Raw genomic sequence first — 57,671 nt, 5'->3', positions numbered from 1 at the left:
CCGATAGGACCCATAAGGTGGCCGAGGCCTGGGGTGCGCCAGCAACGGTTGAGCTTGTCACGATGGGGCCGGAGGATGATCCGATGTCGCATGTGATTGCCGGTCGCCTGATGTCTCCGGACCAGACAGAACCGACGGTGAATGGGATATTGGCGTGGTTGAATACGCAGGGGATCGAATGACCCCGCGTTCAAGGGCATAGCGATGCGCAAGCCGGGCAGTATGTGGAGCCTTGAGACATTGGGCCGCGTGCGTCTGTCCCGGCATTTCTTCATGCGCGATTTTCTGTACTCCGAGATCGGGAATTTCCACCAAAAACAGAACCTCCCTGAGAACCCCGATCTGGCCATCGAAACCGGCAGCGCCTTTTGCCAAACCTTGCTGGACCCGCTGGAGGAGACCTTTGGCCGGATCGCAGTGCGCTCGGGCTATCGCTCGCCGTCCTTGAATGCGTTTGGCAACGAAAACCGGCTGAACTGCGCGCGCAATGACAATCCGTTGGAGTGCCATATCTGGGATTGGGGGCAGGGTGAGGCGCGGGTCGCTGGCGCGTCTATCGTGATTCCCTGGTTTGCGGATCGCTACGCGCAGGGGCGGGACTGGCGCGATCTGGCGTGGTGGATGCATGACCATCTTGCCTATTCCGAGATCTGGTTTTTCCCGAAGCTCTGCGCATTCAATCTGGTGTGGCGCCCCACGCCACAACGCCGGATCGACAGCTACATCGCGCCCAAAGGCTGCCTGCTACGACCGGGGGCCGAGCCGGGCGAAACCCTTTCGGCCCGTCAGAAACGCTATGCTGATTTCCCGCCGTTCCGTGGAATCGCCTATCCGTAAAGATTCACTTGCTGGGCTGATCCAAACCTTCCATCCTGATGAGAAGGAACGACTCGGATAACCGAGCAGAAGGAGGCCCCACGTGATTGAGCCGCTGGTATTGTTGCCGGGTTTGATGTGTGATGCCCGGCTGTTTCATCCCCAAATAGATGCGTTTTCGCGCCGCCGCGCTGTGGTCGTCTCGGCGATCAGCCGGGGGGAACGGATTGAAGAGATCGCCTCGGACCTGTTGGATCAATTGCCGCATCGGTTCGCACTGGCCGGGCATGGGCTGGGCGGCGTAGTTGCGTTAGAGCTTGTTCGCCGCGCGCCTGATCGGGTGTCGCGCCTGTGCCTGATCTCGACCGATGCGCAGGCTGACACGCCGCAGATCGCCGCAGGGCGAGAGGAACTGATCATTGGCGCGCAGGCCGGGCGGCTTGAGGGCGTGATGCGGCAGCTTGTTGGTTCTGACACTTTGGCGCCGGGGCCGCAGCGAATCCCTGTGTTGAATGGCCTGCTGGCAATGGCGCTGGATTTAGGCCCCGAGGTGTTTGTCACTCAGATGCGCGCGCTGCAGAGGCGGGCGGATCAGCAGGGCACGTTGCGCCGGATCAAGGTGCCCAGTCTGATCCTATGTGGAAAGCATGACCGGCTGACGCCCGAGCGCAAGCATGCTTTCATGGCGGACATGATCCCGAATGCCGTGATGCACACAATCGACGCGGCTGGATACCTGCCAACGCTGGAAGCGCCTGGGCAGGTGATCGACCTTATGCAAGCATGGCTGGATGAACCCCTTCGCATGGCCTAAAGCGTTTCGGGTTAAACCTGTGACACGAATACCCTGTCACGCTTTCAGCGTTCTCGAGACATTCGCGTCACTTGGCGATTCAGGTAGAACCCGAAACGCTTTAGGGGTAGAGCGCCGCGCGTTCTTCTTTGCTGATCACCTTCGGTGTCACGACGGGTTCAAAACTGTCGGGATCAAAGAAAGGCGTGTTTTTCCACCTGCCGGATAGTCTTGACTTGATCACGCGCCGCAGAAACCCGATTGCCGCCGGGGCCAGATTCTCGTGCTTTTGCTTGCCGTTGGGCTGGGGCACAAAGCCTCGGGTCTTGACCGGGCCAAGGCGCGCGCGATCATTGATACGCAATGCGATGACCCCCGCAAAAGGAAATCTGGCGGTGCGTGGCGTCGCGGCCAGTGGGGCGTTGCAGCATTTGGCATACCATCGCAGCATACCCTTTGGGCTAAGCGACATAACCGCCAAATGTTCACCGCCGCTGTCAATCGAGACCTGATCGGGGGTGATCTGAAACAGCTCGACCGGGCCGGGGGCCGGGTCGGGTTGGTCGAAATAAAGCTGCGCCGCGCGGCAATCGTGGCAAAAACACTCAACATGGGTGCCCAGACGCGCACCATCGGATGTGATGCGGCCTGTCAGCGCACCGCAGGTACAGGAAAAGGCGAGGTCTGAGTGCGAAGCCAATGCTCTTACGCGACTTTGTTGTTGTTGGCCGCCCGACGGCGTGATTTGCGGCTGTTCTCGTTCATGAAGTCGATCACAAGCGGACGGATGTTGTCGCGCCAGCTGCGGCCCGCGAAGATACCGTAATGCCCAGCGCCGGGTTCGACATGGCTGGCTTTCTTGCTGTCCGGCAGACCGGTACAAAGATCAAGCGCGGCGATACACTGTCCGGGGGCCGAGATATCGTCATTCGCGCCTTCCACGGTTTTCACCGCCACATCGGTGATCTTGCTCATATCCACTTTGTGGCCCGCCACAACAAACTCGTTCCGCGCGATTTCGCGGTTTTTGAACACGCGCTCAACCGTGGACAGGTAGAACTCGGCCGGCATGTCCATGACTGCGAGATATTCGTCGTAAAACCGGTTATGGGCGTCATGGTCCGAGGCTTCCCCCCGCATCACGCGCTGGATCTGGTCCGTGAAGGCCGAGGAATGGCGTTCAGCATTCATCGACATGAACGAGGCCAGCTGCAACAAGCCGGGATAAACCATCCGACCCACGCCTTTGTATTTGAAACCAACGCGCTGGATCATGGTTTCTTCCAACTGGCCCATTGTTACACGGCGGCCAAAGTCGGTCACGTCCGTCGGGGTGGCATCTGGATCGACCGGGCCACCGATCAGGGTCAGGGTGCTGGGCTGGGCCTTTGGTTCGACTTCAGCCAGATAGGCGGTCGCGGCCAGTGTCAGCGGCGCAGGCTGGCACACAGCGACTACATGGGTGTCCGGGCCAAGCTCTTTCATAAAATCGACAAGGTAGAGGGTGTAGTCCTCGACATCGAACTTTCCGGCGGACACGGGGATATCGCGCGCGTTATGCCAATCGGTGATGTAAACTTCGCAATTGACCAGCAGGCTTTTGACGGTCGAACGCAGCAATGTGGCGTAGTGCCCAGACATTGGAGCCACCAAAAGCACCTTGCGAGGTTGCGTTTCTCGCCCGTTTACCTTGAAATGGAGAAGGTCCCCAAAGGGACGTTCCAGAACCGAGGTGACTTCAACCAGATGATCTTTGCCATCTTCACACGTGAAAGTCCGGATGCCCCAATCGGGTTTCGCGACCATGCGTTGAAAGGTGCGCTCGGTCACTTCACCCCAGGCGGCCATCCAGCTGAAGGCCGGGTTCGGAACCATCGAAAACAGCGGGTAGGAGGCCATCGCACTTGCCGTCGAACCAAGCCATTGGTTCGTATTGCGCATGGTTTCCATCAGATCGTAGGTTATCATGTAGCGCATCGAAGGATCCTCCGGAGTATCAACCTAAGAGTTCGGACCATTCGTCGCTTTGTCGACCAACGTCCGCGACGTTATTCTGCATAGCAGCGAGACTAGGGGTGAATTGTTAAAATGACAACAAGTGAAGAAGAAATGGGCCAGGTTAGCGAAGAACATATTGAACGTATTAAAGAAAATATGGGAAAGGTCGAACAACTCTCTAAGCGCCTGATCGAAGTCATGGCTGCGAAAGAACCCCATACCCCTGCGCTGGACGGCCCGAATCAAGATCTTTATGCACGTGCGGCAACAGCCTATTGGGCCGAAGCATGGCAAAATCCCGCCAAGCTGCTGGAACAGCAGATCGAATACTGGGGCAAGTCCGTTCTGAATTTCGCCGAGGTGCAGCAGGCCCTGACGACGGGCGAAGTGGATGACGACGCGCCCAAGTCCAAGGACAAACGCTTTTCCAACCCTCTTTGGGATACCAACCCCTATTTTCGCTTGATCCGTCAGCAGTATCAGACCAATGCCGAAACAATTGCACAGGCGGTGTCTTCGGTCGAAGATCTTGAAGAAAGAGACAAGCAGCGCCTGCAGTATTTCTCGCAGCAGATCATCGACCTCATGGCCCCTACCAATTTTCTGGCCACCAACCCCGATGCCTTGCAGAAAGCTGTCGAGACCGAGGGGCAATCCCTGATCCAGGGGCTTGAGAACCTCGTCGCGGACCTGGAAGCCAATGATGGTGAACTGGTGGTCAAGCTTGCTGATGACAGCGCATTCGAGGTCGGGGCCAATATTGCGACCAGCCCCGGCGAAGTGGTTTATCGCAACCGCATGATGGAGCTGATCCAATACAAACCGGTAACCGAGACGGTACATGAAACGCCTATCGTCCTGTTCCCGCCGTGGATCAACAAGTTCTACATTCTCGATCTCAAGGCCCAGAACAGCCTGATCAAATGGGTGACCGAGCAAGGCTATACCCTGTTCGTGGTCAGTTGGATAAACCCCGATTCCACCTATGCCGATGTGGGGATGGAGGACTATATTCAGGATGGGTTCCTGACTGCGATCGAGAAGGCCAAGAACATCTGCAAGGTGAAACAGGTCAACGCGGTCGGGTATTGCATTGCGGGCACAACTCTTGGCCTGACCTTGTCACTGCTCAAACAGCGCGGCGACAAATCGGTCAAGTCGGCGACTTTCTTTACGGCTCTGACCGATTTTGGCGAACATGGGGAGTTCACGCCGTTTCTGCAAAATGACTTTGTAGACGGGATCGAAGAGCAGGTTTCCAGAGACGGTCTTCTGCGCGCCTGGATTCTCGGGCGCACTATGTCCTTCCTGCGCTCGCGCGACCTGATCTACACGCCGGCGATCCGCAGCTACATGATGGGCGAGACCCCTCCGGCCTTTGATCTGCTGTATTGGAATGGCGACGGCTCGAACCTGCCCGGCAAGATGGCGGTGCAGTATCTGCGCGGCCTGTGCCAGCGCAACGAATTCGTGGGCGACGGCTTTGAGATGCTGGGCCACAAGCTGCATGTCAGGGACGTGGATGTCCCCCTGATGGCCATCACCTGCGAGACGGACCACATCGCCCGCTGGAAAGACTGCTATCGCGGTGTTCAGCAGATGGGGTCCAGGTCCAAGACTTTTGTTGTGTCGGAATCCGGTCACATCGCCGGGATCGTGAACCCGCCCAGCAAGAAGAAATACGGCCACTACACCAACCCTGATCTGAAATTGGACGCCGAGGGCTGGTTGAAAGACGCTGACTTTCACGAAGGATCCTGGTGGCCGATGTGGGGCACTTGGTTGAAGAAACGCTCGGGCAAGCAGGTTCCGGCGCGCGAAGTGGGTGATTCGGAGCATCCAAGCCTGTGTCCGGCCCCCGGTACCTATGTTCTGCTCCAGGCAAACCGCTGATTTCAAAATGAAACTCAAATTTTTCTGCACCGCAGCAAGAAAAAACTTGAAATGCTGCAGTGCAGAAATCATATTGTCCTCAAGCCGATGGAAACCGGGGTGGGCCCGGTTCGGTGAAAAGGATTAGGACAATGGCAAAGACCCAAGACTTCACCGCGATCATGAAAGACGTCATGGGCGCGTTTCCGGTAGACACCACCGCAATGGAAGGTGCTTTCAAATCGACCGCAGCGCTGAACGAAAAGCTGTCGGGCGTTGCTCTGGACGCGGCTGAGAAATCGGCAGAAATCTCGAGCAAATGGACCAAGGAAACCCTGGCCAAGCTGAACGAGATGTCGAAAGCAAAGGCCGAGCCTGCTGATTACGCAAAAGCCGCAACCGACTTCGCAAGCGCGTCGGCTGAAGTTGCTGCTGAAAACATGGCTGCTTTCGCTGAAATCGCGAAAAAAGTTCAGTCGGAAACTGTTGAGCTGCTGATGGCTGCTGGCAAAGACGCTGCAGAAGAAGCAACCGCAGCTGTCAAAAAAGCGACCAACGAAGTTACGACGGCTGCCAAGAAAGCAACAGCTGCCAAGTAAGAACGTCCGCGACGGGCAACTTATCCTCCCTATAGGTGCCATCGCGTTGGGCAGGTCGATTGACCTGCCCTTTCTTTTTGTGCTGCAGTCGCATAACCTGTGCTGCAACGCATCATCCTTGGGGAGGGTACAAGGTGTCGGACAAAGAAAAACCGCTGCTGATCAAGCGCTATGCCAGCCGTCGGCTGTATAACACCGAGACCAGCGATTACGTGACGCTCGAAGATATTGCGGGGTTCATCCGCGACGGGCGCGAAGTTCAGATCATTGATCTGAAGACGGGCGATGACCTGACCCGCCAGTATCTTTTGCAAATAATTGCCGAACATGAAAGCCGGGGCGAGAACGTCTTGCCGGTGAATGTTCTGAACGATCTGGTGCGCAGCTACATGGTGCCGGGCGGGGGCATGATGCCGCAATTCCTGCAAAGCTCGTTCGACATGCTGCGGGAAAGCCAAAGCAAGATGATGGAGAACATGAGCGCCATGAACCCGATGTCTCAGATGCCGGGGTTCGACGCGATGCAGGCGCAGCAACAGGCTTTCCTCAAGGCGATGACCGGCGGGTTGTCCGGCAACTGGTCAGGCCCTGACAAAGAGGACGCGTCCGAGCCGAAAGAGGATCTGGACGATATCAAAAAGCAATTGGCCGAGTTGCAGCAAAAGCTTTCAAAGCTGAACTGAAGCGGTTTGCGTTTTATCCGAAGCCAAGCAATCGAAGTGCGCGTTCGACCGCAGCGAGAGGCAGCGTATTTCGATTCAAATCAAACGCAAAGCGATCCGGGGGCATAGGCGATGCGCTGGCTGGTCCTGTGTGTCGCTATTTTGTGGTCGCAAGCCGTTTGGGCCGAGGGACAATTCTCTGAAAGCTGGTCGCCAGTGTGTCGGCTGGGGGCTGATACCTCCGCCGGATGTCAGGAGATTAGGGCGCGTGAGATACTGGATGCGTCCGAGGCCCCGTGGCGTGCGATTGGTCGGGTGAACTACGCCGGGCGGGACCAACGATCTCATTGTACGGGCGTTCTGATCTCGGAAAACCATGTTCTGACGGCGGCGCATTGTCTTTACAATCGGGCGCGCAAGCGCTGGATACCTCCTCAGAGCATTCGATTTGCTGCCGGGTACCAGCGGGGCGAGGCGGTCTCGGTTGCGCGGGCCGATGCCTATATCTTGCCTGCTGGTCAAACCGTATCGACCGGATTTTCCGATCAGCCCGACTTGGACTGGGCCGTTCTGGTGCTGAACGCTCCGATCGGGGCCGAGGTCGGTTTCGTGAAACCGGCAGATCAAGAAGTTGAGGCAGGCTTCGTTGCGGGCTATCCGGGGTTGAGGCCTCACGTTCTGAGCCAGACAGAGACCTGCGCCATGCGCCCTTATGCAGGCCAAATGCTACGCGGACTTTGCCCGGTGATGATGGGGGATTCCGGCGCGCCCTTGTTGGTGAACACCTCGGACGGGCTGCGGGTTGTTGGTATCCTGTCCCGCATCGCAGCAACCCCCGAAGGGATCAATGCATTGTTTGTTTCGGTGCGCGGGGTTCAGGTGCCGTAAGCGGGAACCGGTCCGACGACCTCACCGACCGAGGCCAGCAGAATATCGGCGATCACGTCCAGTTCCTCGCGCGTCAGGCGCACGGGCAGGCGCACGTCGCAGGCTGTCATCAGCATGGCGCGGGTTTGCGGCAGCTCAAACTGCTCGGGCAGGAACTGCCAGTTCCAGAAGGCGCGGGCATTGTCTTCGCTCAGGCCAAAGACCTGAACCTTGACGCCGCGCGCCTCGGATGCGGCGGCAAAGGCGCGGATTTCACCCTCATCCATGCCCACCAGATTGAACTGGATCGAATCCGGCGCACGATGTTCGGGCGCAAGCGGGGCGGGGACGTCGATATAGTCCGAGCTGTTCAGCCGTTCCGCTACATAGTCGTGGTTCGCTAGCCCATCACGCACGCGACGTGCCAGTTCCGGGATTTGCGGGCGGATCACGGCGGCGCTGAGGTTGCTCATCCGCAAGTTATAAAGCGGCAGTTTGTTCTGCCAACGCGCAAAGGCTTGCTCCAATTCGGGCGAGTTGTCGCCATGCGGGGTTTTGTGCTTTTTCCAGTTATGCTCATAAGCGCCGGACATGATCACGGTACGGGCGACCAGATCAGCATCGTCGGTGATCAGAATGCCACCTTCGCCTGCGTTGATCATCTTGTAGGACTGGAACGAAAAGCAGCCGATCTTGCCGATGGTGCCGATGTTGCGCCCATGCCAGGTGGTGCCCAGCGAGTGCGCGGCATCTTCGATCACCGGGATATCGCGTGCGTCGCACAGTGCCATGATCGCGTCCATATCCGAGGTGTGGCCGCGCATATGGCTGATGATGACAGCTTGCACATCATCCAGCTTGGCCTCGAAATCAGCCATGTCGATGCGGTAGTTCGAACCAACTTCGCACAGAACCGGAATGCAATCCGCATGCACGATAGAAGAGGGCACAGCGGCGAAGGTAAAGCCGGGGATCAGAACCCGTGCATCCCGCGGCAGGCCCAGCGCTTTCAGCGAAAGAAACAGAGCAGCCGAGCAGGACGAAACGGCCAATGCATATTTCGTGCCCAGCAGCGCGGCGAACTCGGATTCCAGCAGAGCAACCGGCGCGTCCTGCGGCGCGGTATAGCGAAACAGGTCGCCTGACTGCATCAGGGCGTCGATTGCGTCTCGTGCGGCGGCGGGGATGGGTTCGGCGGCATGAACGTTGGGTGGCAGCGTCATATTTGGTTTTCCCGAATTCTAACTTTCACTTTATTAAATCAAGCGTGCCACCTGTGCCAAGCCCCCAATCGCAGGATCGGCAAAATTTCACCAAATTGTCGTATTGAAGGAGAGGACTAGACCCCCAGCCGATCCCGCATCGCGTACCAGGTCATTGCCAGTGCCAGCAGAGGGCTGCGCAGCGCCGGACCGCCGGGAAAGGGCAGGGCCGGGACGCGGGCCATTGTATCGAACCCTTCGGCTTGTCCTTGGATGGCCAATGCCATCAGCTGACCGGCATGTGTTGCTGTGCCGACGCCATGGCCGGAATAGCCAGAGGCGGACAGGATATTCGGCGCAACACGCGTTAGATAAGGCATCCGACGCATTGTAATCGCCAGCGTGCCGCCCCATGCGTAGTCAAGCCTGACGTCCCGCAGATGCGGAAAAATCCCGGCCATTGGTTTGCGCACGGTGGCGGAGATATCCGAAGGAAACCGATAGCCATAGCTTTCGCCTCCGCCAAACAGAAGGCGCCCATCGGCGCTGAGGCGGAAGTAGTTCACCACGAATTTCGTATCCGCAACGGCGATGTCCTGCGTCAGAACGCGCGCGGCCTCAGCCCCAAGCGGTTCTGTCGCGGCGATGAAGTTGTTGATCGGCATCACCCGCGCCGCGACCTGCCTGTTCAGCGTCCCAAGATATCCGTTGCAGGCCAGAATGACGTGTCGGGCGCGAACCTTGCCGCCTTCGGTAAGAACAGTGGCCGGGTCGCCTTGTTCAATCCCTGCGACCTCGGTGCCCTCAAAAATACGCACGCCCGCGGCCTCAGCGGCGCGGGCCAGACCGAGCGCATAGTTCAACGGATGCAGATGCGCCGCGCCCATGTCCAGATATCCACCCTTGTAGGCGGGTGAGGGGCAGAGGGCATGGCCTGCCTCTTCATCCAGCAGTTCAATCTGATCATAGCCGTAGCGGTCCGACAAATGCGCGGCATGGGCGTGCAGCTCGGTCCGTTCGGACGCTGACAGGCCAAGGTTGGCGATGCCGGGCTTCAGATCGCAGTCGATTTTGTGCTTTTCGACTAGCGATTTGACCAAGGCTTTTGCATCCTCGGCCAGATCCCAAAGCTTGGCCGCGTCGTCCTGCCCGACGAGCTGCTCCAGATCCTCCTGATCTATGCGTTGGGCGCTGCCCAATTGGCCGCCATTACGGCCGGATGCACCGAAGCCGACGCGGTGCGCCTCAAGCAGGACAACGTCCATCCCAGCCTCGGCCAGATGTAGCGCAGCCGACAAACCCGTATAGCCGCCACCAACGATACACACATCTGCGCGCGTTTCGCCTTTAAGTTCAGGGAACCGTGCAAGCGGATTGGCCGTCGCGGCATACCAGCTTGCCGGATACTCGGCCTTGTTGTCGTTGGAATAGAGAAGGTTCATCCCGAGCGCCCCATATAAGGCTCAGACGTTCAGCAGAAGATGTTCCCGCTCCCACGGAGAGATCACCTGTAGGAATTCTTCGTACTCGGCCCGTTTGACGATGCCGTAGACGCGGGCGAATTCGGGGCCCAAAATCTCATGCAGCTTCTTGGCCTCGTCAAACAGGTCCAGAGCATTCCCCATCACCTGCGGGATATCCCCTTCGCCCTCATAAGCGTCACCGTAGAACTGACGGCGCGGACGTTCCTGTTGGACCAGCCCCAGATAACCACAGGCCAGCGACAGCGCGATCCCCAGATACGGGTTGCAGTCCATCCCGGCGATGCGGTTTTCCACGCGCCGCGCCTCAGGCCCCGACAGCGGCACCCGGATGCCGGTGGTTCGGTTGTCCCGTGCCCATTCCAGATTGATCGGCGCGGCATGGTCCTTCACATAGCGGCGGTACGAGTTCACATAGGGCGCCATCACGGCAAGGCCGGCGGGCAGGTGGGTCTGCAGGCCCGCGATGAAGTGATAAAACGCGTCCGTCTCACCGCCTTGCGGGCCGGAAAAGATGTTCTGGCCAGTCTCTATGTCGATGATCGAATGGTGGATATGCATGGCCGATCCCGGCTCGTCCTCGATCGGTTTTGCCATGAAGGTTGCGAAACAATTGTGACGCAACGCGGCCTCGCGGATCAGGCGTTTGAAGTAGAAGACCTCATCCGCAAGCTTCACCGGATTGCCGTGGCGCAGGTTGATCTCTAGCTGGCCTGCGCCGCCTTCTTGGGTGATCCCGTCGATCTCGAACCCCTGATGTTCGGCGAAATCATAGATGTCGTCGATCACCGGCCCGAATTCATCCACGGCTGTCATGGAATAGGCCTGACGTGCGGCGGCAGGACGGCCCGAGCGGCCCATCATCGGTTCAATCGACTGTGCCGGGTCGACGTTGCGGGCGACCAGAAAAAACTCCATCTCGGGGGCGACCACAGGTTTCCAGCCCTTGTCGTGGTAAAGCTGCACGACACGCTTCAACACGTTGCGCGGGCTGTAGGGGATCGGTTTGTCGTCGCGGTCATAGGCGTCGTGGATTACCTGCAGCGTCCAGTCGCCGGTCCAAGGCGCAGCCGATGTGGTCGAGAAATCCGGTTTCAGGATCATGTCCCGTTCGATGAACCCGTCCTCACCCGCGGCTTCGCCCCAGCCGCCCGTGATCGTCTGGTAGAAGATGCTGTCGGGCAGGTGGAAATAGGATTGCCGGGCGAATTTCGATGCGGGAACGGCCTTGCCGCGGGCAATGCCGGGCAGGTCCGAGATGATGCACTCGACCTCATCCAACCGATGTCCGGAGATATAGTCCTGCGCGGCCTGCGGTGCCGCGGCTGTCCAATCGGCCATCAGGCCCTCGCTTTCTTCAGAAAATCCGCCATGATCTGTGCAAACCGGGCATTGTGGTCCGGTACTGTTTGTCTATTCGCAGCGGCTTGCATGAGGTCATCTGGCACCAAACCTTTGCCGCGCGTGCGCATCAGGCCCGAGACGAAATCGTTGGAAAATTCAGGATGGGCCTGCACGGTCCAGATCTGGTCACCATAGCGCAGCATGGCGTTCTGACAAAAATCGTTGCTGCCGATCACCTCGGCCCCGTCCGGAACGGCCACGACCTGATCCTGATGCCATGCGTTCAGCCAGACGTTGTCGCCATCAAAGTCATATTCGGTCCGTCCAACGGACCAACCGCCCTGGTATTTTTCGACCTTGCCGCCCAGCGCCTGTGCGATGATCTGATGGCCAAAGCACACGCCCACCAGTGGATTGCCGCTTTGGTGGATCTGGCGGATCAAGTCCTCAAGCGGGGGAATCCATGGCAGATCCTCGTAGGCCCCGTAGCGCGAGCCTGTGACCAGCCAGCCATCGGCGTCTTCTGCGCTGTCAGGAAAGATCCCGTCAACGACAGCGAATGTTTTGAACTCAAACCCATGCCCGTCCAGCAAGGCCGGAAACAGAGAGTCATAGTCCCCGAAATCCTGCATGAGCGCATCAGGGGTGTGGCCAGTTTGTAGAATGCCGATTTTCATAAGTCACCGAATTTGATCAAATTCAGAAATACCCGAGAGTGTGCCTTCGGGCAAGGGGGTCACACGGCCTCAAGATAGCTTAGCCAGTGTTCATCCTGGGGGCGGTCTGCAAAACGTGCAATTTCCTGCCGTTTGGTCATCGACAGATTGCGGATCAGGTCGGACGGGAACAGTCGCGCCATGATCGGGTCACTCTCGAACAGGTCGATGGCGGCGGCCCAGTTGCTGGCAAGCTGAGGCAGGCCGTCAATCTCATAGGCATTGCCCGAGATCGGGGTGGGGGGCACCATGCCGTCTTTAATGCCAACCAGCGCCGCACCCAGAACGGCGCCCAGCATCAGGTAGGGGTTGATGTCACCCCCAGCCACGCGGTGTTCGATGCGCCGTGCCGCCGGGGCACCGCCCGGAATACGGATGGCGGCGGTTCTGTTTTCATAAGCCCAGCTTGCACCGGTGGGTGCATGAGCGCTGGGCACAAGCCGCGCGTATGAATTGCCATGAGGTGCAAAGATCAGAGTGCTGGCGGGCATGGCAGCAAGGCACCCGGCCACGGCCGAGCGCAGCAGGTCGGTGCCTTCGGGCCCTCCATCGTCGAAGATGTTCCGCCCATCTTGATCCAGAACCGAGAAATGCACATGCATCCCGTTTCCCGCGTCCTCAGCATAGGGTTTCGACATGAAGGTCGCGGCAAAGCCGTGTTTGCGGGCCAAGCCCCGCGTCAAAGCCTTGAAAAGCCACGTATCATCGGCACAGCGCATGGCGTCCTGATGATTGAGATTGATCTCGAATTGACCGATACCGCTTTCGGATATTGCGGTTTGTGCGGGGATGCCCATCGCGGCGCACCCGTCATAGAGGTCGGTGAAGAAGGCCTCAAACGCGTCCATTTCGACGACGGACAGAACCGCCTCGTCCGTCAGGCGGCGACCGGTGATCGGGTTGAGCGGCGGTAACGGTTGGCGGCCGGATGCGTCGACAAGGGTGAATTCCAGTTCGGTCGCCGCAACGACTGACCAGCCGCGCTGCGCGTAGCGCGACAGCACCGAGGCTAACGCATGGCGCGGGTCGCCTGCAAAGGGAACGCTGTCATCGTCGTAAAGGCTCATGGGAACCAGGGCTGTTGATGCCTCCAGCCATGGCACTGGCACTGGCCCACGCTCGGTCGGAAGTAGGATGCCATCGGCGTCACCGGTTTCGAACACCAGAGGGCTGCCATTGATATCCGCGCCCCACAGATCGACATTCAACGCCGAAAACGGCATGCGCACGGCACCTTTGCTCAACTTGTCGGCATAGGAGGGCGGGACACGTTTGCCGCGCATCTGACCGTTCAGATCGCAGGCGGCAACGCGGAAATTATGCAAGGCGTTCAGGTCCATTGGGGCTGTTGCTCCTCTCGGTTATCCGAGATGTAGCGAAGCCTCACAATCTTGTCACGAAATTTGATCAAATTGCGGTGGTTGTAAAAAGGCGTCGGCACAAATTGCGCCGACGTCACGTGTTTTAGGATCAGACGAAGGTTACGCCGTTTTCCGCCATGGGCAGGGTCGTGACCTTCACGCCTGAAAGTGCGCGGATGGCATTCGCTAGGGCCGGAGCGGACGGAGGTGTGCCCGGCTCGCCAACGCCCGTGGGTGCTTCGGCAGACGGGACGATATGGACGTCAATCGCCTGAATATCGCCGATCCGCAGAGGCTCGTAATCCGGGAAATTGAACTGGTCCACCGCGCCGCTGGTCAGCGTGATCTGATCGCGCATGACGTGACCAATGCCATAGCCGACACCGCCTTCGATCTGCGCTTTGACCACATCGGGGTTCACCGCAATGCCACAATCCACGGCACAAGTTACTTTTTCGATGCGAACACCGCTGTCCAGATCGCCGGACACCTCGACCACTTCGGCCACGTAAGAGCCAAAGGACTTGTGGACCGCGATCCCCTGCGCGCGCCCGGCTGGTGCGTTGCCCCATCCGGCCTTCTCGACCGCCAGCTTCAGAACTCCGGCCTTGCGGGCCTGATCTGCGTTGCTGTCATCGCTCAGATGCGCCAGGCGGAACTCGACCGGGTCACGACCGGCGGCCTCGGCGGCCAGATCCATCATGGTCTCCATCGCATAACCTGTGTGAGTGTGCCCGACCGAGCGCCACCACAATACGGTAGTCGCTTTCGGTGTATCCGTCAGGCCCACAGCCATGCCGGGGATGGCATAGGGGCTGTCAGAAACCCCTTCGACCGAGCTGTGGTCGATACCATCATGCACCAGAACAGCTTCGAAGGGCGTACCCTTGATGACCGACTGACCAGCGATTTGATGGTGCCATCCGACGATGTTTCCTTCGCCGTCCAGACCGACGCGCACTTTGTGGCCAAAGGCAGGGCGGTAGTAACCGCTGCGAATGTCATCTTCACGTGTCCAGACCAGTTTGACCGGGCGAGAGCGGTCGGTCACCACGAAGGCCAGCGCAGCCTCGACCTGATAATCCGCATCAGGTGTCGCGCGGCGTCCAAAGGACCCGCCTGCCAGCATCGTGTTGATATGGATCTTCTCGGCCGGAAGCTCGAAGATCTGCTGGTAGGCCATGTGCGGCCCGGTCGGCATCTGGGCGCCATCATGCAGGACAATGTCGCCTTCCGCAGTCTGTTCGATGGTGCAGTTCAGCGGCTCCATTGGCGCGTGGGCCAGTAGCGGGAAGTAAAAGGTCCGCTCAACCACCGTGTCAGCGCCGTCAATCGCGGCGGAGACGGCTGCAAAATCGGCTTTGTTGACGTTGTAGGTCGGCTCGGCATCAAGCGCGTCCATGATCTCGGCCTTGATCTGATCCGAGTCGCGGGTTTCAGCGCCTGACATATCCCATTCGACCGCAAGCGCATCACGTGCCTGTATCGCAGCCCAGGTGTTTTCCGCGTAGACGGCGACACCCGCTTGGTTGGGTAGAACAGCAGCGTTAATGTAGCCTTTGACCTCTTTTGAGGCGCTATCGTCAAACCCTAGCGCAATTCCGCCTTTGGATTCGGGGCGTTTGATCATGGCGATCATCTGGTTGGGCAGGTGGACATCCATGGCATACATGGCCTGACCATTACCTTTGATGGCCGAATCCTTACGCCGAACGGCCTCGTTTCCGATCAGGCGGAACTTGGACGGGTCCTTCAGGCGCGGCTCTGCCGGGGCGTCCAGCTGAGCGGCTGCGGCCACAAATTCGGCAATCGGAGCCGACTTGTCGCCGGATTTGACAATGCCTTCTTCGATTGTGACGCCCGATGCGTCGACGCCCCAGCTTTGGGCCGCCGCATTGATCAGCATCTCGCGTGCGGCAGCACCGGCCTGACGGTATTGCAGCCACGAATTCGCCATCGCGGTCGACCCGCCCGTGCCCTGGAACGGTCCGAACAGTAGGTTGTTGTAGACGTTGGGATCAGAGGGCGCGAATTCATATTCGATCTGGTCCATCGTCAGACCAATTTCTTCAGCGATCAGCGTGGGCAGACCGGTCGCAGGGCCCTGACCTTTCTCAAAGTGTTTGACGATGGCAGTCACGGTGCCGTCGGCATCAATTTTCACGAAGGGGTTGAACTGAGCGGTCTCGGATGAAGCTGCCGCCAGTGCGCCATCCGAACGCGCGCCAACCAGCAGGACGGCACCAGTAGCAGCGGCGCCTTTTAGAAATCCACGGCGAGAGGTGTTGATGGTCATGGATTAGGCCTCCAGGATTTCAGATGCGCGCTGGATGCCGGCGCGGATACGTTGATAGGTGGCACAGCGGCAGGCGTTGCCGTACATGTACGCGTCAATCTCTTCGGCGCTCGGCTTGGGGTTCTCTGCCAGCAGGCCAACGGCTGACATCACCTGACCCGACTGGCAGTAGCCGCACTGAACCACGTCCAGTTCGACCCAGGCCTGTTGGACAGCTGCGCCGATCTTGTCCTCACCGACGGCTTCGATTGTGGTGATCTCGGCGTCTTCGACGTCTTCGATGTAGGTCTGGCACGAGCGGACGGGCTCGCCATTCAGATGCACGGTGCAGGCGCCACAAGACGCGACGCCACAGCCGAATTTGGTTCCGGTGAGCTTAAGCTCATCCCGGATCACCCAGAGCAGGGGCGTGCCGGGTTCGGCGTCGACAGCATGCGTCTCGCCGTTCAGTTTCAGATTGATGGCCATGAGGGGATACTCCGTGTTGGCTTGCTACCTGAGTCGGTAAACTGGCGGGTTTACATGTGGCACAGAAAGTCGCGCCTGTAAACTCCCGCGTTTACCTGGTGTTTGACCCGGTGCGGTCAATGGGTCTATAGCTCTGACATGAACGAAGTCAGCCTGCCCAATGCGTCAAAGCATGCCCAGATCATTGAAGCCGCCGTGGCCGAATTCCAGGAAAAGGGGTTCGCGGCAGCCAGCATGGATCGCATTTCGCGTCAGGCCGAGGTGTCCAAGCGAACGCTCTATAAGTATTTCGAAAGCAAGGAAAACCTGTTTCGTTCAATCGTGGTGGAGCTGTCCAGCCGCTTTGCCGAAGTGCTGGAGATCAGGTACGAAAAAGGCCGCGATGTTCGCGAACAACTGACCGAGTTGGCCTGGGCCGAGGGGCGCATTCTGATGTTGCCGGATGTGATGGCCATGTCTCGCATGGTGATCAGCGAAATCCTGCGGAACCCGACCTTGGCTGAACAAGCGCAGGGCAAGCTGGACAAGACGGCCTCGTTCATCGACATGCTGCGCGAGGCCGCCGCGGACGGGCAATTGAAGATCGACGACCCCGAACAGGCCGGTCGCGAATTCATCGGCCTGATCAAGGCGCGGGCGTTCTGGCCGCTGTTGTTCTCGGGCACGGTTCTAAGCCATCAGGAAATGGCGGACACGATCAACGACAGCGTCGAGATGATGATGCGCAGATACGGCCCGGACACCGCGTAGAGTTCAACGGAATAGGGCGGACAAACGCGCCCCTACATGCCGTTGCGACGGATCACGTGAATCCATTCCGGTTTGAAGAACAGCGTGTCTCCGTCCCAGCATTCGACCGTGGCGTTCAGCACAAAATCGGTTGCCGTATCCCCTTGGCTATCCGATGTGCTTTTGTTGAAAGTGGTCATGGAATTCGTCCCATCTTGATTTCGATAATAGAGAATTCGGTTCGTCCGCACGAAAAAAGATTCTGGGGTTTGATAGCTAAATTCCGAGGGAATCGGATCGCACGACTTGCCTGGGAGGTGAACACTGGAACAGCGTTCGATTTAAATGAATTCCTCTCTCCAATTGCCGATGACATCATGCGATTGTTCCGTGATGCTGATGTTCAGAGTTACACGGTAAGCGAGTGACATGGCAGGACACTGGCGCGATCCGCCGTCGCGCAAAGAAAATTATCGAAGCCCGTGGCAAGTATTCTCAAGGTCGGCATCTGTCCCGAGCTGACAGAAAGATGTTGCGGCCTGCTATGAATGGCGTTGCGGTAGGTGGCCCGTCAACTGAACATCAAGTCGATGAAATCGCAGCATTGCTGTATGATGAGTTGCCTTGGATGCAGCGGGTTATCCATGAAATCTGGTTGGACATGCGCCACAATGTCATTGAGCATGGGCCAGGTTTGAGATTGAGGCCGACGCTATTGATTGGCGGAGCTGGGTTGGGGAAAACTCACCTTGTTCGTCGGGTTGCAGAACTTTCTAATCTGCCGGTTGTTCACATTGATGGAGGCGCAAGTTCAGAAGGGTTTCCTGTTGCGGGATTGAGCCGAGGCTGGGGTGGTGCCGAATGTGGACGACCTCTGAAAACCATGCTGTCTACAAAAGTGGCGAACCCGGTGGTCGTCATCGATGAAGTCGACAAAGCGGGAACTGCCTTCGGTACTAGTGGTCACAGCACATCCATGCATTCTGCTTTGCTGGGCTTGTTGGAACCAGTGTCGGCTGTTGATTGGCACTGTCCATATTTCCAGGTTGGTGTTGATATGAGCCGGATCAATTGGTTGATGACGGCGAACGATGCAAGCGTTCTGCCGACTTTGCTCCGGTCCCGTGTACGTACAATTTACGTCGATCCGCCGAGCGGAACCCAATTGGCGAGATTTATTGAAAATGAAGTCGTCAGACGTTCCTTGCCTGAAGACTGCGTGGATCAGATTATCCATGCTATCCAGAAGCCCATCAGGAACAAAGCTGTCAGCGTTCGGTTTGTCGTCAAGCTTCTTGAGGAAGTGCAAAGGTTGGAGACATTGCCGCCAAAACACTAAACAATGAACGCAACCGGTGAGCTCAATCTCTGGGGCTTTCGCTTACTTTCCATTGGCGCTCTCGTATTTGTAGCGGTTGAACGCTACATGGGCAGAATAGAGTTATCTATTTTGGAATGGATTACTCCAGGCAACCAATGCATCAGAGAGGTAAGCATATCCATCCTTCAACCCGTTTAGCGACATTTCTGCAATCTCGACCTCTCTCGGAGAGAGCTCGATTTCGCCGCGCCTGTGAGAGACTAGCAATGATTGTAACGCCATTTGTTGCTCCAGATTGGCGTCCAGTTTTTCAACAATACTCTGATGCTCGACCTCAAGCTCGCGCATTTCACGAGATACTTCAGCTATGCGACTGCCAGTAATTTTGGCCGATGTTCCGATGGCAGAAATTGGACCACTTTGTCCGTATGAAACACCAATTTCAGCACCATCTAGAAGGGTGCGGGCAAAAACATAATTTAGTGATCCTTTACCCAGAACCTCAGCGAAAGTATCGTCCACTACCGAAACGACCGCGCTCGTTATCGCCGACGTAATTACACCCCGTCCCATGCCTGCGAAGTCATTGTTTTCAAACATCCTTCGAAAAACCCTTTCGGATCGATTGGGGTCAAAGAGAATGGCCAAGGGTTCCAAAAGAAACCGCTCGCTGGTAATTCTTGTGGTTCCCTGATGGACCGCTCCACGAAGTGTGTAACGCATTATAGCAAAATAGACGTCTAAATAGCTGTTCAGCAAATGACTGGGAACGTCTTGCATGCTGGCGAGGAATTCTCGCTCAAAGACCATTCTCTTTTGATCTATGAACAAGTCGATTTCATCTTCTTTCAACCCAATCAACACGTTTGCCAGATCTTGGGATCCGCTGAGAATTCTTCGTTTCTCAGTACCCGATTCTTTAATCCAAACAAAATCTGATTGGACAGTTGGTGGTTTCTTCAAAGGTCCGAAAGTCTTCCGATAAAGACCGATTACCCATGAAGTCAGCGGTCGCCCTTCGCGCGGGCGAGTGATTTTCATGGAGCGCGGTGAAATTATCATCTTACCGGTTACTTTTCTCCAAAATCGATCCTCAAAAAGCCAATACCCCTCGAAATTTTTTTCATCACCGGAAGTTAAAGAAAAAAGTGCTGCCCCTGGTTCGTGGACATAGTAACTCTCTTCTTGTCGACTGGGGTGCATAGAACCTGGAATGCCTCTGAAACTGCCAAGGCTGATCAGCAATTGACCGTCAAAGTAGAAAGCTTGCTCCCCTCCAGCTGTCGTCCAAACTCCAATCAGTGAACTCAATAGTGTTTGAGGTGCTGGCAGAAACTTGATTGACGCCCGCATCGACGCAATATCTGCTTCCGTACGCAGTCGCTTCAGAGTGAATCCTCGACCTTGCTTGGATTCCCGGCTTGTAATTCCATTTCGCTCGACGGCCGCAAATTTGCCTGTTTGGACGGCAGGTGTTATCCAGAGTACTCCTCGCCCGTTCCAATCCAGTAAGCCAGCATGCGCTGCTGCTTTGCAAATGCTGGATCCTTCTGCATAAACCAAATCTCCGTACAATCGACCACCTTTGTTCCAAGCGCACTCACAAATGTGAAATCGAGGAGGAGTTGAATATACGCCACAGGGCTCAAACCAGTTTTCGGGAATTTCTGCCGCTGCCTGTAATTTAAAAAGAAAAACCCAAAGAATGAATGAAGGCAACCAGCGCTGTGACAGCTGAAAAATATGAAAACAAGAAGATGGCATCACTTAAGGTTGCCATCCCTGTTTTTCGTTAGGGTGCTCAATCTGACACCAGGTTCCTATCGCAACTTTCTTGCAGTACTTTCCGTTGGAGGCTTTCGACCATCCAGCTGGTAACGAATTTGAGTTTGTTTGTGCGCGTTTTGTGTTTGACTGCTTTTTCCAAGAGGTATAAGCAAATTCACTTTGAGCCTTCAGTTCCCGCACTTCTTCGTCGTTGAGATACCCCGAAACGACAAAACGATTCACCGATTGCCAATCAGAAATGGCCGCTCTGGTCGCGGGGCCAAATACTCCATCAACCCCTTTAGGATCATATCCCAACAATTGTAAACGACGTTGCATTTCTCTTCTATTACTTCTGGAAAACCCTAAAGCCGCCTCACCCGCCTCCGCGTTGGTTACGACTTCCTTTTTGGCAGGGGTAGTTGGTTCGACTAATGCCGCTGAAGGTTCTTCTCTAGTAAAGCGAATCTCGTACTCGTGCGTGCCGCCAAAAATGTCTCCATTTCGATTGTAATAATATGCACCAAAGGACAGGTTGGAAAGAACTCGGTTGGGCTTTTCCTGTGTATAAAGAAACGCGGTAAAGGTCATGGGAACCGCAACATCGTTTCCATCAACATTTTCCTGGCAGGAAAATGTCAATACCGCCTTTGTTCCTGAGGTCGGTGATCTTGGCCAGTTTGACATGTCCGGGCACTCCAAAACATGTAGAACCTTGTTTTGGTAATTTATCACATTGATCGTATTGCCGCTAAAAAAGCCAAAAGCGAAATCCAATTCTTCTTCAATTTGGTTCTGCACTGAGTTTAAGTGCTTTGTCCGTTCATTGTAGTCTTGTACCGCTATGTCGACCAAACGGGTGTGCAAGGGTGATCCTACAATGACTGATGATGGGCCAATGTTGTCGCGTCCAATGAGGCCATCTAGAGCATCAGCTTCGAGATCTCCCTTAAACTCAAAGCCATCTATTAGTTCAAGAAATGTAAGCTCACCTTTGACTTGGATTTCTGAAAGTGATCCCATGTCCCTAGGCGCAAACTCCCAGTTCAGCCAGATACCTTCACTGGTTACGGCTTTTAATGCCGTAAGCACAGATGAGTTCACTTGGTTGGCAGGCACACCCTTGCTTTGGATCAATCTGGCTAGTTCGGGAAAGCCCTTCGTTCCTGAATAAACGATTTTTGTCAGTTCCGCCGTGGCTATGAGAGAAACTCGACCTTCTCCGGCAACCTGCCCTTGGAAGGCCTTAAACTTTAGCTCTTTCACTTTGAGCAGACCTTTGAACTCGGCTTCAATGAACGGGACAAGTTCGTTTTCTGTAGGCAGTTCTTGTGCGTGAAGCGGATTAAAGGAAAGAACTACTATGAACATAGACAGCAGGTATGTTCCTAGCCCGCGGCAAATATATCTCTGTTCGGAGAGTCTGACTTTCATAAATGCCTCCAACTACGTTTGGTGTAGAATCGAACTTACGAATAGAATGATCCCCACATCAAATGTGACGATAAATCATTTTAGGATTCTTGGCTGGACATTTTCAAGGCATCACCCGCGGCGGTTCGTTTGGTTGTGACCACCGTCAAAACACTGATACGAGCTATGTGCGTTGTATTGTTGTCTCAAAAGCCGTATTGCCTCGCTCCTCAAAGATACAAAAAGTCAGTTTGCGTCTTTGATGTTCAATCAGAGTGGACTCTAAGACGACACAACGACCGAACTAAAAATATGCTATTTTGTGTCAAAAAAGAGTTGTTTTCAAATCAGATTAACACTTTTCGATTATACTCTAGAGGTAAACTGAACAAGGGGTATTCAGTGGGTAGAAAAATCGGTTATCGCCGTGTGAGTTCCGAGGAGCAGAACCTTGATCGTCAAGATCTCAGCTTTTGTGATCGTGTTTTTGAAGAGAAGCTTTCTGGAGGCTCCACGAAGCGTCCTGAGCTAAAGAAGATGTTGGATTTTTTGTGGATGGGCGATGAAGTCCACGTCTGGTCAATTGATAGGTTGGCCCGTTCGATGTCCGACCTCCTTGATATTTTGCAAGCGATCAGCGAAGCGGGCGCAAGTTTGCACTTCATCAGCGAAAATCTGAAATTTTCGGGTAGTCCAGATCAGGATGATGCTGTCGCAACATTGCAGTTGCATATGCTTGGTGCCTTCGCGCAGTTTGAGAGATCAATCATCCGGAAGCGGCAGATGGAAGGCATCGCCAAAGCCAAGGCTGCAAAAAAGTACAAAGGACGAAAACCCTCGGTGAATCGCGAAGATGTAAAGCGTCGGCTGGAGTTGAAGTTGCCGGTTTCTCAAGTTGCGAGGGAAATGCAGATCTCTCGATCTACTGTCTATGCTATCGCCAAAGAATTGGGGTTCCAAGCCAGACCAGGTATGTTGGCCCCTGAACAAATAAAGCGAGAGTAAGTAGGTAAATTTCAAGTTTAAAGTGTTTGTATTTCTAGAAGTTTCGACAACCTGAAGCCTATGGCTGAGCGGCCGAAACGAAAGAATGAAAATGGGATACATAACAATTCCGCGACAGGTCTAATCAAATAGGATGCCAGTGTAAAGACATCGCGAGAGATGCCCGCCCAGCATTCATCTATTGGCTTATCTAGGTAGAGACGGCTCGCCCTATACTTTCTGCCTCTGATTGGTTTAGGTTCTTAAAAAAAACGAAGCAGAATCCAAGAGTCTCCGGTGTCTCAATCTATGAATAACCTTGCCTCTTTCATATGGTCGCATGCAGACCTTCTCTGCGGTCACTTTCGCCAGAGCCTGTATGGTAGAATATTCGACGTCAGCGCCTACCGGACAGATATGGGGGATTGGGTGCTGGAGGACATTGCTTCCCGGCAATGATGCTGATGTTCCTTCCACAGGAGCAGACTACCCGCAACAGCGAAGTATTTAGCAGTCTTAAGGTAAAACAGATGGTTGCGACTTTCCAGTTATGTCCAATTTGTCCATTGTGGCCAAAGTTCGAGGGCGATTAAGGCACATGAAACTCGTGTCTGCGAGGGAGGCGAAGAACTCGGTTGGAAAGCTCATTGTTGATGCGCCCGTCGCGCCTGTTGCTATTGAGAGGCACTGGCGACCGCTCGAAGTGATATTTGGCATGGACAGGTTGGAAAAAATGAAATCAAGCGGGCAGGGCCGGGTGCAAGATCGCCATAATGACAGGGTGCTTAGACCAACTTCACCGCAGCAACATGAAAAATAAGGCTAAGACCGTGCAGGTCACATATCCAATCATCGACGTATTCGCGGGTCCGGGTGGGCTCGGGGAAGGGTTCGCGTCCCTTACCGCTGATGGCGAAACAAGACGATTCACAGACGCGCTTTCAATTGAGCGGGATGAGTATGCCCACAGCACGCTTCTTCTGCGTCACTTCTTCAGACAATTTCCCAATGGTGAAGCACCTGAAGATTATTACGCCTACCTGCGCGAAGAAATCGACAGGGGCGAGCTGTTTCGGCGCCATCCGGAGGCCTTCAAATCTGCTATGAGCAGTGCTGTGAAGCTCTCACTTGGGCCCGAAAATCACACGAATGTCAGTAATTTGATCAAGGGCGCTCTTGCCAAGAGAAAGGACTGGGTCCTTGTTGGAGGGCCGCCGTGCCAAGCCTATTCCCTCGTAGGTCGCTCGCGGATGCAGTCTGATCCCCGCTTCGAAGATGACGAACGTCACTTCCTCTATAGAGAATACCTGCAAATCATTGTTGACCACCGCCCGCCAGTCTTTGTCATGGAGAACGTCAAAGGCCTTCTCTCAGCCCGCGTGCGTGGAGAGCTGATGATCAACAAAATACTGGATGACCTAGCTCAGCCGGTGTCTGCGCTTAGCCGCAACAAAAATGGCCTACGATACAATCTGTATTCGCTCTCTGACTCTGATGAGCCGAAAGAAGAGGCTGACCCACGAAGCTTTCTTGTGCGCGCGGAGGAGTATGGTGTTCCTCAGGCACGGCATCGAATGTTCATTGTTGGTATCCGCGGTGATATCGACGTCCGTCCTGAGGCGCTATCGCCACACGTGGCTCCCACCGTACGTGAGACCATATCTGATCTTCCTGAGGTTCGCAGCGGTATATCAAGACAGAAAGACAGCTATGAGGCGTGGAGCAAGGCTGTTGCTCAGCTTTCAAAAATTAGGCTAAAGCGTCAGCTGAACGGCTCACCTTTTGCTGAAGACATCATTGAGCGAATTAAAGAGCTGGCTGCTAACGGGTATACGACCGGAGGCCGCTCATCATCGAGATACAGGGCGCCAAAACAGACCGACCACGCGTCGATTTCTATGTTAGGCGACACACGCCTCGGCGTTCTAACCGGGCACGAAGCACGCTCTCACATGAGCACAGATTTACAGCGCTACGCGTTCGCCACAGTGTTCGCGGAGTTTAATGGGAGAAGTCCAAAGCTATCGGATTTTCCGGAAAAGCTGTTGCCGGATCATCGGAACGTCGAGCTCGGCAGAGAAGGTAAAATGTTCTCTGATCGTTTCCGCGTTCAAATGCCGGACAGTGTCGCGACGACTATCACCTCGCACATTTCAAAAGATGGTCACTACTTCATCCACTACGATCCGAAGCAGTGCCGAAGTCTGACTGTTCGAGAAGCCGCGCGACTTCAAACCTTCCCAGACAACTATAAATTCGAGGGTCCGCGAACCGCGCAATACCACCAAGTTGGCAACGCTGTGCCGGCATACCTCGCTAAGCAGATTGCCGCGATAATCGCTGATGTGCTCGACAGAGCCGGAGAGATTGCATGATGGCGGATCGCATCTCGGCAGAGCACAGAAGTTGGAATATGTCTCGAATTCGAGGAAAGAACACGAAACCGGAACTAGTGCTGCGATCACTCATGCATCGCGCCGGTTTTCGCTATCGACTACATGATAAAATGCTTCCCGGAAAACCTGACATTGTTCTGCCGAAGTACAAAACAGCTATCTTTGTGAACGGCTGCTACTGGCATCGCCATTGGGGTTGCTCGAAGGCGACAACACCAAAGACAAACACTGTTTTCTGGACAAGGAAGTTTGAAGAGACCGTCGAGCGTGACGCACGAAAGAAATCCGAACTAATAGAGAGTGGCTGGCGTGTAGTTACCGTCTGGGAATGTGAGCTGGAGAACGATCCGGTCAGTGTTGTCGAAGGTTTGCGCAGTCAGTTGAAAGGGGGGGCTGATGGCTAGAGAGCATCGTCTGCCTCCAAGTGCTTCATCCTTATCCGCATCGATGCGAGACCTGGGCTATTCGCTTGAAACGGCGATTGCTGATCTCGTTGACAACAGCATTTCCGCAGAAGCAACCTCGGTCGATATCTTCTGTGATATGACGCAACAGAACCCAACGCTATGCATCATCGACAATGGCCGCGGTATGGACGAAGCAGGCATATTAGATGCTTTGCGTCACGGCTCAAAGAATCCTTCGGAAACCCGCTCACCAAAGGATCTTGGTCGTTTTGGTTTGGGACTCAAGACAGCCTCATTCTCCCAGTGTGAAAGACTCACTGTAGTCAGTAACGATGGTGGCGGGCTGCACGCAGCGGAATGGAACCTCGACACCGTTCACAGGAAAGATGACTGGCTTATCGCGATCCTTGAACCTGAAGAGATCGCAGAACTTCCATTTCAGGAGTTGATCACCGGAAAGGGAACGGCAGTCGTTTGGCGCAACCTTGATCGACTGTTTGAAGATGAGACCGGAGCCAAACGCGACGAGATTGTCAACGAGAAGCTCGATGTTGTCGAGAAACACCTGTCGCTGGTGTTTCACCGATTTCTGAGTGGCGAGGTGCGTGGCCGGAAGAAGCTCTCTCTTTCCCTCAACGGTCACCCTATCGAGGCTTTTGATCCGTTCTGCCGAAAGAACTCAGCGACACAGATGCTGCCGGAGGAGGTTGTCCGCATTGGCGGTGTGGCTGTTCATATGCAGCCTTACATCCTCCCTCACCACAGCAAACTGAGCGCAAATGAGTACGACTTTTATCAGAACCGCAGCGACTTCATCTCGAACCAAGGCGCTTATGTGTACCGGGGCGGACGGCTCATGGCCTGGGGCGACTGGTTCAGACTAATTCCCAAAGGAGAAGCCACAAAGCTGGCCCGTGTGCAGATAGACTTTCCCAATAGTCTTGATGAGATGTGGACCATCGACATTAAGAAGTCACGAGCGCGCCCTCCAGCGCCGGTCAGAGCCCGGCTGCGCCAGATCATCGATAAGGTCTCGACACGTAGCACAACAGTGCATCGCGGTAGAGGGAAGAAGCTCTTTGATGAGATCAAGGCGCCAGTCTGGGAGCGATACGCTGATCAGGGAAACATCCGATATGCACTGAACAAGGAACATCCGTTGATTGACGCGATTCGCTCCGAACTGAGTGATGAGAATAGTCGCCGCCTTTCAACGCTCATAGAAGCGATCTCATCATCGCTTCCGGTAGAAATGATCTACTCGGATTTCTCGACCCATCCGCGCGACATCGATCAGAACAAAACCACACAGGATGAGATCAATGAGCGCCTAAGTGCCTTAAAAGAATGCCTTTTTGGAGATGGCGAATTTGATGTCGAGAGCTTCAGAGAAGTCATGCGTTCAACAAGGTTCTTCGAAGGATTTGAAGATGTTGCAGAAGAATACATTGCGAAAGAGCTGAAGAAATGAATTTCAATAAGGTCGAAAGTCAGAAGAATTTCACGAGTGCGCTTATTTCAGCGCTATCGCTGCTGCCGGAGACGCCAACGCGCGAGGAAGTTGGAGAACGTGCAAAACAGCTTGCTGCTGCATTTAGCTATGATGGCCCGCTGGAAACCGTCATCGAAGATGCCCTCATCGCCGTGGACTCGCGTATGGGCGCTGGCGTTTCCCTCGTCGATGTCGAAGCTGACCACGACGATGAGTGGGTGTATAAGCGCGATGATATCACTTGGACATATTCTGATGCCTATGAGGAGTATCTGAAAAAGGAACAGATGCATCCAACTGTTGTTCGCTCCCTTAGTGATGTCGGAACCAAAATTCTAGGTCATTTGCAGGACCCGATTAGCGAAGGAAAATGGGATCGTCGAGGTCTTGTTATTGGGCACGTACAATCAGGTAAGACCGCAAACTACATGGGCGTAATCGCCAAGGCTGCCGACGCCGGTTACAAGTTCATTATCGTTATCGCCGGTATTCACAACAACCTGAGAAAGCAGACCCAGGAACGCATTGACGAAGGGTTCGTTGGACGCTCCAGCGATCCGGAAGACCGCAAGAGAGTTGGCGTCGGCCTGACCCCTGACTATCCGCATCCTGCCACGCTCACAAACATCAATGATGACTTCAGTAAAAAGACAGCCAACCAAAGCGGATGGAAAATCAACGATCTGAACAAGCCGACCGTCCTTGTCATCAAGAAGAATGTTAGCACACTGAAAGCTCTTCATGTCTGGCTCAAGGAGATGAACGCGCAGGCGGATGGCGTGATTGGCGATGTTCCAATGCTCATGATCGACGATGAGGCCGACAACGCCTCGATCAATACCAATAAGCCCGAACTCGATCCCACTAAAACGAATGCGATGCTTCGGAAGATCCTCGGCCTCTTCGCGAAGTCCTGTTACGTTGGCTACACCGCTACACCATTTGCAAACATCTTCATCAATCCGGATTCTTACGATGAGGAAGCTTATGAGGAGCTGTTCCCGCGAGACTTCATTGTCAGTCTTGATGCCCCCAACACTTACTTCGGGCCGGATAAGGTCTTCCTTGACGATATCAGCAGCGCAAGGACTGTGAGGCCGATCTGGGATTGTGAAGAGTACCTTCCCTTCTCTCATAAAAAGGATGATCTGGTCCCTGAGCTTCCACCCAGCCTCTATGAAGCGATTGATCAGTTCATTGTTGCAAAAGCTATCCGCAATCTGAGGGGACAGGTTAACAAACATTGCTCAATGATGATCAACGTATCACGATTTGTAGCAACGCAGAATACTGTGCGGAATTTCGTGAGCCTTTATGAGAAAAAAGTCAGAGAGGCGGTGAAAGCAAATTATGCGATGCCGGATTCGGTATCGCAAAAGAATGAAGTCATGATTTCATTGAAGGCTTGCCTTGATAAAGAGTTCTCTGACTGCGGTTTCACATGGTCTGACATCAAAGTCGCCCTGAACGATGTCTTCGACAACCTTCGTATCTTCGTCGTGAACAGTAAGTCCGATGAAGCACTCGACTACAAAAAGTACGAACGTGATGGGAACAGCCTTACCGCCATCGCTATTGGCGGTCTGAGCCTCTCGCGTGGCCTGACCATCGAAGGCCTCACCGTGAGCTATATGTACCGCAACACGCGTATGTATGACACGCTCATGCAGATGGGGCGTTGGTTTGGTTACAGACCAGGTTTTGAAGACGTGTGCCGGGTCCATTTGTCCCCGGACTCAATCAACTGGTATGGCCACATCGCTGAAGCTTCGGAAGAGCTACGACAGCAGATCAAGAGAATGCGACGCGACAGAATGAGTCCGCAGCAGTTCGGCCTTTATGTGAAGGCTCATCCTGACAGGCTACTTATTACTGCCGCCAACAAGATGAGGGCAGGTGAGAAAATCACTGTAAACCAAAACTTTAGCGGGAAGATTGTTGAGAGTAGCCTTTTGCCTACAGATAGTAAGGTCAATAAGGAGAACGAGGCTCTGATTGCTGAATACTGGAAGAAGAAATTCGGCTGTGACGCATTGGAGGAGACCGGGAAGGGCTGGCTTGCAAGAAATGCGAAGATTTCGGAGATAGAAGAGTTCCTTACTAAGTTTCGGAGCCACCCCGACTTTGCAGACCGGAAGGCCGCTGCACTGAGTTACCTGCGCGCTCTTTCAGACAAATACGATGCCGGAGATGTCCTGCTGATTTCAGTTTCATCCAACGGCGAGGACGCGGACAACCACACACTCGGAACTCAAGAACGTAATAGCGCACGTCGCGATGGTGATGCTTGGCGAACAAGCAAGGATCGTGTCGCTAGCCGTGGAGACGAGAAGCTTGGACTCTCAACCGCACAGCGCGATGAAGCTGCTGCACTAGCTAAAGAACTAGACAAGGACAAAAGGCCGTCCGACTTCCATTTTCGCTCTGTGCGCAAGAAGCCTTTGTTGATGCTTCACGTTCTTGGGCCGGTTGGGAATGATACCAATGCCCGTGTGCCAGCGTTCGGCCTTAGTTTCCCTGATGGTCACTACCAAACTGAAGTTGAAGTCGTTGCAAACCAGGTGTGGATCGAACGTATGCAGGGTGGATCGTTCGATACGCCCGACGAAGAGGAAGATTATGACGAGTAACAAGGCACCATGGGATGAAATGAAGACCCCGGACAAAGACTACACTGTCCGCTATGTGACGGCCCCGGGCGACGTCACCCTGTGCTGGGGCAAAGACGTGCAGGGACAGTGTCTGTTCATAGTTCAGCTTGCGGGTGATCACACGGAACAGTTCCGAAAGAACGCCACCACCGTGAACGGTATAGAAGTGGATCTACGCCAGTTGCCGGAACCCGGCAAACAGGGCCTGATCCTTACCCTCGAAAAACACGTGGATCGCGATCTCTTCCACGGCCTTTGTCAGACGCTGATTGGGAATCTCGATGGGATTTCTGATCCTGCCGCAGCGTTGGGTGTCGCCCTGAACCACATCAAGCGTTGGAAGGCTTTCCTTGCAGGCAAGCGAACGCGGGTTCTATCGGCGGAAGAGGTAAGAGGCCTTTTTACTGAGCTGAGTTTCCTCCGACTTCTCAAGGAAAAACACCTGACCGATGCTCAAGCGGTTGAAGCCTGGTGCGGTCCTGATCGCACACATCAGGACTTCATCTTTGGCGATACAGCGGTCGAGGTGAAGTCGATCAGTGGTCGGGATCGGAGCATAGTGCGCGTCTCTTCTGAAGATCAGCTGGAGACCGTCTCAGAGCACCTCTTTCTCAAAGTCTACCGCCTCACGGAGGCACCTGACGGAACTCCCGCCCAGTCACTCAACGAGCTGGTGTCGGTCATCGGACATGAACTGAGCGACGCCGAAGCAATCGAAGACTACTGGCGAAAACTGGCGACCTACGGATACGTGGAGATGAGGGAATATGATAACCCGAAGTTCCTCGTGAACGACTCGAACGCCTACCGCGTAGCTGATGGCTTTCCTCGGCTGGTGAGATCGGAACTGCCGGACGGCGTTGTTGATACGAAGTACAGTCTCCAGCTGGAGAAAATTGCGACGTTCGAGTGTAACCAGAACGAGATTTGGGGGAGCTGATGGAACAGACAGCCCCAGAATTTTTTCATGATTTTCGTCAGGAGCTTATGGCGGGAGCTGAGGCTCACGGAGCATTTCAGCTCTCCGAATTCATGGAGGCATTCTCAACCGAGTTAATCGAAACCGGATTCATCGAGGGTTTCGAACTCTGCCACTACAGAGCGCAGCGCGGAATGCGCGTTGACGGATACTGGTTCAATGATGAAGGCGCACTTGATCTTTTCGTTGCAGACTTTGACTGTCGCGATGAGCTCCAGTCGCTGACGCAGACAGATGTGAGTGCTTTATTTAAAAGGGTGGAGAACTTCTTCGAAGCAAGCCTCTCAAAGCGTTTCTTTAACGACCTTGATGAAACCACCCCTGAGTACGGACTGTCCCGGCAGATATCGGATCGCAAGGCCCTGATTCGTAAGGTCAACTTTTTCCTCGTATCCGAGCGCGCGCTGAGCGACCGCATGCGGAGCATTGAAGGTCGGCTGGTCTGCGATATCGAGGCAACATATCACATCTGGGACGTATCGCGCCTGCAACGCCAGCGCAGCTCCCGCGGTCACAAAGAAGCGCTGGATATCGATTTCAAGGAAGAATTTGGAAGTGGGTTGAACAGCCTGCCAGCACACCTCGGCTCCGGCGCCTATCCGTCATACCTTATAGTTATGCCCGGAGATGTGCTTGCAGCACTGTACGGCAAGCACGGGGCACGCCTTCTCGAACAAAACGTGCGCTCTTTCCTCCAGGCACGCGGCAAAGTGAACAAAGGTATCCGCACGACGGTACTAAACGAACCAGGGATGTTCTTTGCCTATAACAATGGCATCACGGCCACAGCTCAGGAGGTAGAGGTAGAGCAAGGCGACGAAGGACTGGAAATCGTTCGCATCAAGGACCTTCAGATCGTCAATGGAGGACAGACCACGGCCTCGCTCTTTCATACCAAGAGACGTGACAAGGCAGCATTGGATGGTGTGTTCGTTCAGATGAAGCTCTCGGTCATCAGTCCGGAAGACAGTGAGATCGTTGTTCCGAGAATTTCGGAGTACGCCAATACTCAGAACCGCGTGAACGCAGCCGACTTTTTTTCCAACCACCCCTTCCATGTTCGGATGGAAGAATTCTCACGGCGCATCTGGGCACCGGCTCATAGTGGCGCCATGCGTGAAACCAAGTGGTTCTATGAGAGAGCCAGGGGGCAGTACGCTGACGCACAGTCCAAGTTGTCGCCGGGCGAGCAAAAGCGCTTCAAGGCTGAGTATCCGAAACCGCAAATGTTCACCAAGACTGACATCGCAAAGTTTGAAAATGTCTGGGACGATCATCCCAAGTGGGTCAACCTCGGCGCCCAGAAGAACTTCGCGCGCTATGCCGCTCGTATAGGCAGAACCTGGACGAAAAACCAAGACAGCTTCAACGAACTCTACTTTCGACGCGCAATAGCCCGAGCGATCATTTTCAGGTGGACCGAGAAGATGGTCTCGGGCGAACCGTGGTACAATGGCGGTTACCGGGCCAACATCGTTGCCTATGCCATCGCGACGATCAACGAGCTATGCAAGCGGGCTGACAAGGTTGTCGACTTTCAGATGTGCTGGAACACTCAGGCGGTTTACGAGGAACTTGCAGAGGCTTTGCGCAAGGCCGCGAAGTTCGTGAACGATGACATATCGCAACCGCCTCAGGGGATTTCGAACATATCTGAATGGTGCAAGAAGGATTCCTGCTGGGATCGGATTCAAGGAAAAATTGACCAGCTGGAAAAAGACATCAGCTCAAGTTTCTTCAAAACCCTTGTCGGCATTGATGAACAAAAAGCCGAGCAGAAGCAGGCAAAGAAAACGCAACAGATCGATGACGGCATCGACGCCCAACGGAAAGTGCTCGAAGTTCCAGCCCAGAAGTGGAGCAAAATAAAACAAGTGGGAATCGAGAAGCGATTTCTCTCCGAAAAAGAGGTGGGCATCATAAAAGTTGCCGAGCAGATTCCTCAAAAAATTCCATCCGAGAAACAGAGTGAAGTACTTGTTGGAGTTCTCGAAAAAGCTCAAGCGGAAGGGTTACTATGAGTCTGTGGAATGGCTAAGTGCCCTGAGCCCCTTAATCGCCTCCAACTCTCTGTAGATTCCGTCCAGCTTAAGGACGGATAAACGAAGACGACTGTCTCCTGCGAACAGGACATTGGCAGGATCGTGGAGCACAAGGCGGGCGTGAACGCGCAGGCGCTTTGAAGTACTTGCCACGATTGTGGGTCGTTCTTTGTCAGGTGTGAGGATGGCGCGTAAACTGGACGCCTGATCAGGCGGCATTGCCAGCCCGATATGAAAGTCTCGAACACCTATTGTGATCGACTGCGATCCGAGAAGTGATCGCAAAACCAGTACTTATGAAGGTAATTCGGGAAGCTTTGAGCACCGACATGTCAGTTTTTGCTCTCATGAGTTAGTCTGCGGCCTATCTCCGAAATTTTCTGAAGACTTGTGTGTACCTCTAAAGGTTGATTTGCGCTGACTCAGTCATTTCTCGCCTCCAAGATGAAGTCACTTTCCCTAGTGGCAAGCAGTCGCCGCAGCGCCAAATCTGAAACATACATCACACCTCCGTGATTCGCCTTAAGGTAATAAAATTTTTGACTCGCGTCAGGTCACCTGTGGGAATGTCAACTAGGAAGCAAGAAAATGTGCCGCAGCTAGCGTGAAACGCAGGAAAATTTTTGGTTTGAGGTAATACGAGGCACCAGCGGTACATCCGGGAACATCAACTCAGGGTTGGGTTAGGCTTCTGATTTAAAAGGAAAAAAATTCTTGACCCTTGTTCTAAATACCGGATGAAGGGGCCCAGACAGATCCGAGCCAGAACTTGAACCGAGGTCTGCTAACCTAGCGTAAATGAAACGAAAGAGATCGAAGAATGAAAGATAGCTACTTGGTACAACCTTGTCGCAGAGAACTTTGGGCAGCATTCGATCATTTGATGAACACCGCTAAACAGCAGTCCAGCTCATCATTTGTTGCCAGAGACTTGCTCGTATACTCGCATTGCAGGGATAGCTTCGACATCGGTGGAACTTTCAAGTTCGACGGCCCAAATCGAGTAGCAGCGATTGCCGTCCTATTGCACACCATCAACGGCGGAGATGATCAGGAGTTCGGCAACTATTTGAAACATAATGATTTAACAGAGCTACCGTGGTTAAAGGATCGCGTTTGGGTCACTTGGTAGGACCTCGTTGTTTCGGAGTTCAGCCAGCAAGGCACGCCGACTGACGCGATTCTGGAACATGTCCCGAGCAGAAGCAGAACCTGAGCCGGTGGCTGCCTACAGCGACAAACAAAAATAAGAAAATGGAGCGCATATTGAATACACAGTTCCTATTGATGGCCAGATATGAGGGCGCAGCGATGATACCGGCGGATACGGTTCGCAAGGACTTTTTCCCCAACCTGACCCACCGGATTTTTCTCCGCAAGATCGCGGATGGTGACATCAAACTACCGTTGGTTCAGATGGAGGCGAGTCAGAAGAGTGCCAAGGGGGTCGATATTCGAGACCTTGCTTCCTACTATGACGAACGGCGAGACCAAGCCCGCCGCGAGTTCGAAAAGCTTCATGATTGAAGTCATCAATTTACGAAGGCTTGCAGGTAAAAACGTTTTGCACACGGTACATTCTTTGCCGGCGATAGATCGCTGCTACGTTACGGCTTCAATCCATTTCCAGTTTTCGTACTTGTCGCCGGTCTGGCGTACATGCGTGTAACGCTCAAGGCTCTTCCATGCCTTGTGTCCGGTCACAGCGGCGAGTTGAGGCACTGTCAGCCCCATTTCAGCTAAACGGCTAGTACCTTCGTGGCGCAGGTCATGAAAGTGTAGGTCATCTATGCCGAGGAACTTGCATGCCTCCGTAAACCGGCGACTGACCGTGTCCGAGTTGAATGGAAAAATCCGGTTCTGTTCTCGTGGCATGGCATCGATAATGGCGCGGCATGGGGCAGGTAGCTCCACCCATGTATCCAATCCGCGTTTCTCGCCCGGATTCTTCATCTTACGAACGAGGACTCTCTTGTGCTCAGGTTCGTAGTCGTTCCATGTGATCCGGCAAATCTCGGCCTGGCGGCGAGTGCTGAAAATCGCGAACGCGGTTACGATGTGCATGGGCATCGTGCGGGAATCTGCCTCCGTTGCCCGCTGAAAGTGAGTCATGAGCTTGTCCAGTTCTTCTGGCGAGGGGCGGCGTGTCCGTTCTTCAGGTTTACTGACAAATCCCATGGTCAAGCACACCTTTTGGGCGTCCTGCATAGCCAGCGAATTCAAAGGATAGCCCCAAAGGGGGCGAGCAGTCGAAAAGACGCCTGAAAGGTGTGAAAGGTAGTTTAGCGCTGTCGCCGGGGAATTCAGGCCGGGGCGCTTGTGCAGTTCTTTGACGAAGGCGACGATATGGTGGGACTGGATTTTGTCACAAGACATATTTGAGATATCGTATTCTTCCCTAATCGTTCTTAGTACTTGCGCCTTAGTCTTACCGATTTCTCGCATTGACTCCGCAATGTATTTGTCGATGGCGTCTCCAAGAGTAACTATCTTGTCTTTTCTCTTCTTAACTTCTCTCCCTGCCGCAATATCTGCATCGATTTCGGCCTCGCGTTTTTTTGCCCAAGCCGCCACTAGCTTCTGCTTTGCATCGGTCTTGGTTTCCTGATACCTCTCACCGTCAATCTTGCGAGTGATGATTGCTGTGTAGCTGGTTTTGCCGCTTTTCAGTGGGCGTGCTCGGATCGTTGCCAAGTCGTATGACTCCGTTGGTCTTAGTATGACTCTGAGACATACAAGCTGCCAAAATAAGTGTAAATGGCCCAGAATAGACTGAAATGTTGTTAAGTCAGTATGATAAATAATCCAACAAAAACAAATATATCATCATCGGCCCGTTTATCTGTCGCGCCGATGATGGATTGGACCGACCGTCATTGCCGGTATCTGCATCGGCTGCTGAGTGAGCAAACGCTGCTTTACACCGAGATGGTCACCGCGCCCGCGCTGGTGCGTGGCGGGGCGTTGCATCTGTTGGATTACAGCCCACAGGAGCATCCCGTTGCATTGCAGCTTGGCGGCTCGGACCCCGAGGAACTGGCGCAGGCGGCCCGGCTTGGGGCCGAGGCCGGCTATGATGAGATCAACCTGAATTGCGGCTGCCCCTCGGACCGGGTGCAATCGGGTACCTTTGGGGCTGTGTTGATGAAAGACCCCGCGCGCGTCGCCGATTGTGTGGCCGCCATGCGTGAGGCCGTCTCGGTCGACGTAACCGTCAAATGCCGGATCGGTGTGGATGAGCAGGAACCGCGCGACGTGCTGCCCGACTTTCTGGACAAGATACGGCAGGCGGGATGCCGACGGGTGACGATCCACGCGCGCAAGGCGTGGCTGCAGGGGCTCAGCCCGAAAGAGAACCGCGATATCCCACCGCTGGACTATGATCTCGTACATCAGATGAAGGCCGACTTTGCGGATATTCACATCTCGATCAATGGCGGCATTACCTCGTTGGACGAGGCGCAGACGCACCTGGAGGCCGGGTTGGACGGGGTGATGATCGGGCGGGCGGCCTATCACCAGCCCTCGGATATTCTGTCCGAAGCGGATATGCGGATTTACCAGAGTGGCAGCGCTCGGGACCCGATCGAGGTGGCCCGGCAAATGGTGCCCTATATCGAGCAGCACCTTGTCAACGGTGGTCGTTTACACCAGATCACGCGGCATATGCTCGGCCTCTTTGCCGGTCGCCCCGGCGCGCGGGCCTGGCGGCGCGCGCTGTCGGAAGGGGCGGTGCGGGATGGGGCAGGGCCCGAGGTGATGCTGAAGGCGCTCGATCACGTGGCGCCTCTGGCCGAGGTTTGAGCGAATGAAACCCGGTCTCTGACCGGTTTGGGGGGAAGATGCCCGAGACGATGTTGCTGGCCCAGATGCTGGGTCTTTTGCTTGCAATTGGCGCACTTGCAGGCGTTCTGGCGGGGCTTCTTGGTGTTGGCGGCGGTATCGTGCTTGTGCCTGCGTTTTTCTATGCGTTCCAAACCCTTGGGTATGGCGGGTCGCAGTTGATGCAGCTGTGTCTGGCAACCTCGTTGGCGACGATCATCGTGACCTCGATACGGTCGGTGCTGGCCCACAACAAGAAGGGTGCCGTGGATTGGCAAGTCCTGCGCGGATGGGGGCCGGGTATCGTCGTTGGGGCGATTATCGGCGTTCTGGTTGCCTCAGCGCTGCGGACAGAGGCCTTGCAGGCCTTGTTCGGCGTTTTGGGCATGGTGATTGGCGCGTATCTTGGTTTTGGCCGCTCGGACTGGCGCTTGGGGGATGCGATGCCCAAGGGGATCAAACGTGCGGTTCTGTCCCCATCCGTAGGCTTCCTGTCGGTGCTGATGGGGATCGGAGGCGGTAGTTTCGGCGTCCCCCTAATGAGCCTCTACAACACGCCCATCCACCGCGCCGTGGCAACGGCTGCAGGGTTCGGAGTGATCATCGCGGTGCCGTCCGTTCTGGGTTTTCTGTTTCTGGAGATTGCCCCTGAACACCGGCCGCCTTTGACGGTTGGGGCCGTGAACCTTGTGGCCTTCGGGCTTGTGGTCGCCATGACGATGATCACTGCCCCCTGGGGTGTAAAGCTGGCCCATGCGATGGACCCGAAGCCGCTTAGACGGGTGTTTGCGCTGTTTCTGACACTGGTTGCCTTGAACATGCTGCGGAAGGCGTTGGGATGGTAGAGGATTTCTGGGCGAAGGGTTGGGTCAAGTTTCCATTCGATCCGGTTCTGGCAGAATGGGTCGAACAGGTCCTACCTGCCGCGCAGCAATCGGTCACGTCCCCTGAACATGCTGAATGGCTGGATTGTGAGGGCACGTGGTTCATTGGCGTCGATGCTTTGCCCAATGATGAAATGGGGCGGGTTGGGTCGTCGAAACCGCTGTCCGGGATGGCTATGGATTTCATCTCCGCAAATCTGGCCAGATTGCCACTGCATCCCGGTCAAGTGTCGATTATCTATCCGGGGTATCCTCGTCCTCGGAAGGGCGAAAGCGAGGCCGCCGGGCGCTATAGGCGCAATCGCGACGCGGCGCATGTGGACGGGTTGCGACCTATGGGTCCGGATCGCCGTCGACGCGTGGATGAACCGCATGCGTGGATTCTGGGCATTCCCCTGTCGGATGCCAGCCCCGATGCCTCGCCCATGGTGCTGTGGGAGGGCAGCCATATCCCTATGGGCAAGGCTTTCAGAGCGGCGTTTGCGGATCAGTCCCAGACCGAGCTGAGTCAAGTTGACATAACCGACATCTATCAGGCGACCCGCCGCGAGGTGTTCGAGACCTGCCCAAGGATCGAATTGCCTGCCAAACCCGGAGAGGCCTATGTGCTGCACCGCCATTGCCTGCACGGGGTCGCGCCATGGCCGGATAGGGCGACGGCCGGGCCGGATGGCCGGATGATCGCGTATTTTCGCCCTGAATGTGCCAACGGCGTCGCAGAATGGATCGAAACAGGCTGAATTCTCAGATGGGCAGCAATTGGCCCCGTGTTTTCAGACTGACCGCGTCGGCCTCTGCCAATCCGGATGCCGCAATCTGCCGGTTTTAGGGTTTAAGAGTGCAATATCGTGTTGCTGAACCGACAAGGATACAAGATTACCTTGCGTCAGAGTTATTGATTGCTCAGTCAAATAATATACAACTGAGGGCGTTTTATCGTCGTTCCGGCTGAATACTCTTTGGCCAGACAGTGCCGCTGCGGGTCGCCACTCACTCACGGAATTGACTTTCGCCTTGCACTTTTAGGGGCGGGCGTCCGATCCGCAGCAGGCACATTTTGGGGTGGTCCTCCATGCCTCTCAAAGGTTCTAGATCGTCGATTTCAAACTTGCGCGTTCAGGCGCAGCCCGTGATCGTGCGACAGCACGATGGAAAGCCCGTCAAACATCCAAGAACCAGCTGGTCCGAATGTGCTGAGCCGTTCAGGGATGAGCTTGCGGCCGGTCATGAGGCAGGCGCAGCAAGGCAGAGCGTGAATGCAGCCTGATGGGCCGATCGATCAGCCTTTCAGCCGGGCCGAACGTCCGCCACGCCGTTTGGCGAGGCGCGGTTTGCGGGTGGGCAGCGCCTCCATGATCTCGGCGCGTTCGCTGCTGTCCATACGGGACCAGCGCGCGATCTCATCAAGGGTGCGATAACAGCCGGTGCAAATCTGTTCTGTCGGGTGAACAACACAGATTCTGACACAGGGGCTTTCGACCTCGTCGCGCTGCCAAACCATGTTCGTCATTCGTCGTCTCCGACCCGTTACAAAAAGCGCAGTCTGTCCAGCGCTCCTTGCAAGATATACCCGGCGGCGACGTGATCAATAACCTGTCCGCGACGTTTTCGTGTCGTATCCGCCTCCAACAGTGCCTTTTCTGCCGCAACTGTGCTTAGACGTTCGTCCCAAAAGCCGATGGAGCAGTCGGTCAGGCGGGTCATGTTTCGGGCAAAGGCGCGTGTAGATTGGCAGCGCGGCCCCTCAGATCCGTCCATGTTTTTCGGCAGCCCGAGGATGATGCCGCCAATCTCGCGATCCTTGATCAGCTCAAGCAAGCGTGCGGAATCGAGGGTGAATTTCTTTCGGCGCACGGTCTCCAGAGGGCTGGCCACCCCGCGCATCCGGTCCGAGACCGCCACGCCAATGGTCTTTTCACCCAAATCCAACCCCATCAGCGCCGTCATGGGCGACAGGGTCGCGGCAAAATCTTCAAGATCGTCGTGGATCATTGGGCAATTCCAGCTTGCAGTGCGGCAGCGTCGATCATCTCAAGCGCCTCGGGGTTGTCGGCAAAGACAGTCTCGGCCTCATTGCGGATGTCGATCGCGCGCTGGGCCTGACCCAATACGCCAAGCGCTGCGATCAGGCGCGCCCAGTCTTGAGGCGCGCCGCCCTCGGTCGCCAGACGATCAGACAGACCGTCGACCATGCCCTGTATCATCTCTTGCCGTTCTTCCGGGGTCAGCTCGGCCGCAGCGGCGACATCGTCCTGACTTGGACCGGGCTGGCCCAATGTGCTGGGATCGGGGCCGTTGAAGACGCCCGCGCGGAAGGCAAGCTCGTCCAGTTGGGCGCGAATGGCATCGGCCCAGGGTGCGCCTGCCGGCGCGTTCTGCGCGGCCTCGATCCAGACGCGATAGGCAAGGTCGGGGCGCCCGATCTGAGCCAGCATCTGCCCCCAATAGTAACGTGCCGGACCGTGCCGGGGATCGCGCTCTAACGCGGCGGCCAGCGCCTGTTCGGCCTCGGGTGAGACATAGCCACCTGCCGCAAGGATCATCTTTTCGGCCAGATCCGAGTAATCATTGGCAGTTGCGGCCTGACCCGAAAGCTCAACAACGCGCAGCTGCGCGGCATAGGCAGCCTTGAAATTTCCTGCGTTGGCTTCGTGTTGTGTCAGCAGGATATGTCCTTGCAGGTCATTCGGTCGGGCCGCAACCGTGTCTCGCAGTTGCTGCAGCAGCGTTGCGTAGCTTTCTTCAAGCTGTCGTGGCTGTGGCTGGGTGGCGAGGGCTTCGGCGTCTACTTGCGCCGGTCGGTTCGTGCGAACCTCCTCGGCCAGTGCCAGCCGTGCGGTCAGGGGTTGGTCGGGCAGGCCGACGGCACCGGTTCGACTATACATCGCCAGCGCGCCGCCGATCACGACCAGCATTACGATCGCGATGGTGGCGACGGAAATCGCGCGCGATGGGCCGGATGCAGACCGGTCGCCTTGCATCTGTGCATCCGCTGCCAGAATGCGACGCGAAACCTCGGTGCGGACCCTTTCGGCATCGGCTTCGCCGATAACTCCCCGGGCCAGATCGCGGTCAACGCTGGTCAGTTGCTCGCGGTAGACGCGCAGATCGTAGGCTGCGGTTGGTTCGTCCGCGCGACGGCCAAGCAAAAGCGTGTAGCTGAGGAACCCAGCGACAAGCAGTGCGATCAGACATGAAATGACCCAGAACGTCATGCTCTCTCCTGAATTTCCGTCCTGACTTAGACCTGCGGGCGGCCTAAAAAAAGGGACAAATGGCCGCGAATGTTCTACATGTCGCAATAGTGCTATATTGCGACGTTGACCGGCGTGGGTATACCCGGTCGAAACGGCATACATGCGCCAATCACCGAACCGGATGGATTCGCTTATGAAACACTATTCAGCCTTTGCTGTCGCGCGCGAAGCGTTGCGCTATCACACCGGATGGGAGCGCGCCTGGCGCTCGCCCGAGCCAAAGAAAAAATACGACGTCATCATCGTCGGTGCCGGGGGGCATGGTCTGGCGACCGCCTATTACCTGGGAAAGAATTACGGCATCCAGAATGTCGCCATCATCGAAAAAGGATGGCTGGGCGGCGGGAACACGGGCCGGAACACGACCATCATCCGGTCGAACTACCTGCAGGATCCTTCGGCGGCGCTCTATGAAAAGGCGCGGGGCCTCTATGAGGACCTGAGCCAGGATCTGAACTACAATATCATGTTCAGCCCGCGCGGCGTGATCATGCTGGCGCAGACGCAGCACGAGATTCGCGGCTATCAGCGCACGGCGCATGCCAACGCACTGCAAGGCGTGAAAACCGAGTGGATCGGGCCCGAACGCGTGAAAGAGCTGGTACCGATCATCAATCTGGACGGTCCGCGCTATCCGGTTCTGGGTGGCCTTTGGCAGGAACGCGGCGGCACCGCGCGTCACGATGCCGTGGCATGGGGCTATGCGCGCGCCTGTTCGGCGATGGGCATGGATATCATTCAGAAATGCGAAGTCACCGGCGTGCGCCAGGACAACGGCCGCGTTGTCGGTGTTGATACCACCAAGGGCGCGATCGATTGTGATAAGCTGGGGGTCGTGGTTGCGGGTCATTCCGGTCAGCTGGCCGAGATGGCGGGCTTCCGCCTGCCATTGGAAGCCGTTGCCTTGCAGGCTCTGGTGTCCGAGCCGATCAAACCCTGCATGGATGTGGTCGTGATGGCCAACACCGTGCACGGCTACATGTCGCAATCCGACAAGGGCGAGATGGTGATCGGCGGCGGTACCGACGGGTTCAACAACTTCACCCAGCGCGGCAGCTTCCACCATATCGAAGAAACCGTACGGGCATTGGTCGAAACCTTCCCGATGATCTCGCGCCTGAAAATGCTGCGTCAGTGGGGCGGGATTGTGGATATGACCGGCGACCGGTCTCCGATTCTGTCGAAAACGCCGCTGCAGGGCTGTTTCATCAACGCAGGTTGGGGCACCGGCGGCTTCAAGGCCATTCCGGGCTCGGGCTGGGGTATGGCACAGCTGATGGCCACAGGTCATTCACCGCTGACCGAGGCATTCTCGCTGGACCGCTTCCGCGAGGGCCGCTTCATCGACGAAAGCGTCGCCGCCGGGGTGGCGCACTAAGGGCTCTGCCCGAGGTGCCCACAATACAGAATTCTGGTCGGCCCAAGTGCCGACCGACCGACAAAAGGATGACCATATGCTGATCCTGAATTGCCCCTATTGCGGCGTGGACGCAGAAGAAACCGAACTGGCGGCTGGTGGCGAAGCGCACCTGAAGCGCTTTGGCCCCGGCTCGTCGGATGACGAATTCCACGACTACCTGTTCATGCGCGAAAACCCCAAGGGCGTTCATTTCGAACGCTGGCGCCATGCCAATGGCTGCGGCAAGTGGTTCCACGCCGCGCGCTGCACACAAACGCTCGAAGTCTTCGGCACCTACACCGCCCAGACCTCAGAGCCACCGCAAGAGATCAAGGACGCCATCACCGCCAGGCGTCCCGGCTGGACATGGAGAGAACTCTCCTGATGCTTCATCTTTTCGAAAATACTCCCGCCGGAGGCTCCGACGCCTCCACCTGCGAAAGGTCCGCAACATGAGCACCCGTCTCGCAAATCAAGGCCGGCTGATTGACCGGTCGAAACAGGTTACCTTTACCTTCAACGGCACCTCGATGCAGGGCTATGAAGGTGACACGCTTGCATCCGCCCTGCTGGCCAATGACCAGATGATGATGGGCCGGTCGTTCAAGTATCACCGTCCGCGTGGCGTCGTCGCCAGTGGCGCGGAAGAGCCGAACGCTCTGGTCGGTCTGGGCGAAGGCAACCGGTTTGAACCGAACCAGCGCGCCACCACGACCGAGCTGTTCAACGGCCTGACATCCGTGTCCCAGAACCACTGGCCGAACCTCGAGTTCGACATCGGGTCGATCAACACCCATCTGTCGCGCTTTCTGCCGGCTGGCTTCTATTACAAGATGTTCATCCATCCGAAGCCATTCTGGAAACACGTTTACGAACCGTTCATCCGTCAGTCCGCCGGTCTGGGCAAAGCGCCCGACAAGGACAACCGTGACGCAGACACCTACGAGCATTTCTACCACTTCACTGATGTACTGGTGATCGGTGGCGGTGTTGCCGGTCTTCAGGCAGCCAAAGCGGCTGCCGCATCCGGTGCCAAGGTCATGCTGATCGAGCAGACCGCACATTGGGGTGGTCGTGCTCCGGTTGATGGCGGCACCATCGACGGTGAGCCTGTGGATAAGTTCGTGGAACAATTGGTTTCCGAACTCGAAACAATGGACAACGTCACCCTGCGCAATCGCTGCATGGGGGCAGGGGTCTATGATCACGGCTACGTATTGGGTTACGAGCGCCTGACAGACCATACTCCGGGCGTGCAAGGTCCGCGTCACCGCCTGTGGCGCATCCGCGCCAAACAGGTCGTGACAGCCACCGGCGCGATTGAGCGTCCGCTGTCTTTCGCGGGCAACGATGTTCCGGGCGTGATGCTGGCCTCGGCCATGCGGGATTATGTGGTGAACTGGGGCGTGACCCCCGGCGACCGCGTGATCGTTGCGACCAACAACGACGATGCCTATCGCACCGCGATTACCCTCAAGAAAGCCGGTGTGGATGTTCTGCGCGTGGTTGATGCCCGCGCAAGCGCCGGACCTCTGGCTGAAGAGGCGCGTCAGCTGGGCATCCGTGTCGATCCCGGCAAGGCGGTTGCCAAGGTCAAGGGCGGCAAGCGCGTCAAAAAAGTTGCGCTGTGCAACCAGGACGGCATCGGCGGTGCGCGGGAAGAGGTCGAATGTGATGCAGTGGCCATGTCGGGCGGCTGGTCTCCGGTCGTGCACATGTGGTCGCATTGCGGTGGTAAGCTGATCTGGGACGAAGCAAACGCCCATTTCCGCCCCGACCCCGAGCGTCCTCCGCTGGGTGTCAATGGCGAAGGCTTTGTGGTCGCAGCAGGCTCGTCAAACGGTCCGCTGGCGCTGGGTGACGTTTTGGTGGATGCGCAAACCGCAGGCGAGGCCGCGGCCAATGGCGCCGGGTTCACGCCGAAGACTGCAGAAGCGCCCAAGGGCGAAACGACATCAGAGGCTCCGATGGCTGCTGTCTGGCTGATGCCTGCCAATGCCGACATCCAGCTGCGCATGAAATCGTGGCTGGACTTCCAGAACGACGTGAAGGTCTCGGACGTTCAGCTGGCGGCGCGCGAAGGTTACGAAAGCGTCGAACATACCAAGCGCTATACCACGCTGGGTATGGCGACCGATCAGGGTAAGTTGAGCAACATCAACGGCTTGGCGATCCTTGCTGATGCGCTGGATTCAGAGATCCCAAAGGTCGGCACCACCACATTCCGTCCGCCCTATACGCCCATCTCGATGGCGTCGATTGGCGGTGAGGCACGTGGTGAGGTGTTCCAACCGATCCGTCAGACTCCGATGCATAACTGGCACGACCAGAACGGAGCAGACTGGGAGCCGGTCGGCCACTGGCGCCGGACCTATGCCTATGTCCGTCCCGGTGAATCCGTGCATGACGCGGTCAATCGTGAGGTGAAGAACACCCGCGAAAACCTCGGCCTGCTGGATGCCTCGACATTGGGTAAACTGATCGTCAAAGGCCCCAATGCGGGCAAGTTCCTGGACATGATGTATACCAACATGATGTCTACGCTGAAGGTCGGCAAATGCCGCTATGGCCTGATGTGTTCCGAGAACGGCTTCCTGATCGATGACGGTGTTGTTGCCCGCATCGACGAGGACACATGGCTGTGCCACACCACCACCGGCGGGGCCGAACGTATCCATGGTCATATGGAAGAGTGGCTGCAGACCGAATGGTGGGACTGGAAAGTCTACGTCGCCAACGTGACTGAGCAATACGCGCAAGTCGCCGTGGTTGGCCCCAACGCCCGCAAGGTGCTGGAGAAGCTCGGTGGCATGGATGTTAGCCGCGAAGCGCTGCCGTTCATGGAATGGCGTGATGGCAAGATTGGCGGTTTCGATTGCCGCGCCTATCGCATTTCATTCTCGGGTGAGCTGTCCTATGAAATTGCCGTACCTGCGTCGCAGGGTCAGGCGTTCTGGGATGCGCTGTATGACGCGGGCAAAGAGTTCGGCGTGATGCCTTACGGCACCGAATGTCTGCACATTCTGCGGGCCGAGAAGGGCTTTATCATGATCGGCGACGAGACCGACGGCACCGTGATCCCGCAGGATCTGGGGCTGCACTGGGCGCTGTCGAAGAAGAAAGAGGATTATCTTGGCAAACGTGCTCATTCGCGCAGTCACATGGCCGATCCTGAACGTTGGAAACTGGTCGGTCTTGAGACTGTGGATGGATCGGTTCTGCCGGACGGTGCCTATGCGGTGGGCGAAGGCGTAAATGCCAACGGTCAGCGCAACATGATCGGGCGCGTCACCTCGACCTACTACTCGGCCAATCTGGGCAAAGGCATCGCCATGGGTCTGATCAAGCACGGACCGGACCGCATGGGCGAGATTGTCGAGTTCCCGGGAACCGATGGCAAAACCTACAAAGCCAAGATCGTCGATCCGATCTTCTTCGACAAGGACGGGGAGAAGCAGAATGTCTGAACCCATCAGCGCACTCAATCACGTCAGCTATGACGGTATCGCTAAGATCGCGGAATGCGGCCTTCAGGGCATGATCACCCTGCGGGGGGATCTGTCAGATAAGGTGCTGGCCAAGGCCGTCAAGGACGCCACCGGGCAGAAGATCCCGGCTCAGCGCGAGGCGCTGGTCAAAGGTGACACCGGTGTGTGCTGGATGTCACCCGATGAACTGCTGGTGATGGTGCCTTATGCCGAGGTCGAGGCCAAACTGGCCGCGATGACCAACGCGCTGAGCGGCACGCATGCTTTGGCCGTCAATGTCTCGGATGCCCGCGCGGTGTTCAGCATCTCGGGCGCCAGCGCGCGCGAGGTTTTGGGCAAGCTTGCTCCGATCGATCTGTCGCATGATGCGTTTCAACCCGGCCAGATCCGCCGCTCGCGCCTGGCGCAGGTGGCCGGTGCCTTCTGGATGGATGACGCCCAGACCTTCCGCGTCGTCTGCTTCCGTTCGGCTGCGGATTACGTCTTCAAACTGCTCAAGGTTGCGGCGCAACCGGGCAGTGAGGTCGGAGTTTACTAAAGAATCGGGCGATTTTCCACGGTTCTCCGTTTGTATCCTGTCTGCAGATCATTGAAAAGTTAAAGAGATTCGGGTTGTACCTCGGATCTCTTTCTTGTTTCATGCGCGCAAACAGGAGTTGAATAATGTTTAAATTTTCATCACTTATTTGCGCTGGACTTGTTGCCTTTTCGGGCGCCGCAAAGGCCTCTGAAACGATCTATGATTGTTCTCCTAACAATATAGAAGCTCATCTCGGTTGGATCGCCGAACGTGTGATCGTGATCGTGGACGAAGATGAGAAAACAGCGTTCGTTTTGGACGGTTACATCCAGCGTGCGTATGATGAGCCCATACCTGCGAGCTATTCTAAACTAAACAATGGCAACATTAGGATTAAATGGAAAATCTCGGGTATCCCCGCACGCTCCGCCGCGACAACCCTCGCATCTTGGAGCGCGACCATCGATCCAAAGAAAGCGCAGATGCGGATCAGTGCGACTGTGCACGGATATGATAACCGGCCCAGCGGTCACGGAAAGTGCGAGATCAGCAGCCGCTAGTGCTGCACTCCGCTGATTTACCAGTATTGCGGTCAAAGGACTTATACTGGCGGTTTTTCTAGTCCGTTTTTGCTTCGAGCGACTGCGGGCTCCCAACAAGGGGTCCCGTTTCCGTATTTTGCAGTTGCTCGCCTTCTGACGACCTCTCAGACGTGCAATAGAATGGTTTGATAGCGGCTCAACGCGTCCGGTGTCACAAGCGTTTCCTTCTTGATCGGTCGGTTGTGTTCGTCGCGGATTTGCCCGTAGAACTTCAAGCTTTCCAAAAGACCCGCCACGCGGGATTGACGGTCAGTGTCACTCAGAAGCGGCGCATGCAAGGACAGAAACAGTGCGGGGCGTTTCTGTTTCAGCCAGTCCAGAAGCGTCGGCAGAACAAAGAACTCGGCCCCTTCGATATCCATTTTTACCAGCGAGACCGCCGACAGATCGTTTGCCGCCTCAAACTGATCCCATGCGATTGTCAAAGCATCCGTCCCATGCGCCGCGTCATGCAAAAGGGAGCTGGTGGAATCGCCCGGCTCTCCTCGGGTTGAGGCCATGCGGGCCACTCCGAACTGATCCGACAGAGCGACCCCGAAGGCCGAGACATTGCGGATATCGTTCAGGTCCAGGTTCCAGGCCAGGTGACGAAACGCGGTCGGGTCGGGTTCAAAGCAAAACACTTGGCGGGCTTTGCGCGCACCATAAAGGACAGTCGGCCCGATCCACGCGCCGATATCCAGATAGTCGTTTTCCGGGGACAGGAACTGATCGAGAACGGCGAAGGTCTCAGGCTCCCAATCTCCGGCCGAGGCTTTGCGCCAGAATTTGGAATGGTAGGGATCGAGGCGAAAGGCCTGACCATTCAGGTTCCCCGCATAGTATCCGCGGGCGCGGTAAAACATCTTGCGCGCCTGTGTCAGCATCGCGGACCTCCGGGTTTTATTGTCTCGCCCCTTGACCTGCGGCGGTTGCCAAAGCATTTAACCGTTGGGAACCGCAACTTTTATTTTACAGGGGGCCGACATGGCTTTTGAACTTCCTGATCTTCCTTATGCACATGACGCGCTGGCAGCCAAGGGCATGTCCGCCGAAACGCTGGAATATCACCACGATCTGCACCACAAAGCCTATGTCGACAACGGCAACAAGCTGATCGCCGGCACCGAGTGGGACGGCAAGTCGCTGGAAGAGATCATCGTAGGCACCTACGACGCAAACGCCGTTGCGCAGAACGGTATCTTCAACAACATCAGCCAGCTGTGGAACCACAACCAGTTCTGGGAGATGATGGGGCCGGACGGCAACGCCATGCCCGGTGAGCTGGAAAAAGCGCTGACCGAGAGCTTCGGCTCGGTTGACGAATTCAAGTCGCAGTTCAGCGCGGCTGGCGCCGGTCAGTTCGGCTCGGGCTGGGCATGGTTGGTCAAGAACGCGGACGGCTCGCTGGCCGTGACCAAAACCGAAAACGGCGTGAACCCGCTGTGCTTTGGTCAGACTGCTCTGCTGGGTTGCGACGTGTGGGAGCACTCCTACTACATCGACTTCCGCAACAAGCGTCCGGCTTACCTGTCGAACTTCCTCGATAATCTGGTGAACTGGGAAAACGTCGCATCGCGCATGTGATCTGAGTGTCCCGTTTGGGGCCAAGGGCCTGCTGGCGGAGACGCTGGCAGGTCTTTTTCGTTTGGGGTGACGCGGATGGTCAATCCGCGCTGGAAGCCTTGCGAGGCCGCGTCAACCGTGACAGTCCTGCTGTAGCCATCTGGCAAACCGCACTTTTGACGATTGGACCCCAAGCTTGCGTGGAAACCATTTCTTCGATCACGTGATCCTTCTGGCGGGTGTTGTCTTGATGTGCGGGCCGGTCGGCCTGTTGCTTTGGCAGTTGCTCACGGCCCTCGATCTGCCCGAACTTTGGGCCTTGGTTCAGCGGGTCTGGCAGGGCGGCCTCAGCAGCGCTGGCATTGGGGCAGGGGCGATGATGTGGAATTCGCTGGTTCTGGCCTTGGGCGTTGCGATCTTGAAAAGCGTGATGTCGATGATGGCCGCCTATGCGCTGGTTTTCTTTCGACTGCCCTGTAGCGGATTGATCTACGGCGTGATCCTGATCGCGATGTTCTTTCCGATCGAAACCCGGATATTGCCGACCTTTGCCGTTGCCAGTGATCTTGGGCTGCTCAATACCTACGCCGGAATGATCCTGCCGATCACGGCCAGCGGGCTGGGCGTGCTGGTCTTCCGCCAATACATGCGCCAGATCCCTAATGAGGTGATAGAGGCCGCCCGGATGGACGGCGCCGGGCCGCTGCGTGTGTTGGTTGACATCATTGTGCCTCTGTCGCTGCCAATGATCGCGGCAGTGTTCGCGATCCTGTTTGTACTGGGGTGGAACCAATATGTCTGGCCGATCATGATCACCACCACCAGTCAGGACCATGACACTTTGGTGCGCGGCATGGCCTATTCGGGCTTTGGTGGCACGGCGGGTATGGTTCTGGCGCTTTTGGCGCTGCTGCCGCCGGCTGTGGTGGTGATCGGGCTGCAGCGATGGCTGATGCGGGGTTTGACTACAGGCATCCACTAGGTCCGCGATCTCCTCGAACATGAAGCGCAGGTGAAAACGCGCCGATGCGTCAAGTTTCGGTATGAGACGGGATTGTACCGGGTCCGCCAGTGCTTAAGTAAATATAGCGGAGGGAGAGAACCGCACCCATTGGAAGCACAGGCAAACATCGCGCCAGAACACTCTGGCCGCGACGCAAAGAATTTGTGCCCAATACAAGAGGGATAGCCATGGAAACCACTATGGGAGAGCATAATGGCTGCACTTGAACAGGGAACCTGGGTTGTTATCGCGGATGGGGAAAAGGCATTGTTCGTCGAGAACATCACCGATGCCGAAGACCCCAATCTGGTTGTCGTTTCGGTTGAGGAGCAAGTGGCCCAGGACCGCCCCACCGACAAGGCTGGGCGTCGGTCTGATCCGGGACCGAACCAGAAATCGGCGGTTGAGGAACCGGACTGGAAATCCCATGCGAAATCGCTGTTCGTGCAGGACCTTGCCAATCTTCTGAACCGCAAGGGTTTGAAAGGCAAATTCCACAGGCTTGTTCTAGTGGCCAGCCCCCATGTTCTGGGGCTGCTGCGGCGCAGGCTGCACAGTGAGGTTCTGGCCAAGGTCGTGGCCGAGGTGGACAAAACCCTGACCAACCATCCGCTTCACAAGGTCGAACAGGTGCTGAAACAGCGCCTTCGCCCTGCGCCACGTCTGGCTTGAATGAAAACGGGCGGCCTTGGCCGCCCACGTTTCTGCCTAGCGCAAAGCTGCGATGGCCGCGTCCGCATCCTCGACCCAGGTCACGAAACCTGACAGGGACTGGTCGGCAAAGCCCTGTTCGATCACCTGTTCCAGAAGGGCGCGGAGCTTGTCCCAGTAGCCCCCTACGTTCATCACCACAATCGGCTTGTCGTGCAGGCCCAGCTGCCGCCATGTCAGGGCCTCGAACAGCTCGTCCAGTGATCCCGGCCCTCCGGGCAGTACCACGACGGCATCGGCATTCATGATCATGACTTTCTTGCGCTCGTGCATCGTCTCGGTGATCACGTAATGCGTCAAATCGCTTTTGCCGACCTCGCGCTGGACCAGATGTACCGGGATGACGCCGAATGTCTCACCCCCGGCAGATTGCGTGGCGCGCGCAACTTCGCCCATCAGGCCCACATCTCCGGCCCCGTAAACCAGTCGCCAGCCCTCCTGCGCCAGTGCGGTTCCCAACTGCTTGGCGGCGTCAGAATAGGCTGGATTGGTGCCATTGCGTGACCCGCAATACACACAGACGGATTTCTGGGACATGACAGGTACGCTCCGGGCTTGTTTCAGACGTTTTGACCCCTGATAGCGAGATTGATAGGTTGGCTCAACTGTCCGCCGGAAAACGAGTCACTCACATCAGTTTCGCGGCGGAATGAAAGGGAAAGAATGAACGGCACATCGGAAGGCGGAAGCTCGGGCAGCTTCATCTGGGGGCTGCTTGTCGGCCTTGTAGCAATTCTTGGGGCCGGTGGTCTGTATTTGTCAGGTGTGTTTTCCAGCAGCCCGGAACCTGTGCAGGACCAGGTTGAGGTTGCAGCGGAGACCCCTGCGCCTGAGGCTGAACCCGAAGAAGAGGCCTCGCAAGACCTCGCACCCGCACCAGAAGAAGCGAGCGCTGAGGCTGAGGTTGAGGAACCCGTAGCCGAAGAACCCCAATCCCAGCCCGAAGAGGTCGCGGTCGAGGCTGAACCCGCGATGCCTCCGGCTTTGGACCAGATTTTCGTGTCGCCGGACGGCAGCGCATTGTTGTCGGGTGAGGCAGAGCCGGGCAGCGACATTGACGTGGTTCTGAACGGCGAGGTCGTGCATCAGTTTTCCGTCGATGAAACGGGCGAGTTCGCCGAGTTTGTTGCCGTTCCATTCAGTGATGATCCACGCGGCCTTGTTCTGCAATCGACGGATGGGGGTAAAACTGTTCAATCCGATGACTATCTGATCGCGGCCCTGCCGGAACCCACCCCCGAGAAACCAGCGCCTGTGGCCGAGGAAACGCCCTCGGGACTGGAAGTTGCTGAAGATCCCAAGCCTGAGGCGGAAGATGCGATTGTGGCATCCGTTGACCCGGAGCAGCCGTCAGAAACCGCAGACGCGGGTGAGGAAACCGAGGAAACCAGTACAGAAACTGCAGATGCCGGTGCCGAAAACCAAGACACTGATGCGGATACAAAAGAGGACGTCGTTGAGGCTGAACCGGCCCCGGAAGACGCAACCGAAACCCCTGCTGAAAATCAACAGGTTGCTATCCTGCGTTCAGGCGAGGATGGGGTAGAGCTGGTGCAATCCCCATCCGAAGAGAACTCTGCCCCCAAGCAGGTTGAGCTGGACACGATCGGCTATTCCGACACCGGGGATGTGCAACTGACGGGCCGTTTGAACGAAGGGTCTGCTGTACGGATTTATCTGAACAACCGTCTGGTGGCCGATGTTGTCCCGCAAGAAAATGGCAACTGGCGGGGAGACCTCGAAGGGATCGATCCCGGTGTCTACACCCTGCGGGTGGACGAGGTGCATTCCGACGGCACGGTCCTCAGCCGGGTCGAAACGCCCTTTAAACGCGAACCCGTTGAGGTGTTGCAGGCGGCCGAGGCGCAGAACTCGGAGCAACCGCAAGAAACCTCGGCGTCGATACGGTCGGTTACGGTTCAGGCTGGCGACACCCTGTGGGCCATCTCGCGTGAGCGGTTCGGAGACGGCGTGCTGTATGTCCGCCTGTTTGATGCCAATCGCGAGCTGATCCGCGACCCGGACCTGATTTTCCCGGGGCAGGTGTTCACCATTCCTGAATAAGCTAGGGCACTGGCCTTTCTCGGGCCGGGGCCCATATTGCATTTCACACAAGGCAGGTAGTGCGACGTATGCCCCCCATGACATCCGAAGAACTGGCCGGAATTGACGAGCGCCGCTCGGGCCGGCGGACGATCCGCAAGGTCGCGCCCTATATGTGGCCCGATGATGAGCCATGGGTGAAGCGTCGCGTTGTGATTGCCATGGCGATGCTGGTGTTGGCCAAGCTGATCGCTGTCTATACGCCGATTCTCTACAAAGGCGCGGTGGATGGTTTGGCGGGCGAGGGCGTGCCTCCTTTAGCCCTTGGCGCGGTGGGGCTGACGGTGGCCTATGGCGTTGCCCGGATGATGACCGTGGGCTTTCAGCAATTGCGCGATGCAGCCTTTGCTCCGGTGGGGCAGAGGGCTTTGCGCGCACTCGCGCTGGAAACCTTTCAGCATATCCATCAGCTTTCCATGCGCTATCACGTGGGTCGGCGGACCGGCGGCCTCAGCCGGATCATCGAACGCGGGGTCAAAGGGGTCGAGTTCCTTTTGCGATTCCTGCTGTTTTCCATCGGGCCGCTGATCCTAGAGCTGCTGCTGGTCGCTATCATCCTGATGTGGCTGTTCGATGTCTGGTATCTGGTCGTCGTGGCTGTCACCATCGCGCTTTACATCTGGTTTACCTTTGCCGTCACCGAATGGCGCGTAAAGCTGCGCCGCGAGATGAATGATCAGGATACCGAGGCGAACCAGCGCGCCATCGACAGCCTTCTGAATTTCGAAACCGTCAAGTATTTCAACGCCGAACAGCGTGAAGCGAACCGGTATGACGTGTCGATGAAGGCCTATGCGGGGGCGGCCTTGAAAACCGCCTATTCGCTGGCCTTCCTGAATTTCGGGCAATCCTTCCTGATCACCTGCGGCCTGATCGGGGTGATGGTTCTGGCCGCGATCGGGGTCCAGAATGGCGCGCTCACGGTCGGTGATTTCGTCATGGTGAACGCCTACATGATCCAGATCACTGTGCCTTTGAACTTTCTGGGCACCGTGTATCGCGAGATCCGGCAGGCGCTGGTCGATATGGGCCAGATGTTCGATCTGCTTGAGCAGCCCGCCGAGGTGACGGACAAGCCCGACGCTCCGGACCTGAAGGTCAATGGAGGCGAGGTGACCCTGCAAGATGTGCGCTTTGGCTATGACCCGGATCGTGAAATCCTGAAAGGGGTGTCGCTTACGGCGCCTGCGGGGCAGACCGTTGCCATTGTTGGCGCGACGGGGTCCGGGAAATCCACCATCGGGCGCTTGTTGTTCCGGTTCTACGACGTGACCGGCGGGGCGTTGAAGATTGATGGTCAGGACGTGCGGGATGTGGCTCAGACCAGCCTGCATGCGGCCATCGGCGTTGTGCCGCAAGACACGGTGCTGTTCAACGACACCATCCGCTACAACATTGCCTATGGCCGCGACGGCGCAACGCAGGTCGATGTGGAAGAGGCCGCACGTGCAGCGCAGATCCACGATTTCATCGCTTCTCTGCCCGAAGGCTATGACACCAAGGTGGGGGAACGTGGCCTGAAGCTGTCAGGTGGTGAAAAGCAACGCGTCGGCATTGCGCGGACGCTGCTGAAAAATCCCCCCATCCTTCTGTTGGATGAGGCGACCTCGGCCCTCGACACCGATACAGAGCAGGAGATCAAGGATGCCTTGGCCCGTGCAGGCGAAGGGCGAACCGTGATCACCATCGCGCACCGTCTGAGCACGATCGCCGAGGCCGACCAGATTGTGGTTCTGGAAAGCGGTGAGATCATCGAACAGGGCACCCATGATGCGCTGTTGGCGCGCGAAGGCCGTTATGCCCAATTGTGGAGCCGCCAGCAGGCCGACACTCAGGCGGCATAAAAAAGGGCCGGGAAGATCCCAGCCCTTTGCGTTTACTCTGCTGCCTTTAGCGGAGATCCGGGTGGCGTGTCCGGATGATCCGCCCTGTCCTCAGAAGGTCTGGCTGACGGCTGCTCGTCCCAGACGATCTCGGTCGCTTGAGCGGCCCGTGCGCTTTGGCCGATGGCCATGTCCTGCGCGATCTGGCTGGACCGGCCTGCTGTGACCCGCGCCAGAAGTTTTCCCAGCCAGATAGCGTAGGTTGTCACCCAGACGCGCAGTGCCAGCATCGATGGCGTCACGATCAAGGTCAGCACGGTGGCGATGCCGAGGCCAAAGACCACGGCGGTCGCCAGCTGTTTCCACCACAGTGCCGTGGGGCTGTCGATCGTGTAGCCGCCATTGATGAAGTCCAGCGACAGGCCAAACATCATCGGCGTCAGACCGGCCATTGTGGTCAGCGTTGTCAGCAGAACGGGGCGAATCCGGGCCTCAGCCGTGCGCACAATCGCGTCGATCCGTGGCATGTAGCGGCTGTATTCCTGATAGGTGTCGATCAGAACGATATTGTTGTTCACAACAATCCCTGCCAGAGCGACGATTCCCGTACCGGTCATGATGATCGAGAAGGGCTGCTCCATCACCAGCATCCCGATTAGAACGCCGGTCGTGGACAGGACGACCGCCAACAAAACCAGAACCGAGTTGTAGAAGCTGTTGAACTGCGCCAGCAGGATCACGAACATCAGCCCCAGGGCCGCCAGAAAAGCGCTGGACAGGAAGGCCTGGCTTTCGGCCTGTTCTTCCTGATCGCCGGTCCATTCCCATGTGATCGAAGGGTCGAACGGGTTGGAGTTGAGCCATTCGGTCAGCACGGCGATACGTTCATTGGGATTGATCGGCGCGATGCTGGCCTCGCCATTTTCAACGGCGGTGCGCAGCTCTTCGGTCGTCTCGGCCCCGGTCAGTTGAACTAGATCGTACTGCTTGCCATTGGGCGCTGTGATCGCGGTTGAAGACGGATCAGCCCCATCCGCAACCGAGCGCAGAATGGCCAGGCGCTTTTCGCCACCGTCGGGTCCATCAACCACTGCTTTGCTAAGACCAGCCTCAACATCGGCTTTGACGTCAAAATAGCGTTCCTGATCAACACGGTTGATTTCGGCCAGTTTGGCGACCGGCTGGCGGGTGACAAAGTTGGACAGGGGTACGAGGCCGTCTGCCGTGCGTACCTTCAGCGTGTCCAGCGTTGACAGGACACGGTCTTCTTCGGGCAGGCGGACGCGGATCTCGATCTCTTCATCCGTGGTGTCGGGGCGCATTTCGCCCAGAAGGATGCCGCGCGTGACCAGCTGCACCATGGCCCCAACAGTGGCCACATCGGCGCCAAATCGGCCTGCTTTGGCGACGTCAACGTCGATCTGCCAGTCGATGCCGGGCAGGGGCAGGGTGTCTTCGATCTTGATCAGGCCGGGTGTCGTGTCGAAAACCTCTCGGGCGGCGACAGTAGCAGTAGTCAGCGGCTCCCACCCGTCGCCCTTGATCCGCAGATGCACGGGCTTGGCCGAGGCGGGGCCTTGCTCCAGCGCCAGAATCTCGACCTCGAAACCGGGCAGCTCGGCCAGTTGGGTGTTGAGTTCTTCCAGAACATAGTCACCATCATATTCGGGGGCGATGAAATGCCGATCAAACAGCCCGCCCAGAATGGGCTCCGAGACGTTGGGGCGGTCTTCCCATGGGATGATTTCGAACTGGACGCGTCCAACCGTGTCTGCCGGGTCTTGCGCGCCACCATTGTTCTGCGTTAGCCCGCCTTCGCCCGCAAACGAGAAGACGTTGATCACGGCCGGGTGCGCGGCAATCACCTGTTCGGCGGCCAGCACCATGGCGTCTTTTTCCACCAACGAAAGATTGCCCCGCGCGCGGACGTAGGCGGTAGCCTGTTCCGGCTCGCTTTCGACGAAGAATTCAACGCCCCGGTTGTTTTCGCCGAACACTGAAATCACCGTCATCACAGCCATGACAATGGCAGCAATCGAGACAATCGGCATCACCGGATTGCCCACGAGGAACTTGATGACATAGCCGAAGGGCGTGTGCTCCTTCGCCGTATGAACCTTGGTTTCGGGTTTGCGTTCGACCCGTGCTGCGCCCAGTGTGACCGATCCGGCGAAAGCTCCGAGGACCATCAGTACGGCCCCAAGGAGCGATCCACCACCCTCGACCAAATACGAGGGGTTCAGCACCTGCATCGCACCCAGGAAAACCAGATAGAATGATGGGGGTACCAGTACAGCGCGCAGCCACCAAGGTGTACGACCGCGCAACCAGTCCGAGGTGCGGTCGAACACACGGCTTAACCGGCCCGAGACACCGCCCATAACCGGCAGATAGATCAGGGCCACGATCAGCGACGCGGAGAGAACAAAGATCAGCGTGACAGGCAGCATGCCCATGAACTCACCCGGAATACCGGGCCAGAACAGCATCGGCAGGAAGGCACAGAGGGTCGTAGCCGTGGAGGAGACGATGGGCCAGAACATGCGCTGGGCTGCTTCGACATAGGCATGCATCGGGCCGACGCCCTCTTTGATGCGTTTGTCGGCGTATTCGACCACAACGATCGCGCCATCCACCAGCATACCGACGGCCAGGATCAGACCGAACATCACGATGTTCGAAATGCTGACCCCCATGACCGCAAGAAAGGCAAAGCACAGCAGGAACGAGGTCGGGATAGCAAAGCCCACCAACAGCGCCGCCCGCGACCCAAGCGAGGCCAGGACGACGATCATCACCAGCGCAATCGCCGTCAGGACCGAGCCCTCCAACTGGCTGACCATGGACCCAACGATCCGGCTTTGGTCGTTCGAGGTGCCCACGTCGACCGCCGCCTGCAATTCGGTCGGCCATTTGGTCTGCGCTTCGGCAATTGTGGCTTTGACCTGCTCGACCGTGTCGATCAGGTTGAAGCCCTTGCGTTTGACCACCTGCAACGCAACGGTCGGCACATTGTCGAACCGGGCTGTGCCCTCTCGGTCTTCGAAGGTGTAGTTGATCTCGGCCAGCTCACCCAGAGTGACGACGCGGTCGCCGTTGACCTTAATGGGCAGGCCATACACGTCCTGCGCTGTTTTGAAGGACGAAGGGATCTTGACCGAAAAGGCGCCCTGAGCGCTGTCCACTTCGCCCGCCGCGATCAACTGGTTGTTGTTTTGCACAACCGTGATCAGCTCATTTGCGGTGACGTTGTAGGCCTCAAGGCGCAGAGGGTCGATGATGACCTCAAGCAGTTCATCCCGGTTGCCAGCGATCCCGGCCTCAAGCACGGAATCCAGCGCTTCGATATCATCCTGCAAATCCTTGGCGATGCGTGCCATGGTCCGTTCGGGCACAGCGCCGGTCAGGTTGACGATGACGATGGGGAATTCGGAAAAGTTCAGCTCGCTCAGCGAATATTGTTCGGCACCGTCCGGGAACTCGGCCTGTGCGCTGTTCATCGCGTCGCGGACATCGGCGGTGATCGCGGTCTTGTCCCAGCCGAATTCGAACTCAAGGAACAGGCCAGCGTAGCCTTCGGCGGCGGTGGCGGTCATCTCTTTGAGACCGTCCAGATCTGCCAGTTCGGTCTCCATCGGTTTGACCAGCAGGTTCTCGGAATCCTCGGCCGAGATTCCGGGGAAGACGACCGAAACGAACAGGGCGGGGACCTCGATATCCGGCTCGCCTTCTTTCGGTAGATTGACATAGGCGAACCCGCCGATGACCAGTGAGATCAGAATGAAGGCCAGAACCATGCGGGCCCGGTCGGCGGCCCAACTGACGATACCCGTCATTGCGTGACCTCCTGATAGGTCG

51 protein-coding genes (2 of these 51 only partly in view) are annotated in these 57,671 nt (G+C 56.5%); 31 read left to right on the top strand and 20 right to left on the bottom strand.

Annotated elements, in window-relative coordinates; genetic code table 11:
- From AC2FD8_RS04910 to AC2FD8_RS04900, 3 genes are all read left to right on the top strand, one after another.
- A protein-coding gene (locus AC2FD8_RS04910) for an alpha/beta hydrolase (protein ID WP_496854307.1) crosses the window boundary here: on the top strand, positions 1-182 show its 3' end. It extends 811 nt beyond the left edge of the window; 182 of the gene's 993 nt are visible here — the last part of the coding sequence; the start codon falls outside the window, past its left edge; its stop codon occupies positions 180-182.
- A 40-nt stretch (positions 183-222) separates the two neighbouring features.
- Entirely contained in the window at positions 223-837 is a 615-nt protein-coding gene (locus tag AC2FD8_RS04905) for a hypothetical protein (protein ID WP_496854414.1), read from the top strand.
- A gap of 82 nt (positions 838-919) precedes the next feature.
- A complete protein-coding gene (locus AC2FD8_RS04900; RefSeq protein ID WP_496854306.1) occupies positions 920-1,630 on the top strand; it encodes an alpha/beta fold hydrolase in 711 nt (236 codons plus the stop codon).
- A 100-nt stretch (positions 1,631-1,730) separates the two neighbouring features.
- On the opposite strand, the gene AC2FD8_RS04895 is transcribed toward AC2FD8_RS04900, so the two are convergent.
- A complete protein-coding gene (locus AC2FD8_RS04895; RefSeq protein ID WP_496854305.1) occupies positions 1,731-2,309 on the bottom strand; it encodes a DUF6151 family protein in 579 nt (192 codons plus the stop codon).
- Between the two features lie 5 nt (positions 2,310-2,314).
- A complete protein-coding gene (gene phaZ / locus AC2FD8_RS04890) occupies positions 2,315-3,586 on the bottom strand; it encodes a polyhydroxyalkanoate depolymerase (RefSeq protein ID WP_496854304.1) in 1,272 nt (423 codons plus the stop codon).
- Positions 3,587-3,697: 111 nt separating this feature from the next.
- On the opposite strand from phaZ, the gene AC2FD8_RS04885 reads away from it, so the two are divergent.
- The 4 genes from AC2FD8_RS04885 (at position 3,698) to AC2FD8_RS04870 (ending at position 7,628) form a co-directional block, all read left to right on the top strand.
- Positions 3,698-5,500 (top strand): PHA/PHB synthase family protein, encoded by a 1,803-nt coding sequence (locus AC2FD8_RS04885; RefSeq protein ID WP_496854303.1) that lies wholly within the window; start codon positions 3,698-3,700, stop codon positions 5,498-5,500.
- Positions 5,501-5,631: 131 nt separating this feature from the next.
- Positions 5,632-6,078 (top strand): phasin family protein, encoded by a 447-nt coding sequence (locus AC2FD8_RS04880; protein ID WP_496854302.1) that lies wholly within the window; start codon positions 5,632-5,634, stop codon positions 6,076-6,078.
- A gap of 134 nt (positions 6,079-6,212) precedes the next feature.
- Complete coding sequence (gene phaR / locus AC2FD8_RS04875; RefSeq protein ID WP_496854301.1) at positions 6,213-6,761, top strand: polyhydroxyalkanoate synthesis repressor PhaR; 549 nt, start codon at positions 6,213-6,215, stop codon at positions 6,759-6,761.
- Between the two features lie 111 nt (positions 6,762-6,872).
- Positions 6,873-7,628, top strand: coding sequence for a trypsin-like serine peptidase (locus AC2FD8_RS04870; protein ID WP_496854300.1), 756 nt, complete (start codon positions 6,873-6,875; stop codon positions 7,626-7,628).
- On the opposite strand, the gene AC2FD8_RS04865 is transcribed toward AC2FD8_RS04870, so the two are convergent.
- The 7 genes from AC2FD8_RS04865 to AC2FD8_RS04835 all read right to left on the bottom strand — a co-directional run bounded on the left by AC2FD8_RS04865 (position 7,616) and on the right by AC2FD8_RS04835 (position 16,475).
- Complete coding sequence (locus tag AC2FD8_RS04865) at positions 7,616-8,830, bottom strand: DegT/DnrJ/EryC1/StrS family aminotransferase (protein ID WP_496854299.1); 1,215 nt, start codon at positions 8,828-8,830, stop codon at positions 7,616-7,618. The two genes, AC2FD8_RS04870 and AC2FD8_RS04865, sit on opposite strands and share 13 nt — an antisense overlap.
- 116 nt (positions 8,831-8,946) lie before the next feature.
- Entirely contained in the window at positions 8,947-10,251 is a 1,305-nt protein-coding gene (locus AC2FD8_RS04860; protein WP_496854298.1) for an NAD(P)/FAD-dependent oxidoreductase, read from the bottom strand.
- Between the two features lie 21 nt (positions 10,252-10,272).
- Positions 10,273-11,631, bottom strand: a complete 1,359-nt coding sequence (locus tag AC2FD8_RS04855) for a glutamine synthetase family protein (RefSeq protein ID WP_496854297.1) — start codon at positions 11,629-11,631, stop codon at positions 10,273-10,275.
- Positions 11,631-12,311 (bottom strand): type 1 glutamine amidotransferase, encoded by a 681-nt coding sequence (locus AC2FD8_RS04850; RefSeq protein WP_496854296.1) that lies wholly within the window; start codon positions 12,309-12,311, stop codon positions 11,631-11,633. Before AC2FD8_RS04850 ends, AC2FD8_RS04855 begins: the two co-directional genes overlap by 1 nt.
- Before the next feature lie 59 nt (positions 12,312-12,370).
- Complete coding sequence (locus tag AC2FD8_RS04845) at positions 12,371-13,690, bottom strand: glutamine synthetase family protein (protein WP_496854295.1); 1,320 nt, start codon at positions 13,688-13,690, stop codon at positions 12,371-12,373.
- 130 nt (positions 13,691-13,820) lie between these two features.
- Positions 13,821-16,007: a molybdopterin cofactor-binding domain-containing protein gene (locus AC2FD8_RS04840; protein ID WP_496854294.1), complete on the bottom strand. Its 2,187-nt coding sequence runs from the start codon at positions 16,005-16,007 to the stop codon at positions 13,821-13,823.
- A gap of 3 nt (positions 16,008-16,010) precedes the next feature.
- On the bottom strand, positions 16,011-16,475 hold the full coding sequence (locus tag AC2FD8_RS04835) for a (2Fe-2S)-binding protein (RefSeq protein WP_496854293.1): 465 nt from the start codon (positions 16,473-16,475) through the stop codon (positions 16,011-16,013).
- 138 nt (positions 16,476-16,613) lie between these two features.
- Here AC2FD8_RS04835 and AC2FD8_RS04830 point away from each other — a divergent pair, with 138 nt between their 5' ends.
- On the top strand, positions 16,614-17,225 hold the full coding sequence (locus tag AC2FD8_RS04830) for a TetR/AcrR family transcriptional regulator (RefSeq protein WP_496854292.1): 612 nt from the start codon (positions 16,614-16,616) through the stop codon (positions 17,223-17,225).
- A gap of 32 nt (positions 17,226-17,257) precedes the next feature.
- Here AC2FD8_RS04830 and AC2FD8_RS04825 read toward each other — a convergent pair whose 3' ends face one another.
- On the bottom strand, positions 17,258-17,404 hold the full coding sequence (locus AC2FD8_RS04825) for a hypothetical protein (RefSeq protein ID WP_496854291.1): 147 nt from the start codon (positions 17,402-17,404) through the stop codon (positions 17,258-17,260).
- A gap of 329 nt (positions 17,405-17,733) precedes the next feature.
- On the opposite strand from AC2FD8_RS04825, the gene AC2FD8_RS04820 reads away from it, so the two are divergent.
- On the top strand, positions 17,734-18,543 hold the full coding sequence (locus tag AC2FD8_RS04820) for an AAA family ATPase (RefSeq protein WP_496874286.1): 810 nt from the start codon (positions 17,734-17,736) through the stop codon (positions 18,541-18,543).
- A gap of 102 nt (positions 18,544-18,645) precedes the next feature.
- Here the strand turns inward: AC2FD8_RS04820 and AC2FD8_RS04815 are convergent, their stop codons facing one another.
- Positions 18,646-20,289: an LCCL domain-containing protein gene (locus AC2FD8_RS04815; protein WP_496854289.1), complete on the bottom strand. Its 1,644-nt coding sequence runs from the start codon at positions 20,287-20,289 to the stop codon at positions 18,646-18,648.
- Positions 20,290-20,292: 3 nt separating this feature from the next.
- Positions 20,293-21,726 carry a peptidoglycan-binding domain-containing protein gene (locus AC2FD8_RS04810; protein ID WP_496854288.1) on the bottom strand — a complete coding sequence of 478 codons (1,434 nt, stop codon included), beginning with the start codon at positions 21,724-21,726 and terminating at the stop codon, positions 20,293-20,295.
- A gap of 381 nt (positions 21,727-22,107) precedes the next feature.
- Between AC2FD8_RS04810 and AC2FD8_RS04805 the strand changes: the two genes are divergently transcribed.
- The 9 genes from AC2FD8_RS04805 to AC2FD8_RS04765 all read left to right on the top strand — a co-directional run bounded on the left by AC2FD8_RS04805 (position 22,108) and on the right by AC2FD8_RS04765 (position 34,183).
- The gene (locus AC2FD8_RS04805) at positions 22,108-22,710 is read left to right on the top strand and encodes a recombinase family protein (protein WP_367646783.1); all 603 of its coding nucleotides are present in this window, start codon (positions 22,108-22,110) and stop codon (positions 22,708-22,710) included.
- A gap of 788 nt (positions 22,711-23,498) precedes the next feature.
- Entirely contained in the window at positions 23,499-25,064 is a 1,566-nt protein-coding gene (locus AC2FD8_RS04800) for a DNA cytosine methyltransferase (protein WP_170329291.1), read from the top strand.
- Positions 25,061-25,489 carry a very short patch repair endonuclease gene (locus AC2FD8_RS04795; protein WP_496854287.1) on the top strand — a complete coding sequence of 143 codons (429 nt, stop codon included), beginning with the start codon at positions 25,061-25,063 and terminating at the stop codon, positions 25,487-25,489. The genes AC2FD8_RS04800 and AC2FD8_RS04795 overlap by 4 nt, the downstream gene beginning before the upstream one ends.
- Positions 25,482-26,963, top strand: a complete 1,482-nt coding sequence (locus tag AC2FD8_RS04790; protein ID WP_496854286.1) for an ATP-binding protein — start codon at positions 25,482-25,484, stop codon at positions 26,961-26,963. Before AC2FD8_RS04795 ends, AC2FD8_RS04790 begins: the two co-directional genes overlap by 8 nt.
- A complete protein-coding gene (locus tag AC2FD8_RS04785; RefSeq protein ID WP_496854285.1) occupies positions 26,960-29,614 on the top strand; it encodes a Z1 domain-containing protein in 2,655 nt (884 codons plus the stop codon). The genes AC2FD8_RS04790 and AC2FD8_RS04785 overlap by 4 nt, the downstream gene beginning before the upstream one ends.
- Positions 29,604-30,575, top strand: coding sequence for a PD-(D/E)XK motif protein (locus AC2FD8_RS04780; protein WP_170329287.1), 972 nt, complete (start codon positions 29,604-29,606; stop codon positions 30,573-30,575). The genes AC2FD8_RS04785 and AC2FD8_RS04780 overlap by 11 nt, the downstream gene beginning before the upstream one ends.
- The gene (locus AC2FD8_RS04775) at positions 30,575-32,635 is read left to right on the top strand and encodes an AIPR family protein (RefSeq protein WP_496854284.1); all 2,061 of its coding nucleotides are present in this window, start codon (positions 30,575-30,577) and stop codon (positions 32,633-32,635) included. The genes AC2FD8_RS04780 and AC2FD8_RS04775 overlap by 1 nt, the downstream gene beginning before the upstream one ends.
- An 841-nt stretch (positions 32,636-33,476) precedes the next feature.
- Positions 33,477-33,788, top strand: coding sequence for a hypothetical protein (locus AC2FD8_RS04770; protein ID WP_170329285.1), 312 nt, complete (start codon positions 33,477-33,479; stop codon positions 33,786-33,788).
- 122 nt (positions 33,789-33,910) lie between these two features.
- Entirely contained in the window at positions 33,911-34,183 is a 273-nt protein-coding gene (locus AC2FD8_RS04765) for a pyocin activator PrtN family protein (RefSeq protein WP_496854283.1), read from the top strand.
- A 75-nt stretch (positions 34,184-34,258) separates the two neighbouring features.
- On the opposite strand, the gene AC2FD8_RS04760 is transcribed toward AC2FD8_RS04765, so the two are convergent.
- Entirely contained in the window at positions 34,259-35,350 is a 1,092-nt protein-coding gene (locus AC2FD8_RS04760; protein WP_170329283.1) for a tyrosine-type recombinase/integrase, read from the bottom strand.
- 99 nt (positions 35,351-35,449) lie between these two features.
- Here AC2FD8_RS04760 and dusA point away from each other — a divergent pair, with 99 nt between their 5' ends.
- Genes dusA through AC2FD8_RS04745 form a run of 3 tightly spaced genes read left to right on the top strand, consistent with a single transcriptional unit; the run spans position 35,450 to position 38,102 of the window.
- On the top strand, positions 35,450-36,460 hold the full coding sequence (gene dusA / locus AC2FD8_RS04755; RefSeq protein ID WP_496854282.1) for a tRNA dihydrouridine(20/20a) synthase DusA: 1,011 nt from the start codon (positions 35,450-35,452) through the stop codon (positions 36,458-36,460).
- 38 nt (positions 36,461-36,498) lie between these two features.
- The gene (locus tag AC2FD8_RS04750; RefSeq protein WP_496854281.1) at positions 36,499-37,323 is read left to right on the top strand and encodes a sulfite exporter TauE/SafE family protein; all 825 of its coding nucleotides are present in this window, start codon (positions 36,499-36,501) and stop codon (positions 37,321-37,323) included.
- Positions 37,317-38,102 (top strand): hypothetical protein, encoded by a 786-nt coding sequence (locus AC2FD8_RS04745; RefSeq protein ID WP_496854280.1) that lies wholly within the window; start codon positions 37,317-37,319, stop codon positions 38,100-38,102. The genes AC2FD8_RS04750 and AC2FD8_RS04745 overlap by 7 nt, the downstream gene beginning before the upstream one ends.
- A gap of 539 nt (positions 38,103-38,641) precedes the next feature.
- Here the strand turns inward: AC2FD8_RS04745 and AC2FD8_RS04740 are convergent.
- Genes AC2FD8_RS04740 through ccmI form a run of 3 tightly spaced genes read right to left on the bottom strand, consistent with a single transcriptional unit; the run spans position 38,642 to position 40,577 of the window.
- On the bottom strand, positions 38,642-38,872 hold the full coding sequence (locus tag AC2FD8_RS04740; RefSeq protein WP_496854279.1) for a DUF1289 domain-containing protein: 231 nt from the start codon (positions 38,870-38,872) through the stop codon (positions 38,642-38,644).
- Positions 38,873-38,889: 17 nt separating this feature from the next.
- Positions 38,890-39,354: a Holliday junction resolvase RuvX gene (gene ruvX / locus AC2FD8_RS04735; RefSeq protein ID WP_496854278.1), complete on the bottom strand. Its 465-nt coding sequence runs from the start codon at positions 39,352-39,354 to the stop codon at positions 38,890-38,892.
- The gene (gene ccmI / locus AC2FD8_RS04730) at positions 39,351-40,577 is read right to left on the bottom strand and encodes a c-type cytochrome biogenesis protein CcmI (RefSeq protein WP_496854277.1); all 1,227 of its coding nucleotides are present in this window, start codon (positions 40,575-40,577) and stop codon (positions 39,351-39,353) included. The genes ruvX and ccmI overlap by 4 nt, the downstream gene beginning before the upstream one ends.
- Positions 40,578-40,752: 175 nt before the next feature.
- Here ccmI and AC2FD8_RS04725 point away from each other — a divergent pair, with 175 nt between their 5' ends.
- From AC2FD8_RS04725 to AC2FD8_RS04705, 5 genes are all read left to right on the top strand, one after another.
- On the top strand, positions 40,753-41,997 hold the full coding sequence (locus AC2FD8_RS04725) for a sarcosine oxidase subunit beta family protein (protein WP_496854276.1): 1,245 nt from the start codon (positions 40,753-40,755) through the stop codon (positions 41,995-41,997).
- Between the two features lie 76 nt (positions 41,998-42,073).
- Positions 42,074-42,403: a sarcosine oxidase subunit delta gene (locus AC2FD8_RS04720; protein WP_496854275.1), complete on the top strand. Its 330-nt coding sequence runs from the start codon at positions 42,074-42,076 to the stop codon at positions 42,401-42,403.
- A 67-nt stretch (positions 42,404-42,470) separates the two neighbouring features.
- A complete protein-coding gene (locus AC2FD8_RS04715; protein ID WP_496854274.1) occupies positions 42,471-45,485 on the top strand; it encodes a sarcosine oxidase subunit alpha family protein in 3,015 nt (1,004 codons plus the stop codon).
- Positions 45,478-46,044 (top strand): sarcosine oxidase subunit gamma, encoded by a 567-nt coding sequence (locus AC2FD8_RS04710; RefSeq protein WP_496854273.1) that lies wholly within the window; start codon positions 45,478-45,480, stop codon positions 46,042-46,044. The genes AC2FD8_RS04715 and AC2FD8_RS04710 overlap by 8 nt, the downstream gene beginning before the upstream one ends.
- A gap of 125 nt (positions 46,045-46,169) precedes the next feature.
- The gene (locus tag AC2FD8_RS04705; RefSeq protein WP_496854272.1) at positions 46,170-46,586 is read left to right on the top strand and encodes a hypothetical protein; all 417 of its coding nucleotides are present in this window, start codon (positions 46,170-46,172) and stop codon (positions 46,584-46,586) included.
- Positions 46,587-46,732: 146 nt separating this feature from the next.
- On the opposite strand, the gene AC2FD8_RS04700 is transcribed toward AC2FD8_RS04705, so the two are convergent.
- Positions 46,733-47,494, bottom strand: a complete 762-nt coding sequence (locus AC2FD8_RS04700) for an FkbM family methyltransferase (RefSeq protein ID WP_496854271.1) — start codon at positions 47,492-47,494, stop codon at positions 46,733-46,735.
- 100 nt (positions 47,495-47,594) lie between these two features.
- Here AC2FD8_RS04700 and AC2FD8_RS04695 point away from each other — a divergent pair, with 100 nt between their 5' ends.
- From AC2FD8_RS04695 to AC2FD8_RS04685, 3 genes are all read left to right on the top strand, one after another.
- Positions 47,595-48,194 carry a superoxide dismutase gene (locus AC2FD8_RS04695; RefSeq protein ID WP_480469397.1) on the top strand — a complete coding sequence of 200 codons (600 nt, stop codon included), beginning with the start codon at positions 47,595-47,597 and terminating at the stop codon, positions 48,192-48,194.
- 175 nt (positions 48,195-48,369) lie between these two features.
- Entirely contained in the window at positions 48,370-49,155 is a 786-nt protein-coding gene (locus tag AC2FD8_RS04690) for an ABC transporter permease subunit (protein WP_496854270.1), read from the top strand.
- Between the two features lie 234 nt (positions 49,156-49,389).
- On the top strand, positions 49,390-49,848 hold the full coding sequence (locus AC2FD8_RS04685) for a baeRF12 domain-containing protein (RefSeq protein WP_496854269.1): 459 nt from the start codon (positions 49,390-49,392) through the stop codon (positions 49,846-49,848).
- A 36-nt stretch (positions 49,849-49,884) separates the two neighbouring features.
- On the opposite strand, the gene AC2FD8_RS04680 is transcribed toward AC2FD8_RS04685, so the two are convergent.
- Positions 49,885-50,424 (bottom strand): LOG family protein, encoded by a 540-nt coding sequence (locus tag AC2FD8_RS04680; RefSeq protein ID WP_496854268.1) that lies wholly within the window; start codon positions 50,422-50,424, stop codon positions 49,885-49,887.
- Between the two features lie 126 nt (positions 50,425-50,550).
- Here AC2FD8_RS04680 and AC2FD8_RS04675 point away from each other — a divergent pair, with 126 nt between their 5' ends.
- Both AC2FD8_RS04675 and AC2FD8_RS04670 read left to right on the top strand, forming a co-directional pair.
- Positions 50,551-51,951, top strand: a complete 1,401-nt coding sequence (locus AC2FD8_RS04675) for a LysM peptidoglycan-binding domain-containing protein (protein WP_496854267.1) — start codon at positions 50,551-50,553, stop codon at positions 51,949-51,951.
- 77 nt (positions 51,952-52,028) lie between these two features.
- The gene (locus AC2FD8_RS04670) at positions 52,029-53,834 is read left to right on the top strand and encodes an ABCB family ABC transporter ATP-binding protein/permease (RefSeq protein WP_496854266.1); all 1,806 of its coding nucleotides are present in this window, start codon (positions 52,029-52,031) and stop codon (positions 53,832-53,834) included.
- Positions 53,835-53,866: 32 nt separating this feature from the next.
- Here AC2FD8_RS04670 and AC2FD8_RS04665 read toward each other — a convergent pair whose 3' ends face one another.
- On the bottom strand, positions 53,867-57,649 hold the full coding sequence (locus AC2FD8_RS04665) for an efflux RND transporter permease subunit (protein ID WP_496854265.1): 3,783 nt from the start codon (positions 57,647-57,649) through the stop codon (positions 53,867-53,869).
- Positions 57,646-57,671, bottom strand: the final stretch of a protein-coding gene (locus AC2FD8_RS04660; protein ID WP_496854264.1) for an efflux RND transporter periplasmic adaptor subunit. The gene runs 1,207 nt beyond the window's last position; 26 of the gene's 1,233 nt are visible here — the last part of the coding sequence; its start codon lies beyond the right edge, outside the window; the stop codon is at positions 57,646-57,648. The genes AC2FD8_RS04665 and AC2FD8_RS04660 overlap by 4 nt, the downstream gene beginning before the upstream one ends.

The organism is Ruegeria sp. YTSC192, from assembly GCF_059609705.1.
This window is presented reverse-complemented; position numbering and strand designations above follow the sequence as displayed.

Excerpts from the sequence above, each read along its gene's own strand:
- AC2FD8_RS04905 (WP_496854414.1), top strand. The coding sequence starts at position 223 with ATGTGGAGCCTTGAGACATTGGGCCGCGTGCGTCTGTCCCGGCATTTC.
- phaZ (WP_496854304.1), bottom strand. The coding sequence starts at position 3,586 with ATGCGCTACATGATAACCTACGATCTGATGGAAACCATGCGCAATACG.
- AC2FD8_RS04885 (WP_496854303.1), top strand. The coding sequence starts at position 3,698 with ATGACAACAAGTGAAGAAGAAATGGGCCAGGTTAGCGAAGAACATATT.
- AC2FD8_RS04880 (WP_496854302.1), top strand. The coding sequence starts at position 5,632 with ATGGCAAAGACCCAAGACTTCACCGCGATCATGAAAGACGTCATGGGC.
- AC2FD8_RS04870 (WP_496854300.1), top strand. The coding sequence starts at position 6,873 with ATGCGCTGGCTGGTCCTGTGTGTCGCTATTTTGTGGTCGCAAGCCGTT.
- AC2FD8_RS04865 (WP_496854299.1), bottom strand. The coding sequence starts at position 8,830 with ATGACGCTGCCACCCAACGTTCATGCCGCCGAACCCATCCCCGCCGCC.
- AC2FD8_RS04860 (WP_496854298.1), bottom strand. The coding sequence starts at position 10,251 with ATGAACCTTCTCTATTCCAACGACAACAAGGCCGAGTATCCGGCAAGC.
- AC2FD8_RS04855 (WP_496854297.1), bottom strand. The coding sequence starts at position 11,631 with ATGGCCGATTGGACAGCCGCGGCACCGCAGGCCGCGCAGGACTATATC.
- AC2FD8_RS04850 (WP_496854296.1), bottom strand. The coding sequence starts at position 12,311 with ATGAAAATCGGCATTCTACAAACTGGCCACACCCCTGATGCGCTCATG.
- AC2FD8_RS04845 (WP_496854295.1), bottom strand. The coding sequence starts at position 13,690 with ATGGACCTGAACGCCTTGCATAATTTCCGCGTTGCCGCCTGCGATCTG.
- AC2FD8_RS04840 (WP_496854294.1), bottom strand. The coding sequence starts at position 16,007 with ATGACCATCAACACCTCTCGCCGTGGATTTCTAAAAGGCGCCGCTGCT.
- AC2FD8_RS04835 (WP_496854293.1), bottom strand. The coding sequence starts at position 16,475 with ATGGCCATCAATCTGAAACTGAACGGCGAGACGCATGCTGTCGACGCC.
- AC2FD8_RS04830 (WP_496854292.1), top strand. The coding sequence starts at position 16,614 with ATGAACGAAGTCAGCCTGCCCAATGCGTCAAAGCATGCCCAGATCATT.
- AC2FD8_RS04825 (WP_496854291.1), bottom strand. The coding sequence starts at position 17,404 with ATGACCACTTTCAACAAAAGCACATCGGATAGCCAAGGGGATACGGCA.
- AC2FD8_RS04820 (WP_496874286.1), top strand. The coding sequence starts at position 17,734 with ATGTTGCGGCCTGCTATGAATGGCGTTGCGGTAGGTGGCCCGTCAACT.
- AC2FD8_RS04815 (WP_496854289.1), bottom strand. The coding sequence starts at position 20,289 with ATGCCATCTTCTTGTTTTCATATTTTTCAGCTGTCACAGCGCTGGTTG.
- AC2FD8_RS04810 (WP_496854288.1), bottom strand. The coding sequence starts at position 21,726 with ATGAAAGTCAGACTCTCCGAACAGAGATATATTTGCCGCGGGCTAGGA.
- AC2FD8_RS04800 (WP_170329291.1), top strand. The coding sequence starts at position 23,499 with ATGAAAAATAAGGCTAAGACCGTGCAGGTCACATATCCAATCATCGAC.
- AC2FD8_RS04795 (WP_496854287.1), top strand. The coding sequence starts at position 25,061 with ATGATGGCGGATCGCATCTCGGCAGAGCACAGAAGTTGGAATATGTCT.
- AC2FD8_RS04790 (WP_496854286.1), top strand. The coding sequence starts at position 25,482 with ATGGCTAGAGAGCATCGTCTGCCTCCAAGTGCTTCATCCTTATCCGCA.
- AC2FD8_RS04785 (WP_496854285.1), top strand. The coding sequence starts at position 26,960 with ATGAATTTCAATAAGGTCGAAAGTCAGAAGAATTTCACGAGTGCGCTT.
- AC2FD8_RS04780 (WP_170329287.1), top strand. The coding sequence starts at position 29,604 with ATGACGAGTAACAAGGCACCATGGGATGAAATGAAGACCCCGGACAAA.
- AC2FD8_RS04775 (WP_496854284.1), top strand. The coding sequence starts at position 30,575 with ATGGAACAGACAGCCCCAGAATTTTTTCATGATTTTCGTCAGGAGCTT.
- AC2FD8_RS04770 (WP_170329285.1), top strand. The coding sequence starts at position 33,477 with ATGAAAGATAGCTACTTGGTACAACCTTGTCGCAGAGAACTTTGGGCA.
- AC2FD8_RS04765 (WP_496854283.1), top strand. The coding sequence starts at position 33,911 with ATGGAGCGCATATTGAATACACAGTTCCTATTGATGGCCAGATATGAG.
- dusA (WP_496854282.1), top strand. The coding sequence starts at position 35,450 with ATGATAAATAATCCAACAAAAACAAATATATCATCATCGGCCCGTTTA.
- AC2FD8_RS04750 (WP_496854281.1), top strand. The coding sequence starts at position 36,499 with ATGCCCGAGACGATGTTGCTGGCCCAGATGCTGGGTCTTTTGCTTGCA.
- AC2FD8_RS04745 (WP_496854280.1), top strand. The coding sequence starts at position 37,317 with ATGGTAGAGGATTTCTGGGCGAAGGGTTGGGTCAAGTTTCCATTCGAT.
- AC2FD8_RS04740 (WP_496854279.1), bottom strand. The coding sequence starts at position 38,872 with ATGACGAACATGGTTTGGCAGCGCGACGAGGTCGAAAGCCCCTGTGTC.
- ruvX (WP_496854278.1), bottom strand. The coding sequence starts at position 39,354 with ATGATCCACGACGATCTTGAAGATTTTGCCGCGACCCTGTCGCCCATG.
- ccmI (WP_496854277.1), bottom strand. The coding sequence starts at position 40,577 with ATGACGTTCTGGGTCATTTCATGTCTGATCGCACTGCTTGTCGCTGGG.
- AC2FD8_RS04725 (WP_496854276.1), top strand. The coding sequence starts at position 40,753 with ATGAAACACTATTCAGCCTTTGCTGTCGCGCGCGAAGCGTTGCGCTAT.
- AC2FD8_RS04720 (WP_496854275.1), top strand. The coding sequence starts at position 42,074 with ATGCTGATCCTGAATTGCCCCTATTGCGGCGTGGACGCAGAAGAAACC.
- AC2FD8_RS04715 (WP_496854274.1), top strand. The coding sequence starts at position 42,471 with ATGAGCACCCGTCTCGCAAATCAAGGCCGGCTGATTGACCGGTCGAAA.
- AC2FD8_RS04710 (WP_496854273.1), top strand. The coding sequence starts at position 45,478 with ATGTCTGAACCCATCAGCGCACTCAATCACGTCAGCTATGACGGTATC.
- AC2FD8_RS04705 (WP_496854272.1), top strand. The coding sequence starts at position 46,170 with ATGTTTAAATTTTCATCACTTATTTGCGCTGGACTTGTTGCCTTTTCG.
- AC2FD8_RS04700 (WP_496854271.1), bottom strand. The coding sequence starts at position 47,494 with ATGCTGACACAGGCGCGCAAGATGTTTTACCGCGCCCGCGGATACTAT.
- AC2FD8_RS04695 (WP_480469397.1), top strand. The coding sequence starts at position 47,595 with ATGGCTTTTGAACTTCCTGATCTTCCTTATGCACATGACGCGCTGGCA.
- AC2FD8_RS04685 (WP_496854269.1), top strand. The coding sequence starts at position 49,390 with ATGGCTGCACTTGAACAGGGAACCTGGGTTGTTATCGCGGATGGGGAA.
- AC2FD8_RS04680 (WP_496854268.1), bottom strand. The coding sequence starts at position 50,424 with ATGTCCCAGAAATCCGTCTGTGTGTATTGCGGGTCACGCAATGGCACC.
- AC2FD8_RS04675 (WP_496854267.1), top strand. The coding sequence starts at position 50,551 with ATGAACGGCACATCGGAAGGCGGAAGCTCGGGCAGCTTCATCTGGGGG.
- AC2FD8_RS04670 (WP_496854266.1), top strand. The coding sequence starts at position 52,029 with ATGACATCCGAAGAACTGGCCGGAATTGACGAGCGCCGCTCGGGCCGG.
- AC2FD8_RS04665 (WP_496854265.1), bottom strand. The coding sequence starts at position 57,649 with ATGACGGGTATCGTCAGTTGGGCCGCCGACCGGGCCCGCATGGTTCTG.